This window comes from Acinetobacter sp. YH12039 (genome assembly GCF_013420015.1).
GTDB lineage: Bacteria > Pseudomonadota > Gammaproteobacteria > Pseudomonadales > Moraxellaceae > Acinetobacter > Acinetobacter amyesii.
Genome location: NZ_VOZA01000016.1, coordinates 1 through 57,671 on the forward strand (window position 1 = coordinate 1; position 57,671 = coordinate 57,671).

Below are 57,671 nucleotides of genomic sequence, written 5' to 3' on the forward strand. Positions count from 1 at the left end.
GTCATGAGAAAGCCCATATAAATGGGTAATGTACAAGTTGCTGTAGAAGCATGTTTAATTCGTCTGATCACAGATACTTTATAAAGTATTTTAATACTTTTTTGAATCAGTCAATGCGTAAGTCCTAAAGACTTTACTTTATTCTAATTTTTTGACTATTTAACCAAGCCTATATTACCCAGAGGCAAGGTATGAACACAGAACAAACCTCTCCGCAAGAGCGTGTAGGGGCTAAAGTCTACCGATATTTTTTTATCGTACTGACTGCTCTGATCGCACTATATTTAATCATCCAAGGTTCTAAATTATTGAGTCTCGGTGGTTCAAGCTATTATCTCATTGCTGGTGTTGCGTATATCGTCATCGCTGTTTTATATGCAATGAAAAAAGCCGCTGGCTTTTGGTTGTCTATCATCACATTTATTGCAACTGTGATCTGGGCAATTGCTGAAGTGCAAGGTTTTGACTTTTGGCAATATATTCCACGTTTAGTGACCCCAACTGTTTTATTTGTTTTAAGCCTATGGGCAAGTCGTAGTCTGCCTGCACTGAGGCTCACAAAAGTTAAAATAGCCAATCAAGTTGGATTCGTTGGTTTAGCTGCCTGTGTGGTTGCGCTGATTGCCGCATTCTTCCCACATGGCAAAATTTTAAATCCAGTTGATCTCGTACAAGATCCAAGTTTAGCAAAACCAAATGCTGAAAACCCAGACAACTGGGAGTATTTTGGTCGTAATGGTAACGGTACACGTTTCGCTCCATATACTGACATTACCCCTGAAAATGTCAAAGATTTGAAAGTTGCTTGGACCTACCATACGGGTCGTGATTTGAAAGCAGGTGTAGACGAAAATACACCCATTCAAATTGGTAGCACACTGTATTCATGTACACCGACCAATATTATCACTGCCATTGATGGTGATAGTGGTAAAGCACTTTGGAAATATGATCCTAAAGCAAAAACTGCGGAACATATTACCTGTCGTGGTGTAGGCTACTACGATGCAACTAAAGATAAATCACTTACACCTGCCGATTTAGCATCTAACGGCATCAAAGCATGTCCACAACGTATTTTAACCTCTACTGTTGATGGTCGTTTAATTGCCTTGAATGCGAAAACAGGTGCTTTATGCCCTGAGTTTGGTATCAATGGTCAAGTCGATGTTTTACATGACATGGGGCCAACTGAACAAAGTAAACGCTACCACCCAACATCAACTCCTCTCATTGCAGGTCATGTTGCAATTTTAGGTGGCTGGGTCCGTGATATTGTGCACGGCGAGCCTTCTGGTGTCGTACGTGCCTATGATGTTCGTACAGGTAAATTGGCTTGGGCGTGGGATATTGGTAATCCTGAACTTGTTGGTGAGCCTAAAGATGGTAAAGGTTATACCCTTGAAACGCCAAACATGTGGACCATTCCAACCTATGACAAAGACTTAAATCTTGTTTATTTACCTACTGGTAATGGTCCTCCAGATTATTGGGGTGGTGACCGTAGTGGTGCTAAAGAGAAATTTGGTTCGGCTGTCGTTGCTGTCAATGCAACGACTGGTAAAACAGTGTGGTCGTATCAAATTGTGCATCATGACGTATGGGATTATGACTTACCGTCACAACCTGTGCTTTACACCATGACCAATGATCAAGGTGAAAAAGTTCCTGCATTGATTCAAACCACTAAAATGGGACAAATCTTTGTCTTAGACCGTCGTACGGGTAAACCAGTGTCTAAAGTGGTTGAAAAAGCCGTTCCAACCTCTGGTGCTGCTGAAGGTGAAAAACTTTCTCCAACTCAACCATATTCTGTCGATATGCCACAAATTGGGAATGACACTTTACGTGAAAAAGACATGTGGGGGATCTCTACCTTTGACCAATTAAACTGTCGTATTGATTATAAAGATTCTGTGTATCAAGGTCTTTATACCCCGCCGGGTGAAAAACCATATATAGAATGGCCAAGTCTTTTAGGTGGTATGAACTGGGGTGGTATTTCTATCGATGAATCAACAGGTTTGATGTTCGTCAACGATATGCGTATGCCACTTCGTATGTCTCTTGTACGTAAAGAAGACATGGGCAAGTACAAAATCTCAACGGATGAAGTTCCAGGATTCATGGGGACTGTACGTCCACAATTTGCAGGTCCATATGCAGGTGTAAAAATCGACATCATGCAGTCTGCATTGGGTGTACCATGTAACCGCCCTCCGTTCGGAACCATGACAGCGATTGATTTGAAATCTAAAAAAGTCGTTTGGGAAGTGCCAATGGGGACTGCTGAACAACTTGGACCTTTAGGTATTAAATCTCATATGCCAATGCCTCTTGGTATGCCTACTTTAGGTGGTCCAACGTCAACTGCTTCTGGTCTAGTATTCTTTGCAGGTACTCAAGATTACTACTTACGTGCTTTAGACTCTAAAACCGGTAAAGAAGTGTGGAAAGCTGAACTTCCTGTGGCTGCTGTTGCAGCACCATTGATTTATAAGTCACCAAAAACTGGAAAACAATATGTGGTTATTTCTGCAGGTGGTGCAAGCCACTCTAAAGATGTAGGTGATTACATCATTGCCTATGCTTTGCCTGATCAAAAATAATTGACATACAATTTACTAAAAAACCAAAGCTTAGGCTTTGGTTTTTTTTGAAAAAATAATGATCAATATCTAAAATTTTAATAAGTAATTAACTACACTAATCATAGTTTTTCACAAATTCTAAAACGTAGATCGCATTCAACTTTTAAAGTCCCTTTTTATGCTTAATTCGTCACCTTAATTATAGGGAGTAAGAGAGTCATGTAATTTATTTGATACACGGTGTTTCATCACATATTATCAAATCAAGGGATGTTATTTTGTCTCGTATATTTAAAGAATAATCCTAATTTTCGAGTAGCTAGTAGTAGGAGGTTTTCAAAAAATGAATAAAATTAGTCATAAAAAAAGCCCCCATATTTCGATGAGGGCTTTTTGAATTTGGAGCGGGAAAGGAGACTCGAACTCCCGACCCCAACCTTGGCAAGGTTATGCTCTACCAACTGAGCTATTCCCGCGGAGTCTATCCTGTTTTTTTACTAAAAAACTGAATCGAAAAAAATTTGGAGCGGGAAAGGAGACTCGAACTCCCGACCCCAACCTTGGCAAGGTCACCGAGATTTATTCCATTAAATGACCTTAATTATAAGTATATGATTTGATTACTGGTATATAGTTTTTGGTGGAGTAAAATTTTGATCAATTTAGATCATTTAATGTGGTTTTGGTCACTTCATTTTAGACATTTTAGTTTATAAAAGTCACCTATGTTTTGATGCTGATTTTCGTGAGAAATAATAACAATATATAGTTTAATATAATGATTATTAATAATTTATAAATCGACTACAACATGTAGTAGCGAAGATGCTCAAAATGCACTTACTACGTAACATCAGTTAAATAAAAGTCTCCCACAAACCCAATACGGTTCACTTGGGCCTATGCAGTCTGAAATAGGTTTATAAACTTAATCTGATCTTAAGAACTTAATCTTAGCTTTGTAGAGAAAATCTCTTGAAGGATGAAACGAGTGGATCAGCGAGTAGATGTACTAAATTTTAAAAAACTATTATATCTAATGAGCGTCTTGATCTTGATTAGCCTTGGGCTATGGTGGGGAAGTAAGCTGCTCTCGAATAAAAATATAGAGGCTAAAGTAGAGAGACAGGTTTCAGAGGCTGAGAGGAGTCCTGAAGTCTCAGAGCAACAAATCTTAATTTCTTCAAAACAAATTGAGCAAGTTGGGATCAAATTACACACATTAGGTGCTTCTTCTACTAACATACAAAAACAAATTATTTTACAAGGGCAAGTACAGTGGTCACCAGAAAGCAAAGTTGTACTGACTAGTCCTGTTTCAGGAATGGTGCAGCAAGTTTTGGTACAACCCTTGGCAGAAGTTACCCGGAATCATCATGTACTTGCTGTACATAGTCCAGATTTAATTCAGATTCAAAATGAAATATTGCAGCTTCGTGCTCAACAACAATTAGCCCAGCAAAATTTAACACGTGAACGTAGCTTATATGCTGAAGGCATTATTGCCGAGAAGCGTGTGCAAGAGGCACAGAATCAAGTACAGCGTCTTAATATTAACTTAGGTGCAAAACAGCGAATGCTGCAATTTATGGGAGGAGGGCAGGTAAATAGTCTAAATTCCATTGTCTATGTTAAAAGCCCAACAAGTGGTTATATAGAAAACTTACAGGTTTCTACAGGTCAGTATGTTGAGGCTGGTACAGTATTAGGTCAACTTGTAAACGCTGATTCACCGTTACAATTGTTATTACAAGCTAATTTAGCTGACAGTAAATATGTGCATATTGGGGATGTTGTTCAGGTTGAAGGTTGTGATATTACAGGGCATATACAAAATATCGCTCCAGCACTTGTAGGGAATACACAAACTCAAAATATCATCGTACAAATGGATACCAAACATAATTGTTTGCGGGTGCAACAATTTGTCAAAGTTCATGTTCAAAGTAAGCAGCCAACAGTAATTGCAGCATGGCCAGTACCAAGTACTGCCATAACCTCACAAGATGGTAAACACATTATTTTTGTTAAAAATCAGAAGGGGTTTGAAGCTGTAACGGTTGAAGTTCTATCAGCTGATCAGCAGCAAAGTTATATTACAGCTGAAAAATTAAAACCCAAAATGCAACTTGCTATCAGTGGTGTAGAGCGTCTCAAGGCGGTGTGGTCTGGCTTTGGTGCAGAGCAAGCACCTATTAGCACTACAGAACGTTGAGGTGAGACATATGTTAAAACGTCTTATCGCCTTTTCACTTAGTCAGCGCATTTTAATATTATTGCTCACATTGGCGATCAGTGTGGCAGGCTACATTGCTTTTACGAAACTACCAATTGATGCTTTTCCTGATGTGTCAAGTACGCAAGTACAAATTGTGATGAAATCGCCCGGCATGACGCCCGAAGAGGTGGAAAGCCGTATTGTTGTACCCATTGAACAAGAAATGTTGGGAATATCTCATCAGACAGTAATGCGTTCGCAATCTAAATACGCGATTGCGATTATCACATTAGACTTTGCTGAAGGCACTGACCCTTATTGGGCTAGACAACAGGTGAATGAACGTTTAAGTAATGTGATGTCTGCATTACCAAGTAGTACGTCAGGTGGAATTGCACCCATGACGACCCCATTAGGTGAATCTTTTATGTTTACCTTACATGGGCCACTCAGTGATATGGAAAAACGAACTCTACTTGATCGGGTGGTTCGTCCACAACTTCGTAAAATTGAAGGGGTCGCCGATGTTAACGCTTTGGGGGGACTTGTTCGTACATTTGAAGTGACCCCTAATTTAGAGGCCCTGGCGGCACGAGGCTTATCTTTAACACAGCTACAACAGGCAATCGAGCTAAATAATGCCAGTGATGGTGCTGGGCGGCTTAATGAAAATGGAGAGTCATTACTGATCCGAAGCGATAGCCGCGTCAGAAACCTTGAAGAGTTAGGCGATATTATTGTTTCTAGCCATCAAGGAACATTGGTGCGGGTTAAAGATGTTGCACAGGTACATACTGGAGCACTCACACGCTATGGTGCAGTGACTGAAAATGGCCAAGGTGAGGCTGTCCAAGGTATTGTATTAACTTTAAAAGGTGCGAATGCACGTCAAGTCGTTCAACATGTTCGTGAGCATTTGTCCGACATTGAAAAAACTCTGCCACAGGGTACAACGATTGAACCATTTTATGATCGTGGTGAGTTGGTAAACCGAGCCATTCATACCGTAAGTAAAACGTTATTAGAAGCTATTGTCTTAGTCTTGATTTTACTTTTATTGTTCTTAGGAAACCTAAGGTCTGCTTTAGTGGTTGCGGCAGTTTTACCATTATCTGCACTAAGTACTTTTTTGATGATGCACCATTTTGGTTTAAGTGCCAATTTAATGTCTTTAGGTGGTTTGACGATTGCGATTGGTTTATTAGTGGATGCTGCAGTTGTAGTGGTTGAAAATATTGAAATGCAACTTGCTGAAGCAAAAGAGTCACCGCAACGTTCTTTTTTACCGCCATTAAATATGATTTACCGCGCAGTGTCTGAGGTTGCAGTACCAGTCACAGCAGGCATGATCATTATTATGTTAGTGTTTATTCCATTGGTCACGCTTGAAGGATTGGAAGGGAAGCTCTTTTCACCTGTGGCTTTAACAATTGTATTTGCTTTATCAAGTTCACTAATTTTTTCTTTGACAGTGATTCCTGTACTGTGTTCATTCTTTCTAAAACCGAAAGCACATCACACACCCTTTTTAGTAGCTAAATTAGAAACTGGTTACCGAAAACTTTTGAATCTGAGTTTAGCCCATCCTAAACAGATTTATGTCTTAGCAGGTGGTACCTTACTTCTGGCTGCATTGATTTTCCCATTCATTGGAAAGTCATTTATGCCAACCATGGATGAGGGAGATACTATTTTACAGTTAGAAAAAATCCCTTCGATTAGCTTACAAAACTCAATTGCATTAGATCTGGATATTCAAAAACGTATTTTGGAACAAGTGCCTGAAGTTGAAAGAATTGTGGCACGTACAGGTTCTGATGAATTGGGATTAGACCCTATGGGGTTAAATGAAACAGATAGTTTCATTGTGCTAAAACCACAAACGCAATGGCAAGTCAAAAATAAAGAGCAAATTTTAGAAAAAATTCGTCTTGTACTTCAAGATGTTCCTGGCGTGAACTTAACATTTAGTCAACCCATAGAGATGCGCACTTCAGAAATGTTGTCTGGAGTACGAGGAGATTTGGCTGTCAAAATTTTTGGAAGTGATTTAGACCAGCTTAATGATTTATCAAAGCAAATTGCAATAGTTCTACAAGGCATTGAAGGCAATGAAGATGTCATGACACTCGAAAATTCGGGAGTACAGTATCAAGAGCTGCGAATCCATCGTGATATGGCTATACGAAATCAATTGGACAGTCAAAATGTTCAAGCCCAACTCAAGATGCTCGTGGAAGGCAAAGAAATAGGTTCCATTATTGAACAGGGGCGCCCTGTTCCATTAATGATGAAAGGGGATCCACGTTTGGGAGAGTCGAGTTTTGAATTTTCCAATATTGCCTTGCCAATTGAGAATGCAGCTGCAGTGCCATTGTTATCTTTAGCAGAAGTGGTTAAGACTGAGGGTGTCGTAAAAATTGATCGTGAAAATGCATCACGAATGTCAGTGGTACGTGCCAACGTACGTGATCGTGATTTAGTTAGTTTTGTAGATGAAGCAAAACAATTGGTTGCAGAGAAAGTCAAGTTACCAACCGGCTACTCACTCAAATGGGGGGGGCAATTTGAAAACCAACAACGTGCGGCTGCTCGCTTAATGCTTGTTGTACCTGCTGCATTAACAATGATCTTCTTTTTACTATTTACGACTTTGGGTTCGGTGCGTCAAGCCGTATTGGTTTTCGTCAATATTCCCTTTGCGTTAGTCGGTGGAGTATTTGCATTAGCATTAACAGGTGAGTATTTATCTGTTCCTGCATCAGTTGGTTTTATTGCCTTGATGGGGATTGCTGTACTGAATGGTTTAGTGATGATTAGTTATTTTAATCAACTGATTTCTCGTGGTGTTGCAATTGAGGAAGTTGTTCGTGAAGGTGCTATGCGCCGTTTACGTCCAGTCATGATGACCGCGAGTATTGCAGCTTTAGGTTTGATCCCATTGTTATTTACTACTGGCCCTGGTGCCGAGATTCAACGTCCATTGGCGATAGTTGTGATTGGAGGGCTTATTTCTTGTACTTTGCTGACTCTGATTTTACTTCCTAACTTGTTTAAAAAATTTGGTTTAGCGCGAGATCATCATGTCTGAAATATGCCAACTCTCTATTAACGTGTCCTCTGATATTGCTGAAGAACTTATGGAGCATTTGTGGTTAATTCCTGAGTTGATTTCAGGGTGTACTTGTGTCAACGCACAAGGGTTTGGTAATCGCCAACATTATCGTAATGTTCAGGAAAAAATTCGCGGAGCAACTGAACGGAATCTTATATTGCTGATTGTACAACACGAATCTGTATCATTGGTTTTGGCGCATATTCAGCAAAAATTTAAATCAAGTGATTGTTTTTATTGGGTCATACCTACATTAATTTCTGGTTATATGAGCCAAGGAGCACTTGACTAATGACATTAAATATCAAATTTAAATCAACACTTCTAGGCCAAATTTGGTATCTGTTTGGGTTGGGCTATTGTTTTACAGTGGCTTCGACAGCAATTGCAAAACCTCAACTTGAAGCTGCTTTGCCACCACTTGAAGCAGTACAACAGAGTCTAGTAGAACATCCGAATGTGCGTGCTGCAATATCAGAGCAAGATTATGCAGACTTTGCCCGACAAGGATTAAAAGTAGGGCAAAATCCGTGGACTGTTACAGCCGGTATGCAAGTACGTAAGACGGATACACAACTAGAGCGAAAACAAGCCAATAGTTATGAACCTAGTTTGGGGATAGAAAAACAAATACGTTTGCCTAATAAATACCGGCTAGATCAAGATCTAGCACAACGTATTTCAAGTATTGCAGAACTGAAGTATGAGAATGCTCAACATCAAGCATCTAAAATGTTGTTAAATAGTTGGTTTGCTTATATGCGAAGCACATTGCATTTGAAGCGACTGCAAGAACAGCTGGATCAAATTCAGCAATTTATCCAAGTGACTGAACAACGTATTCGAGCAGGAGATGCACCACGACTTGAGCTAATGCTCTTGAAGAATGAGTACCAACAACTTGAGGAACAATATATGCAAGCTAAAGCTGCATATATTCAAGCTCAGCAATTGTTGGCCCGCGATTATAGAGGAAAGATCCCTGAACAGTGGAGCAGCGATGTTATACAGCCTAGCCCTATACAGTATAGTCAAGCAGAGTGGGTACAGAAAATTTTGTCAGTTAATCATGAGTTAGCACTCGTAAGGATGCAAGCTACACAGCAATACGCAGTATTAAAAAGAGAGCAGCTTAATAGACTGCCAGATCCTACGATTGGTTTTGGTTACAGTAGGGAGCAATCGGGAGAGGAGAATTTATTAGGGGTTAGTGTTTCAATTCCTTTGACTGCGCGACAAGTCGGTATTGCTTCAGGAATGGCAGCGGCAGAAGCAAAAAAAGCGGATTTGGAGGTATTGCGTGTAGAAAAACGTCTGCGTCAAGAAATACAGGGGTGGGTGATTCAAATGGAGTCAGCGACTGTACGGAATACGAAGGCGCAAGAAAACTTACAACTGTTGCAACAACAACATCACTTGATGCAAAAAGCGTATAAATTAGGTGAGTTGAATCTCAATGAGCTTTTGTTGCATTCGCAGCAATTGATTGAAGCACGTAGCCGAGTCGATCAAGCTAAAGTAGATTATGCAGAAAGTATGAGTTCCTTATTACTTGATTCTCATCAATTGTGGCCTTTACATGAGATGGATAGAATTTAACAGTAATATTTACGAGCATAGTAGGGATTATAAATTTGCGCTGTAGTTTGGTAAGCAAGAGAAAAAGGTGTTATGAGAGTTCTATTGGTAGAAGATGATAGCTTGTTGGCAAAAGCAACTGCACGTGGTCTAGATCAAATGGGCTTTGTAGTTGACATTGCGAGCACAGCAGAGCAAGCGTACCATTTTTTAGTGAGTTATCATTATCACTTTATTCTACTAGACTTAGGTTTGCCTGATCGAAATGGGATTGAAATTTTAAAATCACTACGTCGCAAAAAGAATCAAGTTGGAATTATTATTCTGACTGCTCAAGATCAAGTTAATGATCGTATTACAGGTCTAGAGGCAGGAGCTGATGATTTTGTTGTTAAACCTTATGATTTACATGAGGTCGTAGCAAGGATTCATGCTGTATTACGCCGAATTTCAGGAGAGGTAGGGGACCTAATTCAGGTTGGAAATATTAGTATTAACAAAGCGAGTAAACAAGTACTGTTAAATCAAGTCGAAATTGAGTTGACACATAAAGAGTTTCATTTATTGGAGTTATTTACTCTCAATCGTGGTCGTGTAATTTCGCGTGAAAATATAGAAAATTCATTTTATGCTTATGACGTTGATGTGAGTAGTAATGTTGTACAAGTCTATATTCATAACTTGCGTCGGAAATTAGGTAAAAATATTATCCGTACAGTACAAGGTTTTGGATATATCATGGATGAACAGCATTAAATGGCTGATCCAATTCGCAGCTATTCATTAACCCAGCGCTTATCTATAATTTTACTGGCAATTACCACTAGCGTTTGGTTGGGTAGTTTAGGAAGTATTTATTGGGGAATGCAAAACACTGCCAATAATATTTTTGATAAGTCATTAGCAGAAACTGCTCATGCTTTATTGTCTACGACTCTAAGTACCCTAGATGGAAAAGTACCGCAGCATACAGTGATTGAAAAAGCTAAGGGTGAGCATTATGACCAAATTGTATTTCAAATTTGGCATCGTGATGGACAATTAATTTATCGTTCTATTGGTGTGGAAACACAGCCATTTGTTCAGCAAGATAATTTTGGTTGGATTAAACTGAATAATAATACTTATCGTAGTTATTCTGTTTGGGATAGTACGCATACAATACAGGTACAAATTGCGCAGGTTTGGACAATTCGAAAAGATATTCAGCAAGATATGTTGCTGTTTTTGATTTTGGTTTCAATCATATTTTTGCCATTATTATTATGGTTGATTATTTGCACGATCCGTCGTCATTTATTGGCTGTATATAGCATTAGTCAAAACTTAGAAAAACAATCCATTGAACATTTAAATCCAATTAAGCCAGTTGTACCGAAAGAAATAGAACCTTTAGTGAGCTCTTTAAATACCTTACTTAGTGAGATTGCTGAAAGTATGCAACGTGAAAAACGTTTTACCTCAAATGCCGCTCATGAACTCCGTACACCATTAGCTGCTATACGCTTACATGCCCAAGTACTTCAAAATGCACGTTCCAATGAGGAGTCTAAGGAAGCTGCACAGGACATTATTACAGGAGTAGACAAAGCATCAAGAATGATTACTCAGTTGCTTACATTAGCGAGGCTTGAACCGAATGCCACACAAAACAAAAGCAATATTGATTTGGTAGATATTGTTAAAGGTACAGTTGAAATGATGGGTATTCAGTTCAGAAAAGCAGGTGTAGACTTACAATTGCATCTCACCTCAGTGTGCGTTTGGGGGCAGTCAGATCAGTTGGAAATTATGTTGAGAAATATACTCGAAAATGCCATTCTTTATCGTAGTTCAATACATAAACCTATTATTAAAGTCAGTTGTGGAAGTATTGGAAATGGTAGTTTTATACAGGTTGAAGATAACGGCATAGGTCTAGATGAAGCACAAATCCCATTTATATTTCAGCGTTTTTATAGAATAAATCAAGCCAGTTCTGTAGTAGGAAGTGGTCTGGGATTATCTATTGTGAAGCAGATTATTGACTCTCATTTAGGCAAGATTACTTTACAACGTGCAAATGCAGTTGGAGGATTGATTGTCAGAATTGAATTTTTCAAAAAATTGAATATTTATTAAAACGATAGTCAAAAAAATAGATTTTATCATATTGATTTATAAATTTAATTTAAATGCTGGCGTATATCGTTGTCCACTCATAATGTTCTCTCCTATGCAAAAAGAATAGACGAAATTTGTCTAGGAGAATGGTGGCAGTCCAGGGCCTGGTTCAAGCATGACTTGAGTAATACTCGGGCTGTGCTCATGATTTGCTTGAGCATTACTTGCGGATTTTCCCCAACGTGCTTGGGCTGCATTTTTGGTTTTATCAGATTTGATTTGAAATCAAAATATGTATAAGTTTTTGTAGCTCTCAGATTATTTTAAGTCATTTTTAAGATTCAAATTTTAGGCTAAAGCATATTAAAGTCTTTGAACTAAAAAAAATGCTTAAGCTGCCTTCTTTTCCCGGTCTACGCCAGATCAAACCCCTCAGCCTTGCACGCTTCAACCTGTTACTCGCCATTTGGCTGGGACTGGTCTTAAACTTTGCTTTCTATCAGAAAATCCATCAACTGACGCCTTATACCAACCTCAAGGCAGACGCATTATTGGCGGCTACAGTCTTGGTAGTTATCGGCTTGTACAATCTGGTCTTGCAGTGGCTGAACTGGAAATGGAATGCCAAGATACTGGCCAGTGTGCTGATCATTCTGGGCGGTTTTAGTGCTTATTTTGTCAATAGTCTGGGGGTTGTTATTACGCCGGACCAGATCCAGAATATGCTGCAGACCGATGCCCGGGAAGTCCGTGATCTCTGGTCAATACGGCTGGTGATCTGGACGCTGGTCTTTGTGATTTTTCCTTTGTGTATCGTCTGGATGCTGAACATTCAGCCTGCATCTTTCGGGCGTCAATTGTTGCATAAAAGCCTGAGCAGTCTGCTTTCGGCCGTATTGATTCTAGGACTGTTATTCTGTTTTTATGTCGATTATGCAGCCATCTTCCGCGAGCACCGCGATCTGAAGGGCATGATTTCCCCGCAAAATAGTATTGCATCCACCGTATCCTACTATAAAAAGAAAGCACCTAAAGCCAATTTGCCTTTGATTCCTTATGGTGAAGATGCCCATCTGCTGCAGCAGGCTCAAATACAGAAACAACCCAAATTGATGGTGCTGGTGGTTGGGGAGACTGCACGTGCCGAGAGTTTTGCTTTAAATGGTTATGCACGCAATACCAATCCTGAACTGAGCAAGTTACCGATAATTAATTTCAATCAAGTCAGTTCTTGCGGAACTGCCACAGCTGTTTCAGTACCGTGTATGTTTTCAGGGATGACACGTCAAAACTATAATGAACAGTTGGCTAGCCACCGAGAAGGTTTGCTGGATATTGCTCAGCGGGCCGGTTATCAGGTGACCTGGATTGATAATAATTCGGGCTGTAAAGGTGCCTGTGACCGCGTACAAAAATACCAGATTCCAGCCCAACTGAAACAGAGATGGTGTGATGCTGGTGGTGAATGTTTTGATGAAATCCTGGTGGATAGCCTGAAAGATTATCTGGCGCATCTGGATAAAAACAACTCGAAACCGCAGTTAATTGTACTGCATCAGATGGGCAGTCATGGCCCCGCATATTTCAAGCGCTCCAAAGCACCATATCAGCCATTTCAACCGACCTGTAATACCAATGCCATTCAGGGCTGCAGTACAGAAGAATTAAAGAATAGCTATGATAATTCGATTGTATATACAGACCATGTTCTTGCCGAGATCATTGAAACTTTAAAGCAACAGACTCAATATCAAACCGGTTTCTGGTATCTGTCTGATCATGGAGAATCTACCGGAGAGCACGGTTTATACCTGCATGGTGCTCCTTATAGCATGGCGCCCACGCAGCAAACCCATATCCCAATGCTGATGTGGTTTTCTGATACCTGGCAACAGTATAATGCCCTGCAGCTAAACTGTTTAAAAACACAGACCGGACAGGCACGCAGTCACGATCATCTTTTCCCCAGCTTATTAAGTATGCTGGATATAAAAACGCAAGTGATTGAAGCTAAAAATGATATGCTTGCACAATGCTCATCATCATTAAAAAACAGAGCTTGAAATGCATAAAATACTGATTATTGAAGATGACTTTATGATTGCCGAGTCGACTGAAACATTGCTTAAACTGCATCAGTTTGAGGTGTACTGGGTCAATAATGGGATTGAGGGTTTAAAACAATTACAGCAGCAGGTCTACGATATTGTGCTGCTCGATTTAGGTTTGCCAATGATGGATGGCATGTTGGTGCTAAAAAATATCCGGCAGAAGTTTCCGAATTTACCGGTATTGATTATCTCTGCCCGGGATCAATTACAAAACCGGGTAGATGGGCTGAATCAGGGAGCTGATGACTACTTGATTAAACCCTATGAGTTTGACGAACTGCTGGCCCGTATTCATGCCTTAATCCGACGTGCCGGCTTAAAAAATACTGTGACAGATATGAATAAGAAATTATCACACAGTGGGCTGGAACTGGACCTGGAACAGCACATCGTATGCTTTAATGGTGAACCGATCGAGTTGTCTAATCGGGAATGGTCTATTCTCACTGCACTCCTCATGCATCCTAGCAAAATTTTTTCTAAAAACGATTTAGAAGACAAACTTTATGATTTCGATAGTGATGTAAGTAGTAATACTGTGGAAGTCTATATTCATCATCTGCGCGCCAAATTAGGAAAAGACTTTATACGGACGATCCGTGGTCTAGGATATCGCTTAGGATAGAGCATGAAGCCAAAACGTTATTCCTTACAAAAACGTCTAATTATTTATATTTCATTGTTTAGCGTGGTATTGGGCTGTGTACTAATCTTTGCAGCATACCGGATTGCACTTGAAGAAATTAATGAAGTCTTGGACAAACAGATGCAAAGTCTCGCAGAGCGCATTGCAGAAAATCGTCCAGAACCGCTACAAAGCAAGATCGATTTAGAAAAACAGTATAGTGAGGAAGATTTATTTGTAGATATCTGGTCTTATACACATACTACATTACATCCACAGGATGTTTTGGTTGCATCGGTCAAGAAAGCAGGATTCTATACGCATCAGACCCCTTACGGGACTTGGCTAACTTATATTATTCCTGGAGACCAATTGCAGATCCAAGTGAGCCAGCAAAAAAATGTCCGGCAAGAATTAGCATTGGAACTCGCAGCGAACATGTTTCTCCCTTATGTACTATTTCTTCCTTTTGCTATATTCGGTTTAAGCTGGGTAATTCGGAGAAATTTTCAGCCTCTTAATGATTTTAAAACAGAATTGGCCAGCCGTAAGGCTCAAGAATTAAAGCCGATCGCAATGAAAGATTATCCCTTGGAGCTGGAACCGACCATTCAGGAAATGAATTACCTGTTTGGCCGTATTTCCCTATCACAACAAGAGCAGCGCCAATTTGTAGCAGACTCTGCACATGAACTACGTACACCACTGACAGCTTTGAATTTACAGTTGCAGATATTATTACAGCAATTTCCACAAAGTGATGCCTTGCACAACTTGAGTCAGGGCGTCTTGAGGATGCAACATCTGGTAAATCAGCTATTAAGTCTGGCCAAACAGGAAGTCACAGATGGTTTAACTGAGCCTGTACAATCCCTGTCTCTGAATCAAATGACAGTCGCCTGCATTGAGCAATTGATCCAACTGGCACTACAGAAAGAAATTGATTTAGGGGTGGAGCAGCAACAGGAACTGTTGATTCACGGCCAAGCTTCGGCCTTGCATTCAATTATTTATAACCTGATCGATAATGCGATTAAATATAGTCCGAAGGATGGCGTAATTAACGTATCGATTTTCCAGCAAGGCCAGCAGGCAGTTTTACAGATCGAAGATAGCGGAACCGGGATTGATACTGCTCAATTCAATCAGATTCGGCAACGCTTCTACCGGATACATAATTATGCAGAAATTGGCAGTGGTTTGGGTTTGTCCATTGTAGATAAAGCCACCGAACGCTTGGGTGGAACACTAGAATTTTCCCGAAGTCTCAATCTGGGTGGCCTTTGTGTACAGGTCAAATTTCCTTTAGCCAAAGCCTAAGGGGATAGGCTTAGGGCTATTTGGGCGTTGAGGCTGCTTGATTAAACGCGCTAAGGAACAGTTTTTCTATCTCTAATTTGTGACTAAATAGCGCATAGCCGATAACATTCAGACACCAGATAATCCAGCCAGTCCAAAGGTTATGACTCAGGAAATGCGCTCCACGCATCATTTGTGCCCAGCCCATGGCTAACCCTAAAATTACCGCAGCGATCAGAAAGAAATAAGCCCGCTTGGGGTTAGACATGCGATAAACAAAATAGCCAGCCATTAAGGAAAAACCGCTAGAGGCATGCCCTCCAGGAAAACAGTGGCCAGCAGTAGCACTAAAATCCCATAAAATACCATCATAAGTAGGAATAACCATATTCCAGGGACAGGCATGGGCTGACTGGGATTTTAAAATTCCGATCGAGGCTGTGGTCACTGCTACCATGCTAAAGAAATAGCCAAATTCCCAGCGCCGCGTATGCCAGTTCTGCCATTTTAGTGAGACCTGCCAGCCTAGAAATAATAGGATATACACCAGAATCAGCATGTCTTTAACATAACGATGATTAAGTTCTGCCAGCGCCCAATTTTGCCGAAGGGGAAATTGTCCCTGACCATCGATAAAGGGATAGATAAGCTGTAAATCAAGCACTCCTCCAATATCAAAGAAGTTCAAAAGAACCAAAAAACTGAAACTCAGTAGTAATATTTGATTTAGTAAAAAACGAGATCGCTCTGACAACATTTTAAATATTCCATTCTTGTCGTTGTAGCAAAAATGAGGTCACAATGAATGACCGATTAAAATGATGCCCCAAGTTACGGTAATTAAACTGAGTGCGACAAACTGAGCGGCACTGCCCATATCCTTAGCATTTTTGGATAACTCATGCTGTTCTATGGAAATACGATCCACTACTGCCTCAATTGCTGAGTTAATCAGTTCAACAATCAGTGCTAGCAGGCACACAGCCACCATGAGTGCTTGCTCAGCTAGACTCTCGGATATCCAAAAACTAAGAGGAATCAAAATCAGGTTAATTAGCACGATCTGCCGAAAGGCAGCTTCAGTTCGGAAGGCTGTTTTAAGACCGGCCGCGGAATAACGGGTAGCATTGAAAATACGTTGTATTCCGGAAGTGCCTTTATAGAGTGAACGATCAGGGGACATAGAAGTGATTCAGTTAAGACGAGATTTGATTAATTTAAGTTCTTAACCTTAAAACTCTCTTAAAAATGGATGTCGATTTGATCCGCATTTATCTAATCAGATTTATGATCTAGATGTGTATTTCAATCAGCTTTCATATAAAAAATTAATTTGAATGGATTGGGGAGAATTCACCTTTTGAATGTTTGTGTAAAAAAGCTGTTTATTTATTTGTCATATTCTGAAAATATTTCTTCAATTTCATCCCACTGTGGCAATTTACAATTTTTTTTATTCACTTCGAATTGTAAACCAACACCATCAAGCACACGTTCAAATATGTCAAATGAACCTGTAAAACGGCCATTTTCCATCTCTGAAATTGTTGTTTTATTGACTTTAGTTTTTTTCTGCAAGACTTTTCTGTGTGTGGCCCAATCCTTTTCTGGCCAAACGTATTTTTTTACCTATTTCACCTCGTGTAGCCATTTTTTGCTCCCCAAATTTGTTAGCTATATAGCAAACTTTTATAATGATTCTTGAATGGCTAAATTGAACTTATAAGATTCAATTTAGCCTCGAATTAAGTTAATAGAATCCATATATGTATGGCAGTTATCAATAATGAGGCAGTTGTATACCTCTTGAGAAGAGGAACTTCTTATACCTTAAATTTAAATTATTAGACAAACAATGACTTTTTGTGTGTGTAATAAGGCCTTGTATATCTTAATATTTACCCTGAAGCCGAAGCCCTTCGACTACGTTTAATATAGTAATTAATCCCTGAGTAGTCTGAATCTGTTCTATTGGAATGCCTTTGGTTAACTTATTTGGTGCCTTCATAAAATGCTGCATCCATTTAGCCTCTCCACCTGTTAAAGCATCTAGTGATATTGCAATACGAATTAAAATAATTGCGAGCTCTCCCTGACTTGAATCAGGATCTAACTCAAGCGAATTTAAAGTTTCTATTGAATCTAAATTGAGAATGATAGCAAGCTGGCCCTGTGTCAAACCAAGTTGATTTGCAGATGATAAAACAGCTTTAGCTAATACCTTTTTTTGTTTTGCAATTTTTTCTGGTGTTTTATGCATGACTGATCTCTGTTTCAGACGTTGCTGATATCTAGAGTTTATACTATTTGATTACCATTTCTCATAGTTCAAATTTTTATTACAAACAGCTTAAAGATGAGAAACTATCATGAGATACATCAGTAATTTGAATACCCCAAGTGCTTTTGCCTCTTTACCTTTGAAGCAGAATTTAATTCGCCTTTCATTTTCATTCAGGCTGAAGTTTTCTGCCCGTAATGTTAAATCCTGTAATGTCTTTTTGAGCTCTGTCTTGCTCTGCTGAGAGAGTTCTAAATGAAGATATTTTTTGGGAAATAAGCTATGAATAAAAGAAAGAAGTTTCTTCAGTTGCCGTTTTTCATTCAGTTCAAAAATTAACTGGGCTGAATTTGGCTGAACTTTTTCAAGATAAATTGAGTAGATCATATGAAGCTGTTTTTTATATTTACTTTGTACATTTGCATAACGCTCCTGGACATGGTGAATGACCTTTTTCTCCTCCTGATTGGTTGGCAACATGGTAACTAATGCAGCAGGAGTTTTCCTTAAAAAATCTGTGGTAAATAACCTCGATGATTTTTTTTGGTTTACACAGGAGGTTTTCAAATGCAGGGCTCTGGCACGTAATTTTTGCGCGATTTGCAAAGGAATGCCTTCAGGTAACAGAAGATCTTGCTCTTTTTCTACTGCAAGAATGTGATGCAATAATTCAAAAGTCATCTCTGAGTCATGAGCTCCTAGCATCAGTGAATCAGGCGATTTCTGTTGTTCTGGTTGATATTGATGATCATGTTGCCTGTAACGGTCTTTAGTGAGTTGATCAAATAAGAATTGCCTGATGGCACGTTGCTGCACAGGATATTTAATATCGTCATCATGTTTCAGAATATTAAAGTACGCTTCTTTAGGAAGCGGGCTTTGTATTTGATTCAGCTGATAAGTGATCGCCAGATGCATTAAATGCAGATAGCTTGAACAGGTTGTTTCAGGTGTCAGATGCCCGGCAAAATGCGAGAGGGCATACCAAGTCTGTTGAGTATTTCTATTTCGTAGCAAAGCATAACGAATGCGTATTTGCTCATGAGTGTCGTAGTCAGTAAATGCATCTGCAAGTTCTGAGTTCTTTAAAATGAGATAAAGATGATTAAAAGCAGAGTGACGCAAGCTATGATAAGTAAAGCTATGTTCTTCGAATATAGGTTGAATCAGTTGCTTGAGCAGTGAGTTCACTTCATTTTCATGACTTTCTTCCAACGACTGTTTTAGGAACAGCGGTTGTGCAAGTGATTTTCCTTGTTCTTTGAGAAGACGTTTTCTGTTATTAATATACGTTTTGAATGCGTGTAATTCGTCTGCTTTAAGCAGATGATGAAGAGGAATCTTACGGTAAGCTGAATAACTTTTTTGATTTTTACTGCGATTATTGCGAATAGTTAACATCACAGCATCTTCAGTAATAAGTAGATCCCGTACAAAGATATTTAATGTTTCATTAATCCGTAATCCAGCTCTAAATCCCAAGATAAAAATCAGTTTAAACATATTTTTATCCTGAACTGAAATACCTTGATGGTTTTCGAGCTGCTGTAACATGCTATGAAAAAGATGGGGTGAGATCAGCGCAGTTTTACAAATTTTTACCTGGATTAAATTATCTAAATCGACGGTGGGCGCACTAAAGAATAAGGTCTGTTTGTGATGGAATTCTTGTAGGCGTTTTTGTATAGTCGCTCGAGTCGTTTCTTTCTTTAATAAAATCATTTCTCCATACATATCTTCAAAATCGGCATTTGAGAATGATGAAATATCTTTATCTTGCGTTGCCTGCAGCCAATGAACAGCAAATTGTGAAAACATGGTATTTAGCGAACTTTGCTTAACAGGCTGAAAATCTGCTTGTATAAGCTTGCGCTTAAAACGTTTCTGCTGCTGAATTATTTGATTTAGGCAGTCCAGTTGTGCCTCTGTTAATTTTGAGCGCAGAATGGTCCATATCAGCAAACGCTCTAAGGCTGGAGATAGTTCTCTAGAATATAATTCTATGAGTTGATCTTTATAATTTTTTGCACGAATGGCTTGACGTATTCCTATTAAAGTTTCTGCTATATCTAATGTGATCTTGACTTTAGAGTGAGCCTGACGATTTTCATAAGTATTCTCAATATAATTGTTATTAGTATGCGTTTGTTCAAACTGAACAAAGTAAGCTGCTAATTGTTTTTCAAGTGGACTAGAGCTGTAAATATCATTTTTTAAAATACAAATTGATATTTGATCTAGGCCACTGTTTGTTAGGAACTGTGTATAGTAAAAACCATATTTTAACAGGTCTTTATAACGTACCTTTTCCTCAGGAAAGCATTCGATGAGGCAAGTGTTGATCACTTGTTCTGCATCATTAATATCTGAAAATAAATCAAATTCCTGATGTTTGAGCCTGTATATCCAGCATTTCACAATATCGTTTAACACAAATGTTTTTGTATAGCTAACTGAAAAATCGGAGTTATTTATACGTTGATTACCAAAATTTCGATTTGGGATCTCTAGTGAAACTAGATGATTCAAGTTTAAAAAACTTTGAAATTTATGCGTTTTTAAAATAATTTTTAAAAACTTCTGCACTTCGGTATTGTTATAAATACCATTGAATAATATTGTGCTCATTAAACAGAAGCCGAGTGATTGTGTCGGGCTGAAGTCTTTGGTATTGGCCCAATAAGCAATCATATTTTTAGCAAATTGAGTCACCCTTTTACCATTTTTTAAGGTTTCAATATTCTGCTGTGGTAGAGTTCTCTCATGTCTCACAGGAGTGGCGGGCACCGGATAGTTTTGATTCGATAAGCGATTAAAGCGCTTAATATATTTAGCAAACTCTATACGTGCCATCTGATAGCTACGGATATTTGACTTACAGTGTTCTAAAAGCTGATTATCAACTTGGCGACAAATTTCCGAATAGTTTTCAGGCGTCAGCTCTGTACATTTCTCGCTAAACAAGTTCAGAAGAAATGCTTTGTTTTTTCTATGCTTTTCTATTCTTTTGAGGGAGTGTGGATGTTTACTCATTCAATTAGGAACCCATTAAATGTAGACATACTTTTAAGCTTTAAGATTCCGACCAGCTTGTCTTGCGCTGCTCGAATATGATCGTAATCAGTAGCCTGAAAACCCGAATAGCGATCAAAAAGTTCCTGCATGGGGCCATCGTGACCAAAGATGCTATTCAGCATATCTTCATCGCAGTGCTGTGCAAAAAAATAGCGAGCGAAATGGCGAGTCCAATTACGTTGCAAACCTATTTCTGGACTGTTCTTTTCAATATCGGCAAGTTCTAAATTTCGGATATATCCCTCAGGCCCAAAACCTAAAAGGAAAGGGCGCTTACCATCAAAAATTTCTTGAATTAGTTCTGTTTTAACTTGGCTAGCACAAGCCTTCATAAGGTGCTGAAATTGTTTTAAGTATTTTAGATAAGACTGTATTTCATCTCGAAGAAAATTATTAAATGGCAGGTAGCGCCCAATGGTACCCGAATAACGTTGCTCTTTATCTGCAACAGCCACCAAACGGTTGTCGAGATCAAGATAATCGAGATTCGGGGGAAAGGCTTCATTTGGTCGGGCAGATGTCATAATCATGCAAACGTACCATAGCCAAATTGAATAATATTTCAGTGTTTTAAAAGGGTTAGGGTTACCCCGAACTTGCTGGTCAAGCTGTTTAAAAAAGGATTTAACCAGAGGCAGGTCTGGCGTTTGCTGACTACCAAAAGTAACAGGGGACTTAAATTCTTCGATATAACTAGTGTCGAGCTGCGGGCAAACCAGATAAAGTGTTTGGCTATAAATATCGAGGATATCAACAATTTTCATTGAATAGTAATGGCCTGGGGTGTAGCTATTAACGTTTTCTCCGCTAAGTAATTTACTTTCCAATTCATATCCGAGTTCATTCAACGTGATATCGCTAATTAAACGAGGAAGGTTTCGAGCTGTTAAATGAAAAGTAAGGCCGTCACTGATTCTACGTAAATATTCTTGTACATCTGAAGCAATATCAGCTTTATCCCACTTTTTTAGTTGAAAAATCTGATCAAAATAAACTTTGGGTAATGGGATTGTAAAAGAGTTTCCCTGATTCATCATATATTCTTTTAATAAAGCATCTTTAAACTTGGAGCTATCAAAGCTTTGCCGAAAATAGAAATTTTCAGGACTAAAAGTAATTTCTTTTCTTTTTGAACTCAGACGGAAATGTTTCCGAAATACTAATAGCTCTTCATAATGCGTCAAACTGAGTACTGAAAATAAAAGCAAGGCATGAATTGGAGAGGTCTTTGCCTGTTCAAACAAAATTCGCATAATATGCTGTGCGGTAGGCAAATCAAAGACACGAGGATTTGACTTGCTCATTAACTGATTCTTGTTTTGATGCAGAACTTTGTTCTTGAGATTATTGACCTGAGCTGTAATAGAGTATTGCTCAAGTTGATTAAATTCAAAATTATGATCTTCAACTTTTTCTATAGTTTTATCTTCGCGCGGTTGTTTGGCCGTACCTTGTTCAAAATGAGTCTGATGCGTTTGTTCATCATCGAGAGATATTGTTGATGTCTTTTGAACATCAGTTTGAGGAGGTTCTTTGGAGCCCGAACTGCTTTGGCGATTTCGTTTTAAACGTTCAGACTGAGTAAAGACATATTGATAGATCACACGCAGATTTGCCAGCTGGCTAATTCGTTCTTCATCTAAATTTGGTATTGAGCGATTAATTAGCTCTTTATTTTCTGTTTCAGCTTCTTTTAGAAGTTTAACTAGCTCTTCTAATTCCATTGGAAGAGGAGATAAGAAATTGTAAAGCCAATAATATTTCTGTTTTGTGCTAGCTAAACGAAAACGCCTACAAAGATTAACTATGGTAGCTGAATGTCCTTTGCTGTTGAGTGATTCAATACATTGAGTATTGAAAATAGCCCATTTCAGCGCGTTTGATTGATATGCTGATGGAGTGTTGATGACTGCAATAAGGTAATGAACCAGAGGATACTCGCTGACTTTTTTATCAGTCAGGCTTTGAGCTATAAAAGTATTAAGTTTAGTAATTTCATATTGTTGAATGAGGTCGTTGAGCTTGATTGAGTTCTGATAATTTTCCAGCTTTGCTTCTGCCAATACTTGGTAGAAGTTTCGAAACGGCTCAAGCTTTAATTCTTGAGTATCTTCTAAATAACTATATCCATTCATGATGAAATTCCAACCAGAATTTTTTCTAATGAAATTGGACCTGCATAATCTGAAAAAGAACTTACCGGGCTTTGGGATTTGGATAGTCCTGATAATTCTCGCAGTTGGTTGATAGTTAAAATTTTATGACCGAAAACTTCTTGAAGATGGTCAGGTCGGTATTGTTCATTCAGCCAGTATGCAATGATATCTAAGCCCTGAATTGAGTGATGCAAACCAGAACTGAGTAAGCTTCTTACTTCATTTAGAGCCTGAATGATGGATTCATATGAATTATTTTTCTCGTAAGCTTTAAACTTAAATTGAGTTTTATTCTTATTGTAATAATAAGCATAGATCCAGCTGAAATGGCTACTAAAAAAATAGTGATCTGGTTTATCGGTAGTAAGGAGAGGGATATCTATATTTTGTTTAAAAGTGAAATCCAAATGATAGTTTTGCTGTTTCTCATTAAGCTGAAAAAATAGAGCAATCCAGATTTGGTAGGCCTGCATACACTTTGGATAACACATTAATTGCAGGTTTTTTGCAGATACGCGGTAATTTGGTGTGCTTTTGTTCTTTCCAGACATACAATGATGCTTTCCCATATGTGCTAAATAGCTAAAAATAAAACAATATATTCATATTTTTTTAAGTAGGGGAGCAATGGCTGAATATACCATATATTGTGTTGTAAAATTATAAAAAACCTATATATAGTATTTTTGATCTTTTTTAATGGTAATTAAAACAAACAGGAATCAATTTCTGATAAGTATGTAGACAAATTTAACTTGATTGATATCTGGAGCCGTATATGGAAATTAAACAACTGAAACAGGTAGAAGTCGTTACAGATGTTGTATGTGATGTATGTAATCAATCAACTCAACTAGAGTTTGCAACCTTATCAGCAAATTGGGATTATGGCTCAAAGCATGACGGGGAAAGATATGAATTGCAGTTATGTGAAAAATGTTTCTTTTATGCTCTGGCGACATTGAAAAAAGAGCGAGCAGATGAGTTTATGTTTGATGGAAATTTTGACCCTTTGACCCTTTGACCCTTTGACCCTTTGGCCCTAGATGGGTTTGGGTTGAAGTAGGTTTAATAACATTAATATGAATCTAGCGATTAAATTTTTGAATGAGCGATGGGAATCGTAGAAATATTTTATAAATACTTTCAATGGATTAAGGTGTTTTAGTTGTGAGTAAAGTGTAAGTAGCCTACTGTGGACATTCATACTATTTTTTACTTGTATGAGAGCAGATGTATAAATATCTTGGATTAGCATATTAATACTTAAATGTACAGCTTAGAAAGACAAGTTATGTCGTAACAAAGGAGTTATTCCTTGAATAAAATTATAATGATGTATAAGCTACTGGAGATAATCTTCCAGTAAATTTACTTTTTAAGATAACTATGAGTTTTACGCTACGTTTTTCAGGTCATGAGACCTTTGCATTAAGATATGGTTGGTTGAATAAGTCTTATAAATTCTTGAATTATAATGAAAAAAATGAAGAGAGTCTGGTTGTTGACCTGGGTGTAGGTAAAAATATGGTCAATAGTATTAAGTATTGGACTGAGATAGCGGGTCTCAAACCTATTAACGATACATCTTCTAAAGAAAGATACCTCTCAAGCATAACAAAAATCATCGAAAACTTAGATCCCTACTTGGAAAAACCTGAATCAAATTGGTTGTTACACTATTTTATTCAAAAGAATTATTCAGAGCTTACTTTCTCTCGATGGTATTTCAATTTTTCTAACTCACAATATTTTACTAAAGAAAATCTGGTAAATGAACTTAAAGATTGGCTACTAGCCGAGAATCAAAAAATTTCTGCGATTGCTACGCTACAAAAAGATTTTGATTGTTTTATCTTATGTTATGCAAAAAAATTAAATAAATCCTTCAAAGGAGAAGAGTTTTTTGTATCACCTCTAAATGAATTAAAGCTCATTTATGAAATGGCTGGAAATAGTTATATTTCTGATTTTAATGAGTATAAAGAAATTAAAATTGAAGTATTTCTATACTGTTTAGTTGATTTTTGGAAGATGTATTTTCCAGATTCATCCACTATTAGTGTAGATAGTATTTTGACAATGCCAGGTAGCCCAGGTCGTTTATTTAGAATTAATAATTTCGGTATAGATAGTTATTTAAATCAATGTGCAAACTTAGATGTACGTTTTTATTGGTCAGATAATAAAGGTATTAGAAGCTTAGCTTGCGATGATATCCGAGCGATAAATCTAGATAATCTTTTAGAAAATATTTATAGTGAGACCAACTGAGATGAAAACACATAATTTGAATCAGTATTACCAAGTTAATGTTAATCATCTACTTTCTACACGTTTAGATGCTAATATATCCAAAGATTTTTTTGAAAAAATCGTATTTCACGGCACAGCGTATAATGCCTTATCTACATTAGTTTCATCAACAAGCTCAACGTTTACTGTTACGGGAAGTTATGGCACGGGTAAGTCTACTTTAGCTGCGATATTGACGGGATATATTCATCCTGATAGTGAAGTACGTAGTGCTGTTAAAAATTTGATAAATGATCCAGAATTGGACACAAAATTAGAAAAAGTTTTCTGTACAAAAGAAATAGATACTAAACCATGGCTTGTCATTAAAGCTGTAGCAGGTGTAGTAGAACCAATTGAACTTCTACGAAAAGCTATTTTAAATGCAGTAGAAACTGCTGGTTTATTAAATTACCTTCAACAAAATATCGATATAGATGCTGATGTAAAGAATGAAGAGCAACTATTAAACTTTATTATCATTAGCTTTGGCCTCTTAAAGGAAAAGATTTCTGGAACTTTATTCATTTTAGATGAAATGGGTAAATTATTAGAAACGTTTGCGAGAAATTCAGGAAATCTACATTTTTTTCAAGACTTAGCTGAAAAAATTAAACAGTTATCTACACAAGAATGTCCGTTTGTATTTGTTGGTATCTTACATCAGTCTTTTGCTGATTATGCAAGAGGGTTAAATCATCAAATTGCTCTAGAGTGGTCGAAAATTCAAGGTAGATATATTGATATTTCATATCGAATTTCCCTGGATGAGTCTATAGCTCTTGTTTCAAAAACGATTAAAAGAACAGAAAGAGCGTTGCCAGATACAATTGAAAACAAAAACCAAGAGTTGATTGATAAAGTTCAAAAATTTATTGGATCTAGATTACTTGATCATAGTCCAAAAGTTAAAGAATATTTTTATAACTCATTGCCTTTACATCCTCTGTCGTCAGTTTTGCTAGGCGCCGTTGCTAAAAGTAGTTTTAGCCAAAATGAACGAAGTATATTCAGCTTTTTAATGTCTGCAGAGCCTTACAGCTTAAGAAAGTTCTTTGATGCAAATACGTTACTAGAACAAAAATACTCAATTGTTGATCTATGGGATTATCTAAGTCATAACTTAGAGCACCAAATTTTAAGTTCGAAGGAAGGGCACGATTGGGGGATTGTCGAGCAGTCGCTGACTCTAGTGAGCAAGAAACTAAATGAGGAAAATAAGACTATTGCACAAGCGCAATTATGTTTTAACCTTATTAAATCAATTGCAATGATGAACATTTTTGGTAAGTCTCTCGGCGTATATCCTACAAAGGGGTTGTTAAAATACAGTTTTTATTGTGATGAAAATCAAGGGGAATTGATTGATGTATATTTAGATACATTAGTGGATTGGAAGATTTTAAGATTTTTGAATACAACAAAATCTTATGTAGTAGTAAATTCTTCATCTATTAATATTCAAGAGTTAGTAAATTCAAAGCTAAAAAATTTGAGTGAAAACCAAAACTATTTGGATTTAACCGGGTATAAAGAAAACATTGTACTGGCAAAAAGGCATTATCAAGAAAAAGGAATTATGAGATGGATGGGGAAATTTTTAATTCATTCATTAACTAATTTACACACTATAGAAAATCATAGTGTGAATAAAGCTATTGCTAATTTTATTCTTCTAGCTAAAGAATCACTATCTGAAAAGGATATAAAAGAGCTTTCTAAAAAATTTCCAAAATATATTTTAGCCAAGACAGATGACTATAAAGAAATAGATACTTGGGCGAGAGAGCTATTTGTATTACAACAGATTAAGAAAGATCAAACCATGTTGATGTTTGACTCAGCATCAAACAAAGAATTTGATGTGCGTTACAATCATGTCTATCAACAATTAGATAAGCTTTTTAATCAATCTTTTGATTCTGTTAATTGGTATTATTCAGGGAAAAAATATGAAAAAAACCAATTATCTATTATTGCATCTGATATAGCAGATAAGATGTTTTACCTCTGTCCTAAAGTTTTTAATGAGCTCGTTGTTAGAAATGAAATTTCCAGTTCAGCAGCCTCTGGGCGCAGAAAGCTTTTAGAAAGAATGCTCCATAGTCCAGAAATGGAAAATCTTGGGATTGAAAAATTTCCTGCGGAGAAAGCGATTTATTTGTCTTGTTTAAAACATTTAGGTATTCATCAGTTAGATACAAAAACACAGCAATGGGCTTTTGTTATTCCAAAGCAACATGAGGCAAAAGACTCAAATTCACATGTTTTTTTAGAAGAAGGTTTTAAGGTCATTAAAGAAAATAAAGGTTTAATGACACTTTCAGATTTTTATGAAAAAGCAAAATGGACAGTTGCACCTTATGGTCTACCTCAGGGTGTTTTGCCTATATTTGCACTCGCTTTATTACAAGCGAAAAAAGATATGCTTGCTTTTTATGACCAAGATATTACGAATGAGTTTCGTTTTATTAGTGACATGGATGAAGAGTTTATTAATAAGTTAGTGAAACGTCCTCATGAAATCGCAATCAAATATGTAAAAGGCCAGGTTGAGAAACAACAGTTTATTGATCTTTTAGCAAATAGTATTGAAGAAAATTATGAAAAGCCGATAGAGGCTTCAGCTTTACAAGTGGCACGTTTTATTGTTTCTACACTGATGAAAAAGTCAAAATGGGTTAAGCATTCACGAAATAAGGACTTTTTCAGTGAGAAAACACAAAAATTACGGGCAGTCATTTTAACGGCAGATGATCCTTTTAAACTGTTATTTGAAGATTTATATGACTTGTTAGATGCTGAAAATGCAAAAAAATATTCTATTAAATCAGATATGAGTAGTTTATTTTTAGAATTAGAGCAAGCAAAAAGTCGATTGTTGGATAAGTTTGAAGCTGAGTTAAAGCATGAATTAGGAAGTTTAACTCCGGAATTACTTGCCCAAGCAGAGATTATTAGTCATTCTGCAGCGGATTGGCAGCTACAAAAATTTGCCTTTCATTTAACGAAAAGTAATGACGCATCTAAGCAATGGCTTAATAATATCATTACATTATTGTCACAAATGCCTGAACGAGACTGGACAGATGATAGCCTTAAAAAGGCATTTCAAAATATTCCAAATTATATACAGCGTTTTAAACAACTCTGCTTTTTCGTTAAAAATGGTCATCCTCAGTTAAATATGTTGGATGAGCAGAAGCATTTGGCAATTATTGTGAATACACCTCAAGGTTTTGAGGAATATAATCGTGATGTGCGCATTACCTCTGAAACAGAGGAGAAAGTATCATCTACGATTAGCTCATTTAAAGAATATTTAGATAGCCATGATATAAATAAAGATACTAAAGCGATTCTTTTATATGAATTATTAAAAGAGTATCTAGATTTAGCCCATTCTGAAAAAGGAGGTGAACATGTCTGACAGAAAAGTAAAGCATGTTCTTGGTCTTTCTGGTGGAAAAGATAGCGCAGCTCTCGCGGTATATATGAGAGATCACTATCCTGAACTAGATATAGAATATTTTTTTACGGACACAGGAAAAGAACTTCCTGAAGTCATGGAATATCTTAATCAGTTAGAGTCTTATTTAGGTAAACCAATTTTACGTTTAGGTTCTGATAAAGATTTTGATTATTGGTTAAGAGAATACAATCATTTCCTACCTTCAGGACATCAACGTTGGTGTACGGTACAGATGAAATTGGTTCCATTTGAGCAGTGGGTTAAACCATTTTTAGATGATGGCTATGAAATTATTAGTTATGTTGGTATTCGTGCAGATGAACCTTGGCGTGAAGGATATGTTCCTACCCAAAAATATTTGACGACTAAGATGCCATTTGCTGAAGATGGTTTAGTGAAGCAAGATATTATTGCTCTATTAGAAAGTACAGGTTTAGGACTACCAAAATATTATGAGTGGCGTTCACGTAGTGGATGCACATTTTGTTTTTATCAGCGGAAAATTGAATGGGTACGTTTAAAAGAGCGTCATCCTGAAAAATTTGAAGAGGCAAAAGCCTATGAGAAACAATTTGAAGATGATAAATCCACCAATGGTGAAACTTATTATTGGATGGGGAAAGACACGCCATTAAGTACACTTGAAGACCCTAAACGTATTGCGCAAATTAAAGCAGACCATGAAAAAAAGATGGAAAAGTTTAAGAAAAAACGCCGTCGTAATATGCTGCATGATGATCAGTTAATTGAAATGGTTGATCTAGATGCAATATATGATGATATCGAAGGTGGTGGTGCTTGTGTAACCTGTTACAAGTAGAATGCTGCAATAGGGTTCAGCAGATGTTTAGGTTTAGAGAATTGATGGCTGAATTACTTGCTCACGATCCAAAAGATGGATCCATTTAGAGACAAGATTTGTATTCAATCTATGTTGTAAATCGTAAGCATCTAGTGAAGCCCACTTGAACTCAAGCGGGCTTCACTAGATGCTATACCTTATAGGATGAGTTTATAAGGCATGTTCAGCAACTGCTTACGAATAATAATTTGACCCTATGCCTGAATAGGCATTGTCAGGATTTTTTTAATTCACCATAGAAAGTAATTTCTGTTTTAACTCAGGGCTTAATGTATTAATACGCTCCGCTAAATCCTCTAATGAAATTAAATCTAAAGCAGAAGAAATTTGTTTTTGCAGTGTAAAGATCTTTTGCTCTTGTTCATCTAATAAAGGTAAAAGTATTTGAGGAACACTATTCAGCTTTGTGCGTAATTGCATTAATTCTGCTTTGTGTGGAGATGTTGATATCAACTCACGCTCAAGATTTGTAAACCAATGTTGAAAATGCTGCATATGACATTGATTAAACTGTTGAAGGATTTCTTGATTTAATACTTGTAAAATGCTGATTTGGTCTTCGTCGAAGATTTCTGGTGCGGCTTCAATTTTTTGAACAATTGTTCGTAGAATGGAAATATCTTGTTGTGTGAAAGAAAGCTCATTTTGTGTTTGGGTTAACCAATGTTCTGCGATTGATCTTGCTCTTTGTACATATTCATCACGAATAGGTTCAAATACTTCTTCAACAAAATCCCATTCAGCATCAATTTGTTGTTCACTTAAAAAAGCAGAAATTGCCTCATGATCTTTGGTAATCGCCTGGTTTAAAAAAGCATATAATTTTTGACTAGATAAACCCTGTGTCATCCAAGATTGAATACGATCAAAGGCGAATTGCAGCTGTTTCTGAATTTTTAATATTTCATCATATTCATCAGTTGAAACAAAGAACTTTAAAAGCTCTTCAGCATCTAATAAGCGAATTTTTAAATCATTTAACTGATTAAAACCGCCATATAAATTTGTAAAGTGTTGGCTCGCATCTGTAATGCTTTGTCTAAAAATATTTTGGACTGCGCGAATACCATTTTGTTTTTCAACAAGTGTTTGTGTTGAGTCAAAAATTGATGGTTTATTGTCAATATCAATTAAAAGACGATCACCTTCCTTAATCAGAATTTCTAGATCTTTCTTCTTCATTGTTTGATTCGGTGAGGTATAAATATAACTTTCGATATCTTGAAGAAGATATTTGAAGCGTTCCTTTTCCTCAACTCTTTGAATCAACTGTGCTGTTTTATCCTGTACTTTATTTGCTTCCTGTTGCATTTGTAAACTACTAAATGCACGTTGATAGTGTTCTGATTTTTCACGGAAGTTAATAATTTCATGATGAGAGGTGAGAATGATATTATCAAGAAAGCGGTTGAATTTTGTGGATAAACTATTTTTACCTTGTGATATATACTCATGTAAAGATGTTGATTTTGTTGGTAATTCAATATGAATTTTTTTAAGATCAATATCTTTCGCTATTTTAAGTAAGGCTGAGGTTGCTTGCAGAAGTTTGCTATAGTCACGAATATCCGAACTTTCAAGACCTCTAAGCATTTGTGTAAAAATAGCATCAAACTTATCTTGTTGCTTTTTATGCTCTTCATAGGTTGTTTTAAATTTATCGAATAACAAATTATATTGAATTTCTAAATCTAACGGAATCTGGTCTACTTTCTTTTTATTTTCAATGGATTGAAAGATATCAATAATTTTTTTTGGATGTGATTCTTGGCTCCATTGCTTGAATAGTAGAATCCATTCATCACGTGTACTCATTTCCATTTTTTGCAATTGAGTATGTGCCAAAATATCTAAATTGAGTAAAGTCCCTGTTTTTTTATTTAGAACTAAGTTCAACCATTCAGTAAGATTCTTTGGTTTACCTTGATGAAGGATTCGATATTGTGGTGTTTCTTGTGCAAGGTAGATACCTAGAATGAGTGCAAATGAGCAGTCATTTAAACCATAACTTGGCATCACAAGTTTTTGATACAGCGTTTTTAAATCTAAGTCAGGTTTAATCGCAAATGTTGTTTCTATAAAGTCATATAAGCTTTTAACATTTTGTTGTTGGGGAAGTGCTAATTTCCCCGTGATGGTATCTATAGCTTGCCAATTTTTTTTAAATAGAGTGTCAAAACGGTTTTGTAAAGGTGTCTTTTGCCCTTGTAACCATGCAATAGAGAATTGGCGATTCACCATAATACTAAAGAGTGCTGCAATATCTGAGGGTGCTGTTGCAGTATTTAAGCGGAAGCCATCAAAAACAAAAGGAATGGTATTTTTATAGTTATGCTCAAATAATGCTGTTGCAACATTTTTGAGTAAGCCTAGAGGTAAATCTGGATAGTGAGGTGAGAAAAATTCCTTTTGTTTCATTAGTTTTGATGAGGTATTTTTTAATACAGTAAGTACATCATCTTTCTCTTCTTGTATAAAGCGCATAAATTGTTGCTGATCAGCAGCAGACATTATTTCAAAAGATTTAAGACGTGCTAAAGCAGTACTGAGTTCATCATTTTGATCATTGAGATAGCAAAATAAGAAAGGTAATTTAGTTAATTTATATTTTGCTAAAACTGTTTCTAGCATGTGTTGGATTTTAGCTTGATACTGCTCTAAATTTTGCTGACTATTGAGATAGATATAGATGATACGACCTTTAGCATCTTTATAGGTCATATTGTTCTGCCAATCTTGAATCAGAATTTCTAAATTTTCACATGAAATTTGTTCGGCAACATAGCTTTTAGGTTGGAATACCCAATCAGGAGTTGAAATATTGTGTTTTTGTGCAAAGTCACACTCAACGTGACCTAAACCAATATCATAAGACTTGCTAATAAATAGCTCACCAATATCCTGTATTGTGAATTGAGCCGCTGTTTTTTTCATCCATGCCGTGAAACTTGCACGACTTGCTCCATCGGTTAAGAGCTCATACCGCCCTAAGTCTGAGTTCCATTCAGTTGCACCTAATTCAGACAAGTTTTTGATTTGTTCTTGAAGCTGAATGGCATCAAAATTTGTCAATTCTTGTAGAATTTCATTGGCTTGAGATTGATTGAGTTGACGTAATTTGAGGGTTTCTAAAATCGCAATAGCAGTTAAAGTTTTTGAATTATTTTTTTGAAAACCACTGTGAAATTTTTGTAAGAGCATTTGCAATGTTTCAATAACATTTGCACCTGTATTACGCTCAGCTGCAAGCATCTCATCAAGCAAATAATCATGTACAAGGTCAGCAGCCGAAACTTGGAAAAGTTGAGGTTGATTGAAAACATCTAATTGTGCAGATTTTTGTAGTAAATCTCGGATGAACGTCAATGCAGATCGTGATTGTACAGTATGGTCTTGGCGTGTGAGTAACCATGTGGCAAGCGGATGTAATGGCCAACAACCTTTTGCAATAACTTGATTAAATAGGTTTTCATCATGCCAAACAGGGTATAGTTTGGTTTTAGGTAAATACTGTGCAAGACGTAGCCAAGATTGATGGAAGTTATCTTCACTTGGATATTGTTGAAATAAGCGAGTTAATTCTTGCGTATTTTTTTGAATAAGATTGGCAAAAATAGTTTCTAAATTTGAAGAAAGATGTACTTTATTCGCTGTATCAAAGCGTGTGATATAGCGTTGTAATTGTCTAGAATCTTTGGCGTTAAAGCGTTTGAGATATGTTTTTAAATCGTACTGAATAAAACCAACAAATCTTATTTTATCAGCATTATCTTGAATGCCTTGGAAAATTTGTTGTAGTGAAGAATCACCAGCAAGATCAGGTCGGTCTGCGGCATATTCAAGATATCGACCAAACTCATCAAAGAGTAAAATAATATTTTCGAAAGGTTTATCTATACCACAATAGGTGTCACATAAGGTTTGTAACAGGTCTTGTGCAGATTCTTGACCTTCTACAGGAATAGCACTGCCTGTTACATCTAAGAAAATTTGATCGACTGCGGTATAAACATCTTCATTATTTTCTGCAAGTGCCTGCAAAATTTGTGCTTGATCAAATTGAGTTAAGTTTTTTTGAAATTCTACAGCGTAAATCTGATAGCTGCGTTCAACAAAACGTTGTGCTTTATGAAAGCGTGGAGATAGATCACGTACAGCTTGGGCATCAACAGCATGGATTTCGAGTTGTTTTAGTACAACTTTATTGAGTTGATTACCGAGGTGAAAATTGCCCATACCATCTAAAGCAATAATTAAACTTGGTTTTTTTAGATCTTCAAAACAATTTTTTGCACGCTTTCCAAGTGATGCATCTACACGTTCGATATGCGTTAAAATAGTTTGAGCTAAGGGTGTATTAGGTTTTGATAGTAGTGTAGCTAAGGTAACTGCTAGATGTGATTTACCTGCACCATATCCTGCTGTTGCCAGCCAGTAAGGATTATCTTCTCGACCTTGTTTTGCACGTGAAAGGCTTTCGAGCAATTCAACAACAAGTGAAGCGGTGTCTTTAAGTAAATGTTGATCTTGTTCATTGACTGCGCCGTGGTAGTGAGGACCATGAAAAATAAATGATTCTGCCGCAATATTGGCTTGATCTATACGGTTTTGAAACCAGCCAAGTTGTACTGCACCCTCAAAAAAACTTTGTTGATTAAACTGTACTAATTCTTGTAATTTCATGATTATACAAGCTCACTAAAAAATTCTACTAAAACACGATCAGTAGGAAGCAACTTAAGAATAAGTGCATTTCCTGTTAGGCGATCGACTTGAATAAACCCTTTTTCTGCCATCCAATCTAATAAACGATTAAAGTGCTTATTGGACCAATTCATTAATAAATTCCAACGCGTTTGTGTCAAAAAATCATCAAAACTAATTTGTGTCTGTGATGAAAATAGTCGGTCCCATTCAAGGAATAAAAATGAACTGTAAGCGGGGAAAAATTTATATTCTAAAGGTGCAGTTAAGCGTTTGATTTCAATTTGCGTTTGAGCTTGTTCGACCTGAAATACAGGGATTTTATAAAAAGGAGCATCTACATTATTTTGATCATAACTTGTAAGAATGAGGCGCAGGAGCTTACCTAGATATTTTTGATCACCACGTTTATCTTTTACATATTGTTCAAGTTGATCTAAATTAAATGTATCTGAAATTTGATATTTACTAGAAATACAGACATCAAACCAAGCGGCATTTAGACCTTCTTGCAGTTGTTGTGGGTCAACACGATTCATCATTAAATGCATCATGAATAAACTCACATCTTCATTTAACATGCTATCTTCTTGCAAAATAGTTTCAGCTAAAGGTGTTAGTTTTAAAGTCCAAATACCTTGTGTTTTTGCTGCAAAAAGCAAACCACTACTAAAACCGTAAGAGATCGTAGGTTCGACTTTGCCTGAGCTAGTACCCGTAGGAATACCTGTTAACTCTGAAATTTCATGTGTTGTGCCATTTAAAATATGATATTCATGAGTTTTAATGAGTAATTTAGCAAGCAGAAGTGGTTCTAACTTGAATGTTTGTGGAAAATTGTAAGTGAGGTTCATAGGTTAAAACCTCGTTGTTCAAGTGCAGTGATGTTGGTAAGGATAATTTTTTCGGTTAATTGATGATGTTGATCTTCGACATAACCTAAATAATAGCATTGTCCTTTTTTGAGTTGATTTAATCGATCACGCCAATCATGGACACTATAGTCGGAGTTCACTTGACTCAAGAGTTTAGCGAAACTATCAACTTCGGTTGTTGCAGGTTTAAAGAATAATTTCGTTGAAGCTTGGAAAAGACGATCTTTTTGCTCTTTATCAAAATTACTAATGGTTTGCGTTGCCAATACTAAACTAATACCAAATTTACGCCCTTCGCGTAGCATTTTATCAACAGGCGAGTCTGGCGCATGATCTAAGTTTTGCATTTCATCCAGCACGATAGTTATGGGTTTATCTTTGCTACCATGTTTTTGTACATAAGCCCAAATATCCCAGAGAATAAATTCAGTAATAATTCTTTGTAAGTCACGAGGTATGTTCGTGAGCTGAATGACTTGAACCGGGAACTCGTTACGAAGTTTATCTTCATATAAGTTTTCGGATGCTTCTGTATCAAAACAATTCACTTTAACAAGTGTTCTTATTTTATTCGCGACACTTTCACCACGAGCACTATCAGTTTCTAAATCTTTTAAGAAGTCCGTTAAGTGATATTGAGGATTTTTTTCTAAACCTTGTTCTAACACTTTATCAATAATGGCTTGTTGCTGACTTCCGAAGTCTTTGTAGACAGAGCAGAGAATATTTTTTACCCGTGTCGCAACATTAAAAGCCTTTTCTTGTACCTCTACTCCTGGAGCGATTTCATTACTATAGGTTTTAAAAGGATTAATCGGTAATGGATTGACAATCACATAATAGTCTTTGGGTTTACATACTTTTTGATAGATGTTTTCTGTATGATGCGTTAAGAATCCATCTGTGTAATCTACAATAAAGGATGATAACCCTGTCTGAGCAAGTTCAGATAAAATGCATTGAATGGCATAGGTTTTACCCGAACCTGAAGAACCAAAAATCATCATATGACGGTTATTTAATTGTTTATGATGAAATGGCCAATTAACAGGAGTCAACATTTTCCCAGTTGTACCAAAACAAATATTTTGTTTGATACTTTGTGCTGGTACAGGTTGATCAATGTCCTCAACTACAGTACTTGGGGAGGTTGATGATAGTTCTGTTGAAGACGTAGAATCTTCTATTGTTTGAAAATCAGTTAAGTCTAAATCAGAGCCTGATGTTTGTTCTTGTGACTGTTCTTGATTGAATGTTGAAATATCCTCATGTTTTACAACATCTATTTTTTCAGTTGTTGTAGGTTGTTGAGTATAAACTATCGTGTGAATATCTTTGATATTCGTTAATTCTAAATCCATACCCTTAAGTAAAGCCTGTTCAAAGCTCAAAGCAGAATATTGATGAACAAGATATTTTTTTTCATTGCCATGCAACGAATCATGGGTAAAGAAAAATTCTTTGATGTCAGACAAATTCTGTTTTGTTTCAGTATTACAAATCACAATTTCAGATGACCAGTGAATTTGGTAGTTTCCTTCAGAAAGTTTTTCGAGCGCAATATTCAAGTCATCTAAACGGACTTGAGCTCGATCAAGTTGAGCACGCAATACAAGGGCACGATATAATTGTCCCCACCAATAGCGACAATCATAACTGTTACTTTGTGTTTCATTAATTGGAGTAAATAGTTGTTTTAAATGCAATAATCCTGCTTCTATTTGTGCTTCAGCTTTAGTTAATAATGCTTCTACTTCAGCCCCTACCTTTGCTTCAATAATTTTTGCATGAATAATTGGTTGATTATTTTCACCAATTTGCAATGCGATTTTAAGCAAATCAGGGCGGTATTCTTGATCGATGAACCAATGAGGGAAGGCATCTAAAGGAATCCATTGTTCAAGAATGGCTGCGTCTGTGCAGGGTGTTGTTTGCATACAGAGTGCATAGCCATATAAGTTACGAATAATTTCTGATTCACCTAAAATAGCTTTGATAGAAGCAACACCAGACAGACCTTCATTGAGTGTAGTAATTTTTTCTACAAGAGGTTTTAAATTGCTTTCACGTAAAAATGGCATATTTGCAGAGAGATGACGACGGATTTGTGACGTCAATAAGCCATGGGCTTTTTTGTCAGCAGAAACTGTCACATTGAGTTCACCATACGCACCATAGCCTGAACTAAAGCTGATGACTTTATGGGTATGTTCAGTTTGATGTAATTTTAATAAGTGATGATCAAAATATTGATCAATATTCACCACCCATTGCGCCATTTGATGTAATTGTTCGATCAATTGTTTTGAGTTTTCATCATATTGTGTTTCTGAAATCACAAAAAATTGTTCAGAGTCCTTACGGTCTGTGACTTCTAAGCGAGCAGTTAAATCACTATGTTTGGATTGAACTTGAATTCGTCGATTACTGAGAAGAAGTTGACGACGATCAGCAGTTTGTATGTAAGTTGGTTTTGGATAATAAATAATTGGGTAGACATTTAAACGGTTTGCCGAAGCATCAAATTCATAAATAGGCGCGGCTTCTGTTTTACCAATTGCTTGAGATTGCAGAAAATCAAAGTTAAAGGCAAGATCATAACTTGTCCAAGGATATAATTGTTTGTCGGCGTCAATTAAGAGTCGTTGCTGAATGGTACTACGTTGCGATACAAAATGATGGATACGCAAATTTAGTTTCTTATCAAGTTTACTAAATAAATCAAGCAAGTGACGATGCCAAATTTGCAAACTATTTACAGCATTTAGTTGAGATAAGCCCACCGTATAGATAGTTAAGTGGACGGTATAATAAGGTGTAGAATTTTTATCTTTTAATATTTCTTGCTTTAAATATTGCTGTAAACCTGAAAGTAATGCTGATAGTTTAGAAACATTAATTGCTAAAATACGTAAACCATTACTCACATGATGATTTGCTAAAGCATAATCAGTTAAAACATTATAAATAATATCTTGTTCAGGTACTTTTTTGATAATTTCTTTGACGTCATCATCTTCGTCAATATCATTATCTTGTAAGAGTGCTTGAATAGATAAGTCTAATTCACCTGATGGCTCACTCCCAATAAAATGTAACCATGAAAATGATTTAACTTGTGTGCTAATGCCTTGTTTTTGTTTTAAGGCTAAGAGTGGAGATTGAATCTCGGCAAGGTTACAAATGCGGTCATAAGTGAACGTTGTGGGTAAATTTTCTGATTCTTGATGATTCAGTTCAATTGCTTCATTAATGAATCGAGTTTGTGCTTGAATGAGTTCAAATACACTTGGATGAAATGCTGATAGTAAAACTTGATTAATATTGTGTAAATCTAAGCGTTCAGATTTTTCAATAAAACAGAATGCATAATAGACTCGTTCAATTATTTCTTTCGCTTCAAATGTTGCGATAGTTTTGAGCTTTTCACACAATTGCGTATAGGCTGTAATGAGTAAGTGCGATTGGGTTTGTGCAAAGTAACGCCCATGATCCAAATAGTTTTGAATAAATTGAATATAGTTGGTTTTTAACAGTAGACAAAGCTCATGTATGTCAGGATAATTTTCTAAAGAAAAGTCATGAAATACGTCATGCATCTTCATTTCATTTAAACCTAAGCTTAATAAACGACATGCTTCTTGCTCATCGGTTGCATAATAAATTGCTTTAAAAACTTGCTCAGGTAAACTAAATATAGGCAAAGTATATGGGGTGTTAGATTGAAGATGACGATGTAAAATATTGGCTAAACTGACATGAATACGTTCAACTTGATATTCTGAAAATGCCCATTTGAAGGCATATTCTTCCTCATTTTCTCCTGAAATCGTGACTTTAAATAAGACAACAGGATTTGTCGTTTTAAAAGAATATTCAACAGTATCTTGATCATCAGATGTTAATAGGGGTGAGCAAACCAGTTCAACTTCATGGAAACCTAAATCTAAGTGATTGATTTGCTCTGCAATGCCTCCTAATGCACTATGTAAGAGCATACGGGCAAGGGCTTCATGAGCAAGATTCTGTGTTGAATTATTGTGATCAGATAAATCATGTTGGAAGTGTTTAACTGCAATATTAATCTGTGTTACTTCTGAAAAATCATTATTTTTTTGATATTGCTGTATAGCAAAGTGTAGACCTTTTTGAACTGCCTCAAGGCTATGTCCACGGTATAGTGGAATACTTTGTTTAGGTTCAGAAGTTTTCTCTTCTTTTAATCCTAATGCTTTTACAAGGGGTAATAGATCAAGATGTTTGAGGTAATCTTTTGCTTCAGGGTGTGCATTAAAGATAAAAGCTTCAACATTCTCCAAATATGCTTCTACCTCTATTAAAGATACTCCTTCTATGTCTTGAATTTCAAAATGATCTGCACTTAAGCTTTTGTGGATTTTTTGGAAATCATTTTTTTTACGGGCTTTTGCTTTATAACGAGCATGGCTGATAAATTCATAAGCATTTTTTAAATATTGCAAACCTTTTTTGCTTTGAAAAGCTTTTAGATCATTTTCGATATTTAAGTAAGGAATACCAATTTTAGGCAGTACTTTGAAAAAATATGAAAAAATATCATTGAATTCAGTTGGATCCTTAACATCAGTAAAGCATTGCATGAGCAATTGGCTACGTTGATTGAGTGTTAAAGGAATTAGTTGATTGACACGCTCAAAGGTTGCATTGAATTGTTGAAGTTGCGATTCAGAAACATAAATATCTATACTTTCAAAAGCTGTTGTTAACCAAGTTTGATATTTTTTATCTAAAGATAACCAGATTTTTTCATCGTCACAAATAAAGAAATCCGATAAACCACCTTTGTCTGTCGTATGATCAAGCCCGACTAAAAGGATTAGTAATTGATCAACTTGTTCATCATTTAAAGTACGATTACGATACCACGTAAGTTTATCTTCATAATCTAACCAATTATTTTTTGCTAAATCAGAAAATGCTTGTTGATCTAAAGAATTTAGATCTTGATTTTCCCAGTATTGAATAAGTCCATGAGCAACCTTGAAATAGTTTTTAAATTGATCACTCAAGGGAAGTACTTGATTTAAGTGGGTAAAAATAGTGAAAACCTGATGAGGCATTAAACTTTGTGTTACGATTCTTAATTCATTGGTTTGCAATAAATTTTCTTGAATCGTATTGACTAAAAAATTTTGATAGCTTTCTAAAAAAAAGTCGTTATTCATCTTTGTTCTCAAATTTAAGGATTTTTTACAATAGAAACAGAGTCAGATAATTCAATCAGAAGGCCTGATTGCTTTAAGCTTTCTTCAAACCAAGTTAACTTAATATCAGTGGTTGGATCGCTTGGTTGCTCGTACTGCCATTGCAAAGCTTCTTGTAATTGCTCACCAAAAAATGAAATAGCAAAATGGGTTTGAATTCTGGCTAAAAAATCGGTCATTTGAATTCGTTTTCCAGCAGGAATAAGCGTATATACAAAGAGACGAATCATATTGGCATTGAGTACAAACCGTTGATGTCCTCCTGTGACAGGGATGACAAATCCAATGGTTTTAGCCATTTTCTTGAAAACATCGAAACTTTGTTTATCAATATTTGTATATTGGCTTTCTTGAATTTTATATTTTTTACCTTCAGCACGTAAAACACGATAAATAATTTCTTCACTTTTTTGATAGGAGTTCTCTGCATATTTACGAATAGGGTCAGATGTTGTCGCCGTAGGAGAACATGCTATCCACGAATAATTACCATGAAAATTTTTGGTTTCTGGTGCTGTTATATCAAGTTGTCTTGAGCGCGCCATAATAGAACGTAGAACTTGCATGACACAAAGTAATTGTAATAATTCAATTTTTTCTAATTTACTAATGTTTGACTGTAATAGTGACAAAAGCTCATTAGCAAATAGAAAGGCCTCAAATACATAGTTTTTCGGTATAGTTGCAAATGTGGCATGAGATGCTAATTTTTCTTGTGGCAAATCATAATCGTTGAGGGCATCCTCAATAAAATCACAAATTTTTTCAATGGATTGAGTTTCGCTCTTGAATAATTTTTGCAGTTCGCTTTCAAGTTTTTGCTGTAAACATTCTAAATTAAATTCAAGATGCTGATAGTGTTTAGAGGAAACTTTGTCTTGAAGAAAATGCGAATTTTCTGAGATATTTGAAAATAAATAACCCAATTGTAAAAATAAAACTTCGCCACCACGTGCCATAAAGTTATGATCACTTTGAGAAAAATTGTCGGTACTTTTCTCCCAATTATCAAAGTGATCCGTTGTATGTGACCATGTGATTTCACGACCTAAAAGCATAGGCGTAACAGGGAGAAAGTTATACGTTGACCATGTTCTATTTTTCGCTACACCAACGAAACCATAAAGTAAGTTTTGTAAGGTTTGTACCAATTGATTTTTTTCAGTTGCTGATATTGAGTTACTCATTCTAGTTTTGAGTTGTTCAAGTGCTTTTAAAAATTCATCTTGATGTACAGGGTGACGTGTTTCTAATTTTGATTGGCTAAAAAAACTAAAAAATTTTAATGCCAATCGTGTTGATGGACAATAATGTGTGGTTTGATCATTCACTTGAAAGCTATTTTTTCCGAAAATATGCTTAGTATCATCAACTTTTGCTGAATTAAAGACTAATAAAAACTCAGATAAATATTCAGTAGGTGTCTGGTCTGCATAAAATCGACGTCCAAAAATATCCAAAGCAATATTTGGTGGGTTATTAGTATTAGAAGAATTTTGAGATGGTGTATTTACCTTAGGGAAATAACTATATGTATTTAAAGTGCTCAATGAATTAATCCTCTAAAGTTAAAATTTTATTATGTTTTGAATCTAATGAAATTTTAATGATATTTTCTTGTACTTCACCACTTGCTAAAGTGCGTACAAGTGTAATTTCATCTTCTGAATCAATTTCAGAGTATTCAATTAAACTGAGTTTGAAGCGTTCTAATTGTGTTTTGTAAATAGGTGTGAGAGATTCGGTAATATCACCTTTAATGATATTTTGAATATAATCTAACAAAGGTAAACTAAGCTCTAAACGAATTTTATGATCCTTCTTCAATGCTAAATAAGGTTGTTGCTTATTAGTACAATAATCAACAATAAATTCTTTTTCCATAAAACTACAAATTTTAATTTGTGAAATTTGGAAAACAGAGCTATCAGAGCGTTTCAATGTAATATTAAGAAATTTATCTTCATTTATACCGCTAAAAAATAAATTTAAAGCTTGTAAACTCATTTTTTTAATATGTCGGGTATATTCTGATGTGAATTTTTGATTGTCTAAGCGCCACTTACTATATTTTTCAATATTAGGAGAGCCTAAAAATTGTGCTTGAGCATGTGTGTAAGTAGAAGGATATAAGTTATAAATAAAAATTAAACGTCTTAGAGAAGCTTTAAATTGATGTGTCTGACAGTCTTGATCTTTTTTAATAAAATTTTTAATCAAGTTATATAATGATGGATCGACTTTTGTAAAATTTTCATGATTAGAGATCATCTTTTCAATTTCTAAACTACAGTAGCCTGCAAAATTTAAATGATGTAATGAATGAATTGCAGGGAGTTTAAATGCTTTTTCCCAAGGTAGATTATTTTGATAACCGAAAAATAAATCACTAAAAATGATAGGTTGTGTAGGAGTCTCATCAAGTTGATAGCCTCCAGTTAATGATACACAAAAATGTGCAAGCATTTGTCTCAGTGTTAAGCGTTTTTCATAATTAAGCAGGTATAAATAGAGTAAACGTATACTATGAATAACGTGTTCTAGATTATTTCTAATTGTACTATAATTTTGAATAATTGCATGCTGAGGGTAGTCTTGCACTAATTTATCCCATGCACTATGTTGTATAATTTTTCTAAAGATTAATAGTGCAACCTCAATATTATCTAATTTTGCAATATTAATAATAAAAAGTTTTTTATTTTTAATGTCAATACTTAAATTTAGATGCTTAAGACTTTCTAATTCATCATAAACATTAATTTCTTTATCTAGTAAACTAAAAATTTCAGATTCGATATCTTGTGTTAAGTCTATAGATTTTAGATATTCAGTAATAGAGGTAAGTAGAGGTCCTGTATTACTTACGATTAACCAATTGTCTTGTTCATTAAATGCTTTAGAGAGCCATTTTATCCGTTCAGATAAACTTAACTCACTCATATCTTTTAAGATGTTTAAATTATATTTTTCTGAATATTCATGTTTTTGAAAAGTATGCTGCTGAAATTTTTCATCTAAACGTTTAATTAAATCAAATGCAATTGTTGATTTACCATCACCAGCATGACCAGTAATAATAATGATGTTATTTTTATCTTTTGTAAGCAGATTATAGATATGTTGAACAATAGGAAATTCTGAGTAAATTTCATTAAAATATGTCGTATTTATTTGTGATTCTGCTAAAGCATTTGCTCCAGCTGGCGTTAAATTATGTAAGGAATTTAAGTAGCTTATAAAATCAAGATTCATTTTTTGTCCCGAAAATTTATTTCAAAGTAAAATGTATAATTAATGTATTAATTGTCTTAAAAGTTCATCAATATCTTCTTTTGAAGTTGTGAGTCCTAAGCTAACTCGTATTGTAGATAAACCTTCTTCTGTAGAGAGTCCTATTTCTTTCAGGACATAAGAAGCTTCTACATTGAGTGATGAACAGGCTGATCCATTTGAACAAAGAATGCTTGAGTTAGCGATAAATAACTGACTTTTAAAATGTGGTACTGTGAAGTTAATGATATGTGGAATTGCATGTTCGACTGGTGTATTTAATTTCCAACCTAGATTTAAAATTTTTCTTTTCAGATAATTTGATAAGTCGTCAAAATACCCTTGATGTTGAGATAGCATCTCATCCGTTGCTGCTGTAGCAAAAGCAAGAATTAAAGGAGTTGCAAGGGTGCCTCCACGTAATCCAAATTCTTGACCTGCACCATGAATAATAGGCTGGAGTTTAGTTTCTCGTATATCTCTGATATACAAAGCTCCAATTCCCTTAGGAGCATAAATCTTATGTGCAGAAAGGGAAAGAAAATCAATATTTAAGTCATCTACATCAATTTTTAATTTCCGATAGGATTGCGCTGCATCAACATGAAATTTAATATTTTTTTTAAAGCAAGCATCACCAATTTCTTTGATTGGTTGAATAGATCCTAGTTCATTATTTACATGCATAATGCTGACAAGCACCGTATCTTCACGCATGTGTGAAATAATATCTTGTGCTTTTACAATACCATTTACTTGTGGTGCAATATAAGTAATTTCATAACCAAATTCTTTTTTTAGAAAATTACAAATAGACAAGATGCATTTATGTTCGATAGTGCTTGTTATAATATGCTTGCCTTTTTTTGTGTTAGCGAGTAGATAGCCTTTGATTGCTAAATTATTTGACTCTGATGCTCCACTCGTAAAAACTATTTCACTTTTATACGCTCCAATCGACTCTGCAATTTTTCCACGGGCAATTTCTATTTTATCAGCAGAAGATTGGCCCATTTGATGAGCTGAGGAAGGATTTGAGTAATCTTCTTGAAAAGAACGAAATAATTCTGTTTTGACAGAAGGGAGTAAGGGGGTCGAAGCAGCAAAGTCTAAATAAACCATCTTCCTTCTACATAAATCTACGATTATATTTTGATGATACATCTAGACGTCTTAGTTTTCAAAAGAATAATCACGATATACGTCAAATTATGTCGTTGAATCGTTTGTACTTTATTTCAATAGTTTAGCTAATTGGTATAAATATTAATAAATGCAACTTAGCAAGCGACCCTGTGGGCTTCAAATTAAAAATGAGTGGACTTTATTATCTCTTCTGGAATTATTTTATCTATTTTTTACGTAGTAAAGACTATTATTTTGGGAATGTTAGTAACTAAAAAGCCAATCATCTCAGCAAGATAATTGGCTTAAGTGGGGGTTACGATTATCCGCTTATTCGTCGGTCATCCCAATAACACGGCACTACAATCAGATTGTTTTCATGTAACCGTGACCATAATCTTACACCTAAATCCCGCTGCATATTTTGGACTGTGAAATTGGAAATCAGCAGGGTAGATTTCATATTGTCATAACGACTATACAAAACCTTATGCACCATCTCCAGACGTTTTTCATGCCGGTCATGCAGGCCATATTCATCAATCACCAATAAATCAAAACTGGAGAAATGGTCGATGACTTCTTTCTCAGAGCGTGAAGCATCTGACCAGGTATCCATCATTTTTTGAGCAATTTCTGCACTGGTATAGTAGCGTGCAGATTTTGTACTGTTATGCAGAATGTTGCGAATAATTGATGCACTCAGATGGGTTTTACCTGTACCCGGTGTACCAATCATCAACATATTCGGGTTGTGGTCAGAAATAATCTGCTGTGCAAAGGCCTGACTTAGCTTGATGGCATTGTCTTGTGCAGGACATGCAACTACATAATTCTTGAAGCCACGATCTAGGTAGCGTTTATTGAGCCCTGAGTTTTTGATTTTCTGTTGTAGCAATCGCTGTTGCAACTCATCTGCATAGGTTGCATGTGAGTGATGGACGGTTTCTTTGGCACACAATTTACAGAGCCTGAGACCGGCAATTTCCATCAGGGGTATATGATGGGTAGGGCAAAGTGTTTCCGTTGTTTCTGCACGAAACTGGAGTGTTTTAAGTATGGTGTTCATGGCTAATCTCCTAAATCCATTTGGAATTTTCTAAAAAATCCTCATTTTTTTCTTCAAAATTTGAAGATGAAGATGAAGATGAAGATGAAGATGAAGATGAAGATGAAGGGCATGGTTCAAGCATGACTTGAGTAATACTCGGGCTCTTCTCAGGAGTTGCTTGAGCATTTACTTTGCGTTGCTTGGCTGATGCTTGAGCATTACTTGCGGATTTCCCCCAACGTGCTTGGGCTGCATTTTTAGCTTTATCAGATTTCATTTGCTGATTTTGCAATGCCTGGCTTTTTAAACTGGTTAAAAAAATTGAATGAATCTGCTCAGATTCGATTTCAAACAATTCCAAGGTCAACAGCGTATTCAACAAAGTTTTAGCCTTGGTATGTTGCGATAATTTCGTGATGCTACATACAGTAGCTAGGTCATGAGGAATGGCACCATTTTTCCAGAAATCCATCATTAACAGCAGTGCCGCACCAATTTGTTCTGCCGTCATTCGTGCAAATTTTGCCTGTAGGTCGCCAATATAGAGTGGCATCCAAATTGAAATATCTTTATGCATGTGTTCACCTTTTTATAGGTATAGAGGGGCTAAGGTCATCGATTTGATGACCTTTTATGTTTGTTTTATTAGTGAGCTAGGCTCATTAACCGGAAACGGGCCTGTTGAGCCAAGTCATCGTAATGAGCTTGTTCTTCATCCAGCATTCGCTGTAGCCAGAGTCTTAATGCTTGGTGATCATCGAAGCATTTATTGATTTCCAGCAAAAAGGCAAGATTGTGCAGTTTGGGAATGTGTAACTCTTGAATGAGTTCACGCGCGACCATATCTGCTTCTGGGCTAACGACTACGCCGCCAAAGAAAGCTTTACTGTTCATGGGCAAGCTCCTCTGTATTCAGTCTCTCCAGCATGGCTTCAAAAGCGCTACCATCGCGACGTGTAACATTCGGAATATAGCGGCTATAGACCCGAAACAGCATTTCAGTGGTTGAATGTCCCAGCTGGCGTGCGATCCATTCCGGATTCTCGCCTGCCGACAACCAGAGTGTTGCTGCGGTATGGCGTGTTTGATAAGCACGACGGGGCTTTAGCCCTAAAAAGCGTAGTAGGGGATGCCAAACACGTTTATTCACCAGACGATAATCGAGAGGTCCACCATCACGATTGCAGAAAACAAACTCTGATTTACCATTATTTAAGCTTTTCTGTTGTAAAAAGGCTTGATAAACCCGATCATTCATTTGGATCGTGCGGTCAGAACCATAAGTTTTGGTTCCGCCAAGAACACCATTTACTAGCGCTTCTCTAATGTGGATTTCACGACGTTGTAAGTCGATATTTTTCCATTGAAGACCATCGATTTCACTGGTACGCATACCTGTGAAAAAGCGAATGGTGTAATAAGGTTTGAAGTCTTCACGTACCGTGGTGATAATTTTATGTACCTCCTCCAGAGAAAAAGGTGTGACTTCAATCTTACTTTCTTTCAGATTGTTAATATTTTTATAAGGCGACTCAAACTCATATCGTTCAGCCGCATCATTGAGTATCATACGTAAAGGCGTCATGATTTGATTAATCCTCGATGCTTTCAGACTTGTTTGATCATTTCCGTGTGTCACTTTGGCGAGAGAGGCACGGAAGTTCAGCAGGTCTGATTTCTTAATTTTTGTCATTACCTGATTCCCAAAAGCAGGAATCAAATATTTTTTCATGACAATTTGAATTTTTTCCTGATAGGAACTTCTCCATTCAACTTGTTTTTGCTTAAACCAAATGTGCACAAAATCTTTGAATAGAGGAACATTGGTTTGGACAGCAATTTGTTGGCTTCTTTTTTCTTTAAATTCCTCAATGCGTTTACTTCTAGGAAAGTATTTTTCGTATTCGAAAGTTCCTAAAGTGATTTCAGCTTCAAGCTGCTCGAGACGTTTTTTTAAAATGCGGCGATTATAAGCATTGTCTTCAAGACTGGTTGTTTCTCTGCAACGAATGCCCATGTAGCGAAAATCGGCAATTAGTTTGCCACTTCGTTCCCGGATGGTAGCCATTAGTTAAACCTCCTGAAACTTAATGTAGGGCATCCATGCTTAGTCCAGTAAACTTAAGCATTTCAGTTTCAATACGTTCCCAAACAAAAAGAATTTTGCGACCACCAAAAGGGCGGATGTAGTGAACACCTTCAATAAAGACACTGTCCTTTAATTGGTTGCGAATGGTACGAGCATCGTACTGAATTTTTTCAGCCAGTTGTTGGGCTGTGAGATAGGTGTATGACATAATAGAACCTCATGTTTTTACTAGGTAACTAGGAAAAATTATCCCTAAGACGTAAATTATCATATTTTTATGTCTTTGCAAGTACTTTTTATTATTTAACTGGGAAATTTTATGATTAATTCAAACTTGGCAGTTCTATTAGCTGAGCGGAAGCTGAAGGTGGCTGATTTGGTGAGAAGTACAGGGATAAATAAATCTACACTACATAAGCTTTATAACGATGAGTCTGTTCGAATTGATTTTGAAACTATAGATAAGATTTGTACGGCATTAAATATCGAAGTAGGAGATTTATTGATTTTTAAAAAAAATGTTAATAATCAAAATGGTGAAGGTTGATTTGGTCACAAGTGGTCACATTAAAAATGAATTGGTCACAAAATTAGATATAAAATTTGAATGATCGTTCAAATTTTATTTTGATATATTTTGTGAAATATTTTTAATGTCGAATAACATCGGAGAATAAGCTTTTCCGGAAATTTTTTTGGTCACAAATGGTCACATCAGAAAAGCGTTAGTCGTAAATTTAAGAAAAAAAGTTAAATCTATGTGATGAAATCTGAAGCTAATATTAAGCTGTTTGGTTGTAGATAAAATAAAAACAAGCATGTGATTTGGTGGAATATGGTGTCATTTAAGGTGATTTATATAGAGCATGGCACTAAATGGTCACATCTTGGTCACAAACGATATAAGTTATGTTTAGCTTTGCTGCAAGTATAGCTCTTTTAATGAAGAGTTATTTTTAAAAAATATAATAAAATCAACATAAAAAAAGCCCCCATTTTTCGATGAGGGCTTTTTGAATTTGGAGCGGGAAAGGAGACTCGAACTCCCGACCCCAACCTTGGCAAGGTTATGCTCTACCAACTGAGCTATTCCCGCGGAGTCTATCCTGTTTTTTTACTAAAAAACTGAATCGAAAAAAATTTGGAGCGGGAAAGGAGACTCGAACTCCCGACCCCAACCTTGGCAAGGTTATGCTCTACCAACTGAGCTATTCCCGCGGAGTCTATCCAATTTTTTAAATAAAAAACCGAATGAAAAAATTTTGAGCGGGAAAGGAGACTCGAACTCCCGACCCCAACCTTGGCAAGGTTATGCTCTACCAACTGAGCTATTCCCGCATAGCCACGTATAATACATTAAGGATTTTTCAGGTCAATAACTTTATGAAAAACTGTGCATCGTTTGCATAAAATAAAAACAATTTGTTTGAAAATTGGAAGATTTTTGCAGGTCGAAGGCTTCCATTTTGATGAAATCATGCAATTCAGATGGTTTCAGCAACTTTGCGACACAAGAACTTGAACAAATACAGGCTATACTAAGACCAGTTGAACCTTTTTTTGAATTTGGGAGAGCCGTTTTGAGTTTAGAACAGCAATTAATTGAGCGTCTACAGACATTAGCGCCTACACATCTTGAAGTGGTGAATGAGTCCGCAGGTCATGGTGGTTATTTCCCAGGTAAAGAGTCGCATTTTAAAGCTGTGATCGTGAGTGAGGCTTTTGCAGGCTTGCGTTTGGTGCAACGTCATCAAAAAGTCTATGCCGCAGCCGGTGATTTACTTAGTCCGGGGCAAATTCATGCTTTGGCCATTCATGCGTTTTTACCCGAAGAATGGAATGGTCAAGACACTACTAGCCCTGAATGTGCGCATGCACCTAAGTCATCTTAAGGTGAGCCATGGAAACGCAATTAATCATTAAAATCATTCATATGTGTGGCGTGGCTTTAGGCTGTGCTGCCATTTTCATTCGTGCTTTTACGCTGTTTAAAGGGACGCAGGGCAATTTACCCAATCCAGCAGGTCGGAAGTTTTTTGTTGCTTTGCAACATGGCTCAATGACACTAATTGCCGTAACAGGAATTATCTTATTGTTTATGAAAAACTTTGATGTGCAGCCATGGTTCTATGCCAAAGTTGTACTGTTTTTGGCGCTGCTGTCTTCTTTATCTAAAGCGTATAAGAAAGATGACAGTGTTTTATTGGTTCAGCGCCGTGCGGGCTTATTTATTGCAGCTGTTGCACTTATTTTCATCATTACATTGGTTATAATCAAACCAGTTTTTGGATAAATGGCTTATCCACATGGCCGATTTCAAGGCTTGAGTAGAAAAACAAAGATTAGAGGGTTTTGAATGCGTACGCGTGTGGTATTTAACCAAAAAGGTGGTGTGGGGAAATCGAGTATTACGGTCAATTTAGCTGCGATAAGCGCGCACCAAGGTTTAAAAACTTTGGTGATTGACCTCGACCCTCAAGCCAATTCAAGTCAATATTTGTTGGGGGATGATGCGACGTATTCGGCAGATAAGCCTGCACTTGAACCCAATATTGAAAATTATTTTGAAGAAGTCTTGGGGACACAACAAAGTAAAGGTTTGTTGGGAAATGCCATCGGTTCGATTTTGAAAGGTCGTGCCAAAGGTTTGGAAAGTTATGTGCATGCATCGCTGTATCCACGTTTAGATGTGATTCCTGCCAGTCCAAATTTAGGCGCGTTGGCACATGCCTTAGAATCTAAGCATAAAATTTACAAACTCCGCGATGCTTTGCAGCAGATGAGCGGTCAATATGATCGGGTATTTATTGATACACCTCCGGCCTTTAACTTTTTTACTTTATCTGCGCTGATTGCGGCAGATCGCGTGCTGATTCCATTTGACTGCGATGTGTTTTCAAAACGTGCCTTACAGACACTGATCGAAAATGTGTTAGAAACGCAGGATGATCATAATGATCATTTAGAAATTGAAGGCATTGTGGTCAATCAATTTCAGGCACAGGCGAAGTTGCCGCGTGAAGTTGTACAACAACTCAAAGATGAAGGTCTTCCTGTATTGGACAGCATGTTACCGCCTTCAGTGCTGATGAAAGAATCGCATCATAAAAATCAACCTTTAATCCATTTGGCTGCAGATCATAAATTGACGCAAGCCTATCAATCATTGTTCAATGAAATTGAGCAAAAGTAGTATCGAGAAAAGTATGAATGCACTTAAATGTGGTCTAGTTGCTTTCACTGCTGTTGTATTGGGTGCATGTGCAAGTACGCCTAAACCAAGCTATGTTTCACCTACACAGTATCAGTCTTTGAGTTGCCAACAATTGCAAAGCGAATACAACCGAATCCACGACTATATTCAAAATGGTGTAGAAACACCGAAGCGCACAGGCGTTGGTGTCGGTGTTGGCCTCGGTGGTGGCTGGGGCAGCCGTGGAGGTTGGGGAATTGGTCCGAGTATTTCGGTCAATATGGGACAATCTTCAAATACCAAACGTACCGAGCTTTCACGCGTTCTAGGTGAGCAAGAAGCGATTGTACAGGCAGCAAAATTTAAAGGTTGTCCGATTATCGTTCGCGCAAATTCGGCTACCGCAGCAAAATCATAAACGGATCATGAGCAGGGGCTCAGGCCTGTGCTATGAGAAAAGTGTAATAAAATTTGTCAGTAGGCGAGGCGTCTATTGGCATTTTTTTTGAGCCAAATAAACTGCACTATTTAGAGCCAATAAAATATTTAAATCTATGAAAAAATTAAATTAAATATTATTGGTGTATTTCAATACCTCCTTCTGGTATTGAACATTCAGCGTGAGTGCATTGACTTGTACAAGGATAAAACTGACCTAGTGCGTACTTGTTTTTTTAAATTCATTTCGGCTAAGGTGTGCGCTTTGAAACATTGTCTGGGTATTCATGATTGAGAGTTGGCTTTTTGTATTGGCAATGATTGCGGTGATGATGACGCCGGGACCTAGCAATGCACTAATGGCAAGCTCTGCACATCAACAAGGCATTGCAAAGACGTGCATGCTGATTCCTGCAGAATTATTGGGCTATTTCTATGCCATTAATTTGTGGGCGTTGATTATTCATTTAAGCGCTCCAGTGTGGCCGAATTTAATTCACTTGCTACATTTTCTCAGTATTGCCTATGTTTTATGGTTGGCTTTTCATTTGTGGAAATCGACGCATTTACATCAGTACAATCAAAAACATCCTTCAATTCAACCACGTGAATTATTTATTTCCTCGTTAAAAAATCCTAAAGCGTTGCTTTTTGCTGCAGGTATTTTCCCAATTGAAACTTGGGCTAGCCCATTAAATTTTATTTTGGTTTTTGCTGTATTTAGCGTGGTTTTGCTACCAGTTGCATTGTTTTGGATGTCATTTGGACGGACGATTTTGGCCGGTAAGACCCAAAAAATTAAGGCCGATCTTCTGTATAAAGGATCGGCCCTGATGCTGATTTTATGTATGTTTCCCGTGGTTTTACGCTTTTTTGCTTAAAGGCGTTCACCACATCGGTTTATTTCTTTAATTTTGCTCGAATAAAACCAATCACGCCCGGTAAAACACTAATAATAATGATGCCGAAGATCAGATGGGTGAAGTTATCTTTCACGATGGGCATATTGCCAAATAAATAACCCAAAGTGATAAATGAGCCAACCCAACAAATCGCACCAATCATGTTAAAAGTCAGGAAGTACTTATAGTTCATGCTGCCTGCACCTGCGACAAAAGGCGCGAAGGTTCGTGCAAAAGGAATAAAGCGGGCAAAAATAATGGTTTTACCACCGTGTTTTTCAAAGAATTTTTGCGTATTGACCAAATGTTGACGGTTAATGAAGCGTGATTCAATTTCAAAGACACGTGGGCCAATATATTTACCAATATGGTAATTCAGCGTGTCGCCCAAGACCGCAGCGATAAACAGCAAAATCACCAAAACCCATGGATCCATGGCACCTGTTGACGCAGCGAGCGCGCCTGCTGCAAACAGAAGACTATCACCCGGTAAAAAGGGCATGACCACTAAACCGGTTTCAACAAAAATAATCAGGAACAGAATTGCATAAATCCATACGCCATAATTGGTAATGAACTCGAGTAAATGGTCATCAACATGTAGTATAAAATCAATCAGTTCCATGGGGCTTATATGCGTAAAATAGTGGTCTGATGCTATCAGTCTGGGGCAGCAAAGTCAGTATTAAAACGTAATTAATTATCAGTAAAATCGTTCTATATATGGAATGATGAGTATTATAAAAGCATATTTAAAGAGAATAAGAAACGACCTAATTTAAGCACATCTTTTGAACAGTATTAAAAATAGCTTTCAGTATGTTTAATCCAAATCTAGTGGTGAAAAATCTGAGTCAACAGCCTCAAATCAATGCTGTAATCAGTCTGGTTGCACGTATTTTGATGGCTTATATTTTTATTGTGGCAGGTTGGGGAAAAATTACCGCTTACACTGCAACCGCAGGTTATATGGAGTCAATGGGTGTACCGGCAGGGCTTCTTCCGATCACCATTTTAGTCGAGTTGGGTGGTGGCTTAGCTTTATTGTTTGGTTTTCAAGCACGTTTTGCGGCGCTAGGTCTAACCGTGTTTAGTTTAATCACTGCATTTTTATTCCATGGTGGCGCAGAAGATAGTATTAACTTTATGAAAAATTTGGCGATGTCAGGCGGTTTATTATTTCTCATGTTACATGGTGCTGGTAAATTCAGTTTTGATCATTGGATCGAAAAATCAAAATAAAGTTGTCATGAGTCCGAGCATCCATCAAAGCGGCGTTCTGCCGCTTTTTTCATGTCTACCGCTGATTGAAAGCGGATGGGTAAAGTCCTGAAATGTGTTGTAAAAAACACCGTTTGGCTTGGGATTTTTGCCCCTGTCCGAATAGTGTGCGAAAGTCCAAGAAAAATGTTAGAATACGGCGCTTATATTCGTTGCCTGCATAGTTGTTTGCCATGACTACCAATACCCAAATTACTGAAGACCGTATCCTGATTTTGGATTTCGGTTCTCAATATAGTCAGCTTATTGCACGTCGTGTACGTGAAGCTGGTGTTTATTCAGAAATGTACGCATTTGATATGTCTGAAGAAGACATTCGTGCATTTAACCCAAACGGGATCATTCTTTCAGGTGGTCCAGAAAGTGTTCATGAAGAAGGTAGTCCGCGCGCACCACAAGTTGTATTTGAACTTGGTGTACCTGTTTTAGGTATTTGCTATGGTCTACAAACCATGTCAGAGCAGCTTGGCGGTAAAGTTGAGCCAGGTACTGTACATGAATTCGGTTATGCAGAAGTTGATATTAAAGTCCGTGATGCTTTAATTGGTGATCTTGAAGATACCAAAGACCAATTAAAAGTATGGATGAGTCATGGCGATAAAGTGACTCAAATTCCTGAAGGTTTCCAAATCACTGCCAGCACACCAAGCTGCCCAGTGGCGATGGTTTCTGATGAAAAACGTCGTTTCTATGGTATCCAATTCCACCCAGAAGTGACACACACTGCGAAAGGTGCTGAGTTATTGTCTAACTTCGTACATGGCGTATGTGGTTGCCGTAACTTGTGGAACTCAGAAAACATCATCGATCTTCGCGTAGAACAACTTCGTGAGCAAATTGGTGATCAAAAAGTTCTATTGGGTCTTTCAGGCGGCGTCGATTCATCTGTTGTAGCTGCACTTTTACACCGTGCGATTGGCGACCAATTGACTTGTGTATTCGTAGATAACGGTTTACTTCGTTTGAACGAAGGCGAACAAGTGATGGACATGTTTGCGAAAAACATGGGTATCCGCGTGATTCGTGCCGACGCTGAAAATCGCTTTTTAACAGCACTTGCTGGTGAAGTTGATCCAGAGAAAAAACGTAAAATCATTGGTCGTGAATTCATTGAAGTGTTTGCTGAAGAAGCACGTAAGCTTGACGGTGTGAACTTCCTTGCTCAAGGTACCATTTACCCAGACGTAATTGAATCTGCAGCAAGCAAACAAGGTAAAGCACACGTGATTAAATCACACCACAACGTGGGTGGTTTACCTGAAGATTTAGCATTCGAATTGGTTGAGCCAATCCGTGATTTATTCAAAGACGAAGTACGCCGTTTAGGTACAACTTTAGGTCTTCCATTTGAAATGCTTTACCGTCATCCATTCCCAGGCCCAGGTCTAGGTGTACGTATTCTTGGTGAAGTGAAAAAAGAATATGCAGATATCCTTCGTCTAGCAGATGACATCTTCATGCAAGAACTTCGCGCAAGCGGCTGGTATGACAAAACTGCGCAAGCATTTGCTGTATTCCAACCCGTGAAATCGGTTGGTGTGGTGGGTGATGGCCGCCGTTATGCATGGGTGATCGCGCTTCGTGCTGTAGAAACTGTGGACTTTATGACTGCACGTTTTGCACACCTTCCTTATGATCTTGTAGACAAGATTTCTACACGTATCATGAACGAGATTGCTGAAGTTTCTCGTGTTGTTTATGACGTATCGTCTAAACCACCTGCAACTATTGAATGGGAGTAAAACTGGGGTTTCACGAAGCACTGCTTCGTGCCAGTTTTACGCCAAGAGCTATGCTCGCGGCAGTTTTGGATTTCAAGAAACAACATTTCTTGCCTAAATTACGCCAAGAGCTATGCTTGAGGCTATTTAGGGAAACCTAGATAATTCTACTAATAAAAAAGGACGCCTCGGCGTCCTTTTTTTATTTATAATTATGAAAAATACTATTTTAAAAGAGCAAGTTAAATGTCATTGCCTACATACGATCAGTTGATGCTTCCATTAATGAAACTTTTAGCAGAACAAAAAGAGGCAATAAAATTAAGTTCTGCCACAAAAATTTTAGCTGAAAGATCTGGGTTATCTGAAGCTGATTTAAATTTAAGGCTATCTAGTGGTACAAAAACAGTATTTTATGATCGTGTTGGCTGGGCGAAAACATATTTGGTTAAAGCAGGTTTGATACAACAACCATCACGTGGTCTTTGCGAATTAAGTACTTTAGGTTGGTCTATTGATTTTTCTAGCTTATCCAATATAACTAATCAGTATTTGATGCAGTTTGAAGGGTTTTCTGATTATAAAATTGGTTCTAACCATAATAAAAATATTCAAAATCTAGTTCTAAAAGAAGAGCATGCTACATCTATTCAAACAGAACATTTGACGCCTGCAGAAATAATCGAACAATCATCAACGGAGCTTAATCAAACAATTAAAGATGAGCTATTAAATAAAATTAAAAGTAATTCACCCAAATTCTTTGAGCAATTAGTTGTCGATTTGTTGGTAATAATGGGTTATGGCGGTTCACATCAAGACGCAGCCCAAGCAATAGGTAAAACCAGTGATGGTGGCATTGACGGTATTATCAGTGAAGATCGTTTAGGTTTAGATAAAATATATATTCAAGCTAAACGTTGGGAAAATACGGTGGGGCGCCCTGACATTCAACAGTTTAAGGGAGCTTTGGCTGATCAAGTGGCGAAAAAGGGCGTATTTATTACTACTTCTAGTTTTAGTAAAGAAGCAATTGAGTCAGCAAAGAAATCAGGCATTGTTTTAATTGATGGTGACAAGCTTACATCTCTCATGATTGAATTTGGCTTGGGTATTCAAATTGAAAGAAGTTTCCATATTTATAAAATAGATCAAGACCGTTTTGATGAAGATAGTTTTTAAATAAACTTAAAGGACGCTTCAGCGTCCTTTTTTTATATCTCAACATTCTATTTATAAACAATTGACCAACTACTATCGCTTTCATTATTCGGTTCAGCTTTAGGCTTCGCTTTATGGGTAAAGCTTTGCCAAGACTTCGTCGATTTACGTTCGGGTTTCATGCTTGAATCATAGCGCTCTACACGGTTACGGCCATTTTCTTTTGCCTGATACAGCGCAATATCCGCTTGCTTAATCAGTTCAGTTAAATTTTGCTTATGTGATTTAAGCTGTGAAACACCAATGGAAACGGTAAATTGGATCGGGTGATTTGCGACATTCAGCAATGATTGATTTTGAAGCGTTAGACGAATACGTTCTGCGATTAACATTGCATCCTGTATTTGCGTTTCCGACAGCAGCACAATAAATTCTTCGCCACCAAAGCGAGCCAAGACATCTTTTTGGCGCATTTCTTTGCGGGTGGTTTCAGCGATACATTGCAGTACCTGATCACCAACATCATGCCCGTAATTATCATTAATATGTTTAAAATGATCGACATCAAACATCAATAAGCAAGTACTTGCAGGCGTTGGCCATTCATGGATGCGATGCTCAGCCAACTGAACAAACTGACGACGGTTGTATAACTGGGTGAGCTCATCTGTATGCGCTAAATTTTTCAGTGTATGCATATTCCAGTCGTCAAGTAGGGTACGTAAAAAATGACGACGTGCATTGAGTGTATTGTTCCAACTCATATGCAGGCTGATCATCCAAACAGGAATAGACACCACCACAAAAATCAGTGCTTCTTGCCATGATAAAAGC

General features: G+C 36.7%; 42 protein-coding genes, 4 tRNA genes and 1 pseudogene (1 of these 47 running past the window's edge). 23 read left to right on the forward strand and 24 right to left on the reverse strand.

The features are described 5' to 3' along the window. Positions 1–191: 191 nt before the first annotated feature. On the forward strand, positions 192–2,609 hold the full coding sequence (locus FTT98_RS08665) for a membrane-bound PQQ-dependent dehydrogenase, glucose/quinate/shikimate family (protein ID WP_180177271.1): 2,418 nt from the start codon (positions 192–194) through the stop codon (positions 2,607–2,609). Between the two features lie 382 nt (positions 2,610–2,991). On the opposite strand, the gene FTT98_RS08670 is transcribed toward FTT98_RS08665, so the two are convergent. After that, positions 2,992–3,067, reverse strand: a tRNA-Gly gene (locus FTT98_RS08670). Between the two features lie 515 nt (positions 3,068–3,582). Here FTT98_RS08670 and FTT98_RS08675 point away from each other — a divergent pair. From FTT98_RS08675 to FTT98_RS08715, 9 genes are all read left to right on the forward strand, one after another. Further along, positions 3,583–4,806, forward strand: a complete 1,224-nt coding sequence (locus tag FTT98_RS08675; protein ID WP_004974297.1) for an efflux RND transporter periplasmic adaptor subunit — start codon at positions 3,583–3,585, stop codon at positions 4,804–4,806. Positions 4,807–4,816: 10 nt separating this feature from the next. After that, entirely contained in the window at positions 4,817–7,900 is a 3,084-nt protein-coding gene (locus FTT98_RS08680; RefSeq protein WP_004974298.1) for an efflux RND transporter permease subunit, read from the forward strand. Next, positions 7,893–8,216: a DUF3240 family protein gene (locus FTT98_RS08685; RefSeq protein ID WP_004974301.1), complete on the forward strand. Its 324-nt coding sequence runs from the start codon at positions 7,893–7,895 to the stop codon at positions 8,214–8,216. The genes FTT98_RS08680 and FTT98_RS08685 overlap by 8 nt, the downstream gene beginning before the upstream one ends. Beyond that, positions 8,216–9,523, forward strand: a complete 1,308-nt coding sequence (locus FTT98_RS08690; protein WP_004974304.1) for a TolC family protein — start codon at positions 8,216–8,218, stop codon at positions 9,521–9,523. Before FTT98_RS08685 ends, FTT98_RS08690 begins: the two co-directional genes overlap by 1 nt. Positions 9,524–9,595: 72 nt before the next feature. Further along, complete coding sequence (locus FTT98_RS08695) at positions 9,596–10,258, forward strand: response regulator (protein ID WP_180177272.1); 663 nt, start codon at positions 9,596–9,598, stop codon at positions 10,256–10,258. After that, on the forward strand, positions 10,259–11,623 hold the full coding sequence (locus FTT98_RS08700) for an ATP-binding protein (protein ID WP_004974307.1): 1,365 nt from the start codon (positions 10,259–10,261) through the stop codon (positions 11,621–11,623). A 368-nt stretch (positions 11,624–11,991) separates the two neighbouring features. Continuing rightward, a complete protein-coding gene (locus tag FTT98_RS08705; protein ID WP_180006176.1) occupies positions 11,992–13,668 on the forward strand; it encodes a phosphoethanolamine transferase in 1,677 nt (558 codons plus the stop codon). A gap of 1 nt (position 13,669) precedes the next feature. Beyond that, positions 13,670–14,341, forward strand: coding sequence for a response regulator transcription factor (locus tag FTT98_RS08710; protein ID WP_151203559.1), 672 nt, complete (start codon positions 13,670–13,672; stop codon positions 14,339–14,341). A gap of 3 nt (positions 14,342–14,344) precedes the next feature. Beyond that, the gene (locus FTT98_RS08715) at positions 14,345–15,661 is read left to right on the forward strand and encodes an ATP-binding protein (RefSeq protein ID WP_151203561.1); all 1,317 of its coding nucleotides are present in this window, start codon (positions 14,345–14,347) and stop codon (positions 15,659–15,661) included. 16 nt (positions 15,662–15,677) lie between these two features. On the opposite strand, the gene FTT98_RS08720 is transcribed toward FTT98_RS08715, so the two are convergent. The 7 genes and pseudogenes from FTT98_RS08720 to FTT98_RS08750 form a co-directional block, all read right to left on the reverse strand. Then, positions 15,678–16,397: a phosphatase PAP2 family protein gene (locus FTT98_RS08720; protein ID WP_180177273.1), complete on the reverse strand. Its 720-nt coding sequence runs from the start codon at positions 16,395–16,397 to the stop codon at positions 15,678–15,680. Positions 16,398–16,436: 39 nt separating this feature from the next. Continuing rightward, the gene (locus FTT98_RS08725; RefSeq protein WP_151203565.1) at positions 16,437–16,823 is read right to left on the reverse strand and encodes a diacylglycerol kinase; all 387 of its coding nucleotides are present in this window, start codon (positions 16,821–16,823) and stop codon (positions 16,437–16,439) included. Positions 16,824–17,029: 206 nt separating this feature from the next. Continuing rightward, positions 17,030–17,291 (reverse strand): annotated as a pseudogene (locus FTT98_RS08730) (helix-turn-helix domain-containing protein). Positions 17,292–17,531: 240 nt separating this feature from the next. Further along, complete coding sequence (locus FTT98_RS08735) at positions 17,532–17,900, reverse strand: MbcA/ParS/Xre antitoxin family protein (RefSeq protein WP_004974310.1); 369 nt, start codon at positions 17,898–17,900, stop codon at positions 17,532–17,534. 90 nt (positions 17,901–17,990) lie between these two features. Further along, entirely contained in the window at positions 17,991–20,954 is a 2,964-nt protein-coding gene (locus FTT98_RS08740; protein ID WP_180177274.1) for a site-specific integrase, read from the reverse strand. Beyond that, positions 20,951–23,131, reverse strand: a complete 2,181-nt coding sequence (locus tag FTT98_RS08745) for a hypothetical protein (RefSeq protein ID WP_180177275.1) — start codon at positions 23,129–23,131, stop codon at positions 20,951–20,953. Before FTT98_RS08745 ends, FTT98_RS08740 begins: the two co-directional genes overlap by 4 nt. Then, complete coding sequence (locus FTT98_RS08750) at positions 23,128–23,625, reverse strand: hypothetical protein (protein WP_180110598.1); 498 nt, start codon at positions 23,623–23,625, stop codon at positions 23,128–23,130. The genes FTT98_RS08745 and FTT98_RS08750 overlap by 4 nt, the downstream gene beginning before the upstream one ends. A gap of 305 nt (positions 23,626–23,930) precedes the next feature. Here FTT98_RS08750 and FTT98_RS08755 point away from each other — a divergent pair, with 305 nt between their 5' ends. The 4 genes from FTT98_RS08755 to FTT98_RS08770 all read left to right on the forward strand — a co-directional run bounded on the left by FTT98_RS08755 (position 23,931) and on the right by FTT98_RS08770 (position 29,739). Continuing rightward, positions 23,931–24,176: a hypothetical protein gene (locus tag FTT98_RS08755; protein ID WP_180177276.1), complete on the forward strand. Its 246-nt coding sequence runs from the start codon at positions 23,931–23,933 to the stop codon at positions 24,174–24,176. A 365-nt stretch (positions 24,177–24,541) separates the two neighbouring features. Next, positions 24,542–25,426 (forward strand): DUF4007 family protein, encoded by an 885-nt coding sequence (locus FTT98_RS08760; protein ID WP_180177277.1) that lies wholly within the window; start codon positions 24,542–24,544, stop codon positions 25,424–25,426. A gap of 1 nt (position 25,427) precedes the next feature. Next, positions 25,428–28,877, forward strand: coding sequence for a hypothetical protein (locus FTT98_RS08765; RefSeq protein ID WP_180177278.1), 3,450 nt, complete (start codon positions 25,428–25,430; stop codon positions 28,875–28,877). Continuing rightward, entirely contained in the window at positions 28,870–29,739 is an 870-nt protein-coding gene (locus FTT98_RS08770; RefSeq protein ID WP_180177279.1) for a phosphoadenosine phosphosulfate reductase family protein, read from the forward strand. The genes FTT98_RS08765 and FTT98_RS08770 overlap by 8 nt, the downstream gene beginning before the upstream one ends. 267 nt (positions 29,740–30,006) lie before the next feature. On the opposite strand, the gene FTT98_RS08775 is transcribed toward FTT98_RS08770, so the two are convergent. From FTT98_RS08775 to FTT98_RS08825, 11 genes are all read right to left on the reverse strand, one after another. Continuing rightward, on the reverse strand, positions 30,007–34,464 hold the full coding sequence (locus tag FTT98_RS08775) for a hypothetical protein (RefSeq protein ID WP_180177280.1): 4,458 nt from the start codon (positions 34,462–34,464) through the stop codon (positions 30,007–30,009). A 2-nt stretch (positions 34,465–34,466) separates the two neighbouring features. After that, positions 34,467–35,339, reverse strand: a complete 873-nt coding sequence (locus FTT98_RS08780) for a hypothetical protein (protein ID WP_180177281.1) — start codon at positions 35,337–35,339, stop codon at positions 34,467–34,469. After that, entirely contained in the window at positions 35,336–40,564 is a 5,229-nt protein-coding gene (locus FTT98_RS08785) for an ATP-binding protein (protein ID WP_180177282.1), read from the reverse strand. Before FTT98_RS08785 ends, FTT98_RS08780 begins: the two co-directional genes overlap by 4 nt. A 14-nt stretch (positions 40,565–40,578) precedes the next feature. Continuing rightward, positions 40,579–42,153, reverse strand: a complete 1,575-nt coding sequence (locus tag FTT98_RS08790; protein WP_180177283.1) for a hypothetical protein — start codon at positions 42,151–42,153, stop codon at positions 40,579–40,581. A gap of 4 nt (positions 42,154–42,157) precedes the next feature. Beyond that, complete coding sequence (locus FTT98_RS08795; protein WP_180177284.1) at positions 42,158–43,858, reverse strand: hypothetical protein; 1,701 nt, start codon at positions 43,856–43,858, stop codon at positions 42,158–42,160. Positions 43,859–43,897: 39 nt separating this feature from the next. Then, positions 43,898–45,040 carry a cysteine desulfurase family protein gene (locus tag FTT98_RS08800; RefSeq protein ID WP_257230201.1) on the reverse strand — a complete coding sequence of 381 codons (1,143 nt, stop codon included), beginning with the start codon at positions 45,038–45,040 and terminating at the stop codon, positions 43,898–43,900. Positions 45,041–45,323: 283 nt separating this feature from the next. Further along, the gene (locus FTT98_RS08805) at positions 45,324–46,070 is read right to left on the reverse strand and encodes an ATP-binding protein (protein WP_180177285.1); all 747 of its coding nucleotides are present in this window, start codon (positions 46,068–46,070) and stop codon (positions 45,324–45,326) included. 10 nt (positions 46,071–46,080) lie between these two features. Next, positions 46,081–46,629, reverse strand: coding sequence for a DUF1376 domain-containing protein (locus FTT98_RS08810; protein WP_180177286.1), 549 nt, complete (start codon positions 46,627–46,629; stop codon positions 46,081–46,083). A gap of 68 nt (positions 46,630–46,697) precedes the next feature. Continuing rightward, positions 46,698–46,946, reverse strand: coding sequence for a hypothetical protein (locus FTT98_RS08815; protein ID WP_180177287.1), 249 nt, complete (start codon positions 46,944–46,946; stop codon positions 46,698–46,700). Continuing rightward, positions 46,936–48,120, reverse strand: a complete 1,185-nt coding sequence (locus tag FTT98_RS08820; RefSeq protein WP_180177288.1) for an Arm DNA-binding domain-containing protein — start codon at positions 48,118–48,120, stop codon at positions 46,936–46,938. The genes FTT98_RS08815 and FTT98_RS08820 overlap by 11 nt, the downstream gene beginning before the upstream one ends. Positions 48,121–48,139: 19 nt before the next feature. Then, entirely contained in the window at positions 48,140–48,349 is a 210-nt protein-coding gene (locus FTT98_RS08825; RefSeq protein WP_180110601.1) for a hypothetical protein, read from the reverse strand. A 111-nt stretch (positions 48,350–48,460) separates the two neighbouring features. On the opposite strand from FTT98_RS08825, the gene FTT98_RS08830 reads away from it, so the two are divergent. Continuing rightward, positions 48,461–48,688 (forward strand): helix-turn-helix transcriptional regulator, encoded by a 228-nt coding sequence (locus FTT98_RS08830; RefSeq protein ID WP_180110602.1) that lies wholly within the window; start codon positions 48,461–48,463, stop codon positions 48,686–48,688. A gap of 473 nt (positions 48,689–49,161) precedes the next feature. Here the strand turns inward: FTT98_RS08830 and FTT98_RS08835 are convergent. The 3 genes from FTT98_RS08835 to FTT98_RS08845 form a co-directional block, all read right to left on the reverse strand. Beyond that, a tRNA-Gly gene (locus FTT98_RS08835) sits at positions 49,162–49,237 on the reverse strand. 46 nt (positions 49,238–49,283) lie between these two features. Beyond that, positions 49,284–49,359, reverse strand: a tRNA-Gly gene (locus FTT98_RS08840). A 47-nt stretch (positions 49,360–49,406) separates the two neighbouring features. After that, positions 49,407–49,479: transfer RNA gene (locus FTT98_RS08845), tRNA-Gly, on the reverse strand. Between the two features lie 242 nt (positions 49,480–49,721). Between FTT98_RS08845 and FTT98_RS08850 the strand changes: the two genes are divergently transcribed. The 5 genes from FTT98_RS08850 to FTT98_RS08870 all read left to right on the forward strand — a co-directional run bounded on the left by FTT98_RS08850 (position 49,722) and on the right by FTT98_RS08870 (position 52,653). After that, complete coding sequence (locus tag FTT98_RS08850; RefSeq protein ID WP_180039831.1) at positions 49,722–50,033, forward strand: BolA family transcriptional regulator; 312 nt, start codon at positions 49,722–49,724, stop codon at positions 50,031–50,033. Positions 50,034–50,041: 8 nt separating this feature from the next. After that, positions 50,042–50,434 (forward strand): SirB2 family protein, encoded by a 393-nt coding sequence (locus FTT98_RS08855; RefSeq protein ID WP_180049492.1) that lies wholly within the window; start codon positions 50,042–50,044, stop codon positions 50,432–50,434. A gap of 63 nt (positions 50,435–50,497) precedes the next feature. Beyond that, entirely contained in the window at positions 50,498–51,334 is an 837-nt protein-coding gene (locus FTT98_RS08860; RefSeq protein ID WP_180177289.1) for a ParA family protein, read from the forward strand. 13 nt (positions 51,335–51,347) lie between these two features. Further along, on the forward strand, positions 51,348–51,752 hold the full coding sequence (locus tag FTT98_RS08865; RefSeq protein ID WP_078191516.1) for a hypothetical protein: 405 nt from the start codon (positions 51,348–51,350) through the stop codon (positions 51,750–51,752). Between the two features lie 307 nt (positions 51,753–52,059). After that, positions 52,060–52,653, forward strand: coding sequence for a LysE family translocator (locus FTT98_RS08870; RefSeq protein ID WP_168378830.1), 594 nt, complete (start codon positions 52,060–52,062; stop codon positions 52,651–52,653). Positions 52,654–52,672: 19 nt separating this feature from the next. Here FTT98_RS08870 and FTT98_RS08875 read toward each other — a convergent pair whose 3' ends face one another. Beyond that, positions 52,673–53,299, reverse strand: a complete 627-nt coding sequence (locus tag FTT98_RS08875) for a DedA family protein (RefSeq protein ID WP_078191514.1) — start codon at positions 53,297–53,299, stop codon at positions 52,673–52,675. Positions 53,300–53,493: 194 nt separating this feature from the next. Between FTT98_RS08875 and FTT98_RS08880 the strand changes: the two genes are divergently transcribed. From FTT98_RS08880 to FTT98_RS08890, 3 genes are all read left to right on the forward strand, one after another. Then, positions 53,494–53,916 carry a DoxX family protein gene (locus FTT98_RS08880; protein ID WP_180177290.1) on the forward strand — a complete coding sequence of 141 codons (423 nt, stop codon included), beginning with the start codon at positions 53,494–53,496 and terminating at the stop codon, positions 53,914–53,916. Between the two features lie 212 nt (positions 53,917–54,128). After that, positions 54,129–55,697, forward strand: coding sequence for a glutamine-hydrolyzing GMP synthase (gene guaA / locus FTT98_RS08885; protein ID WP_078194056.1), 1,569 nt, complete (start codon positions 54,129–54,131; stop codon positions 55,695–55,697). Between the two features lie 225 nt (positions 55,698–55,922). Then, complete coding sequence (locus FTT98_RS08890) at positions 55,923–56,858, forward strand: restriction endonuclease (RefSeq protein ID WP_180065112.1); 936 nt, start codon at positions 55,923–55,925, stop codon at positions 56,856–56,858. A 47-nt stretch (positions 56,859–56,905) separates the two neighbouring features. On the opposite strand, the gene FTT98_RS08895 is transcribed toward FTT98_RS08890, so the two are convergent. Beyond that, positions 56,906–57,671 carry the 3' portion of a GGDEF domain-containing protein gene (locus tag FTT98_RS08895; protein WP_180177293.1) on the reverse strand. Its footprint extends 569 nt past the window's final position, so only the last 766 of its 1,335 coding nucleotides appear in the window; its start codon lies off the right edge, out of view; it ends in the stop codon at positions 56,906–56,908.

Coding starts and splice junctions, on each gene's coding strand:
- FTT98_RS08665 (WP_180177271.1), top strand. CDS start 192: ATGAACACAGAACAAACCTCTCCGCAAGAGCGTGTAGGGGCTAAAGTC.
- FTT98_RS08680 (WP_004974298.1), top strand. CDS start 4,817: ATGTTAAAACGTCTTATCGCCTTTTCACTTAGTCAGCGCATTTTAATA.
- FTT98_RS08685 (WP_004974301.1), top strand. CDS start 7,893: ATGTCTGAAATATGCCAACTCTCTATTAACGTGTCCTCTGATATTGCT.
- FTT98_RS08690 (WP_004974304.1), top strand. CDS start 8,216: ATGACATTAAATATCAAATTTAAATCAACACTTCTAGGCCAAATTTGG.
- FTT98_RS08695 (WP_180177272.1), top strand. CDS start 9,596: ATGAGAGTTCTATTGGTAGAAGATGATAGCTTGTTGGCAAAAGCAACT.
- FTT98_RS08700 (WP_004974307.1), top strand. CDS start 10,259: ATGGCTGATCCAATTCGCAGCTATTCATTAACCCAGCGCTTATCTATA.
- FTT98_RS08705 (WP_180006176.1), top strand. CDS start 11,992: ATGCTTAAGCTGCCTTCTTTTCCCGGTCTACGCCAGATCAAACCCCTC.
- FTT98_RS08710 (WP_151203559.1), top strand. CDS start 13,670: ATGCATAAAATACTGATTATTGAAGATGACTTTATGATTGCCGAGTCG.
- FTT98_RS08715 (WP_151203561.1), top strand. CDS start 14,345: ATGAAGCCAAAACGTTATTCCTTACAAAAACGTCTAATTATTTATATT.
- FTT98_RS08720 (WP_180177273.1), bottom strand. CDS start 16,397: ATGTTGTCAGAGCGATCTCGTTTTTTACTAAATCAAATATTACTACTG.
- FTT98_RS08725 (WP_151203565.1), bottom strand. CDS start 16,823: ATGTCCCCTGATCGTTCACTCTATAAAGGCACTTCCGGAATACAACGT.
- FTT98_RS08735 (WP_004974310.1), bottom strand. CDS start 17,900: ATGCATAAAACACCAGAAAAAATTGCAAAACAAAAAAAGGTATTAGCT.
- FTT98_RS08740 (WP_180177274.1), bottom strand. CDS start 20,954: ATGAGTAAACATCCACACTCCCTCAAAAGAATAGAAAAGCATAGAAAA.
- FTT98_RS08745 (WP_180177275.1), bottom strand. CDS start 23,131: ATGAATGGATATAGTTATTTAGAAGATACTCAAGAATTAAAGCTTGAG.
- FTT98_RS08750 (WP_180110598.1), bottom strand. CDS start 23,625: ATGCAGGCCTACCAAATCTGGATTGCTCTATTTTTTCAGCTTAATGAG.
- FTT98_RS08755 (WP_180177276.1), top strand. CDS start 23,931: ATGGAAATTAAACAACTGAAACAGGTAGAAGTCGTTACAGATGTTGTA.
- FTT98_RS08760 (WP_180177277.1), top strand. CDS start 24,542: ATGAGTTTTACGCTACGTTTTTCAGGTCATGAGACCTTTGCATTAAGA.
- FTT98_RS08765 (WP_180177278.1), top strand. CDS start 25,428: ATGAAAACACATAATTTGAATCAGTATTACCAAGTTAATGTTAATCAT.
- FTT98_RS08770 (WP_180177279.1), top strand. CDS start 28,870: ATGTCTGACAGAAAAGTAAAGCATGTTCTTGGTCTTTCTGGTGGAAAA.
- FTT98_RS08775 (WP_180177280.1), bottom strand. CDS start 34,464: ATGAAATTACAAGAATTAGTACAGTTTAATCAACAAAGTTTTTTTGAG.
- FTT98_RS08780 (WP_180177281.1), bottom strand. CDS start 35,339: ATGAACCTCACTTACAATTTTCCACAAACATTCAAGTTAGAACCACTT.
- FTT98_RS08785 (WP_180177282.1), bottom strand. CDS start 40,564: ATGAATAACGACTTTTTTTTAGAAAGCTATCAAAATTTTTTAGTCAAT.
- FTT98_RS08795 (WP_180177284.1), bottom strand. CDS start 43,858: ATGAATCTTGATTTTATAAGCTACTTAAATTCCTTACATAATTTAACG.
- FTT98_RS08800 (WP_257230201.1), bottom strand. CDS start 45,040: ATGTATCATCAAAATATAATCGTAGATTTATGTAGAAGGAAGATGGTT.
- FTT98_RS08805 (WP_180177285.1), bottom strand. CDS start 46,070: ATGAACACCATACTTAAAACACTCCAGTTTCGTGCAGAAACAACGGAA.
- FTT98_RS08810 (WP_180177286.1), bottom strand. CDS start 46,629: ATGCATAAAGATATTTCAATTTGGATGCCACTCTATATTGGCGACCTA.
- FTT98_RS08815 (WP_180177287.1), bottom strand. CDS start 46,946: ATGAACAGTAAAGCTTTCTTTGGCGGCGTAGTCGTTAGCCCAGAAGCA.
- FTT98_RS08820 (WP_180177288.1), bottom strand. CDS start 48,120: ATGGCTACCATCCGGGAACGAAGTGGCAAACTAATTGCCGATTTTCGC.
- FTT98_RS08825 (WP_180110601.1), bottom strand. CDS start 48,349: ATGTCATACACCTATCTCACAGCCCAACAACTGGCTGAAAAAATTCAG.
- FTT98_RS08830 (WP_180110602.1), top strand. CDS start 48,461: ATGATTAATTCAAACTTGGCAGTTCTATTAGCTGAGCGGAAGCTGAAG.
- FTT98_RS08855 (WP_180049492.1), top strand. CDS start 50,042: ATGGAAACGCAATTAATCATTAAAATCATTCATATGTGTGGCGTGGCT.
- FTT98_RS08860 (WP_180177289.1), top strand. CDS start 50,498: ATGCGTACGCGTGTGGTATTTAACCAAAAAGGTGGTGTGGGGAAATCG.
- FTT98_RS08865 (WP_078191516.1), top strand. CDS start 51,348: ATGAATGCACTTAAATGTGGTCTAGTTGCTTTCACTGCTGTTGTATTG.
- FTT98_RS08870 (WP_168378830.1), top strand. CDS start 52,060: ATGATTGAGAGTTGGCTTTTTGTATTGGCAATGATTGCGGTGATGATG.
- FTT98_RS08875 (WP_078191514.1), bottom strand. CDS start 53,299: ATGGAACTGATTGATTTTATACTACATGTTGATGACCATTTACTCGAG.
- FTT98_RS08880 (WP_180177290.1), top strand. CDS start 53,494: ATGTTTAATCCAAATCTAGTGGTGAAAAATCTGAGTCAACAGCCTCAA.
- guaA (WP_078194056.1), top strand. CDS start 54,129: ATGACTACCAATACCCAAATTACTGAAGACCGTATCCTGATTTTGGAT.
- FTT98_RS08890 (WP_180065112.1), top strand. CDS start 55,923: ATGTCATTGCCTACATACGATCAGTTGATGCTTCCATTAATGAAACTT.